The 56,278-nt window shown below is 45.0% G+C and carries 66 protein-coding genes and 5 pseudogenes (2 of these 71 only partly in view); 8 read left to right on the forward strand and 63 right to left on the reverse strand.

Translation table 11 applies throughout. The features are described 5' to 3' along the window. From ACTWJ7_RS00665 to ACTWJ7_RS00685, 5 genes and pseudogenes are all read left to right on the forward strand, one after another. Window positions 1-424 carry the 3' portion of a helix-turn-helix domain-containing protein gene (locus tag ACTWJ7_RS00665; protein ID WP_443145057.1) on the forward strand. Its footprint begins 320 nt before the window's first position, so only the last 424 of its 744 coding nucleotides appear in the window; its start codon lies off the left edge, out of view; it ends in the stop codon at window positions 422-424. 164 nt (window positions 425-588) lie between these two features. After that, entirely contained in the window at window positions 589-1,575 is a 987-nt protein-coding gene (locus ACTWJ7_RS00670; protein ID WP_024629477.1) for a 2-keto-3-deoxygluconate permease, read from the forward strand. Window positions 1,576-1,637: 62 nt separating this feature from the next. Further along, entirely contained in the window at window positions 1,638-2,933 is a 1,296-nt protein-coding gene (locus tag ACTWJ7_RS00675) for a four-carbon acid sugar kinase family protein (protein ID WP_301881041.1), read from the forward strand. After that, window positions 2,930-3,929: pseudogene (gene pdxA / locus ACTWJ7_RS00680) on the forward strand (4-hydroxythreonine-4-phosphate dehydrogenase PdxA). Before ACTWJ7_RS00675 ends, pdxA begins: the two are co-directional and overlap by 4 nt. A 190-nt stretch (window positions 3,930-4,119) precedes the next feature. Beyond that, window positions 4,120-5,841, forward strand: a complete 1,722-nt coding sequence (locus tag ACTWJ7_RS00685) for a sulfatase-like hydrolase/transferase (protein WP_301881197.1) — start codon at window positions 4,120-4,122, stop codon at window positions 5,839-5,841. Between the two features lie 27 nt (window positions 5,842-5,868). On the opposite strand, the pseudogene ACTWJ7_RS00690 reads toward ACTWJ7_RS00685, so the two are convergent. From ACTWJ7_RS00690 to ACTWJ7_RS00730, 9 genes and pseudogenes are all read right to left on the reverse strand, one after another. Next, a pseudogene (locus ACTWJ7_RS00690) lies at window positions 5,869-6,994 on the reverse strand (glycoside hydrolase family 88 protein). 32 nt (window positions 6,995-7,026) lie between these two features. Then, entirely contained in the window at window positions 7,027-9,369 is a 2,343-nt protein-coding gene (locus ACTWJ7_RS00695) for a helix-turn-helix domain-containing protein (RefSeq protein ID WP_301881043.1), read from the reverse strand. A gap of 51 nt (window positions 9,370-9,420) precedes the next feature. Then, window positions 9,421-10,305 carry a carbohydrate ABC transporter permease gene (locus tag ACTWJ7_RS00700; RefSeq protein WP_301881044.1) on the reverse strand — a complete coding sequence of 295 codons (885 nt, stop codon included), beginning with the start codon at window positions 10,303-10,305 and terminating at the stop codon, window positions 9,421-9,423. Window positions 10,306-10,334: 29 nt separating this feature from the next. Then, window positions 10,335-11,261 carry an ABC transporter permease gene (locus tag ACTWJ7_RS00705; protein WP_443146326.1) on the reverse strand — a complete coding sequence of 309 codons (927 nt, stop codon included), beginning with the start codon at window positions 11,259-11,261 and terminating at the stop codon, window positions 10,335-10,337. Window positions 11,262-11,342: 81 nt separating this feature from the next. After that, window positions 11,343-12,404 (reverse strand): extracellular solute-binding protein, encoded by a 1,062-nt coding sequence (locus ACTWJ7_RS00710; protein WP_443146327.1) that lies wholly within the window; start codon window positions 12,402-12,404, stop codon window positions 11,343-11,345. Continuing rightward, on the reverse strand, window positions 12,377-12,919 hold the full coding sequence (locus ACTWJ7_RS00715; protein ID WP_443145058.1) for a hypothetical protein: 543 nt from the start codon (window positions 12,917-12,919) through the stop codon (window positions 12,377-12,379). Before ACTWJ7_RS00715 ends, ACTWJ7_RS00710 begins: the two co-directional genes overlap by 28 nt. A gap of 413 nt (window positions 12,920-13,332) precedes the next feature. Next, window positions 13,333-14,187: an aldo/keto reductase gene (locus tag ACTWJ7_RS00720; protein ID WP_301881045.1), complete on the reverse strand. Its 855-nt coding sequence runs from the start codon at window positions 14,185-14,187 to the stop codon at window positions 13,333-13,335. Window positions 14,188-14,352: 165 nt separating this feature from the next. Then, window positions 14,353-15,597 (reverse strand): macrolide family glycosyltransferase, encoded by a 1,245-nt coding sequence (locus ACTWJ7_RS00725; RefSeq protein WP_301881046.1) that lies wholly within the window; start codon window positions 15,595-15,597, stop codon window positions 14,353-14,355. Between the two features lie 416 nt (window positions 15,598-16,013). Beyond that, window positions 16,014-17,266 (reverse strand): annotated as a pseudogene (locus ACTWJ7_RS00730) (mechanosensitive ion channel family protein). Window positions 17,267-17,469: 203 nt separating this feature from the next. Here ACTWJ7_RS00730 and ACTWJ7_RS00735 point away from each other — a divergent pair. Beyond that, window positions 17,470-18,191 (forward strand): annotated as a pseudogene (locus ACTWJ7_RS00735) (hypothetical protein). A gap of 740 nt (window positions 18,192-18,931) precedes the next feature. Here the strand turns inward: ACTWJ7_RS00735 and ACTWJ7_RS00740 are convergent. The 43 genes and pseudogenes from ACTWJ7_RS00740 to ACTWJ7_RS00950 all read right to left on the reverse strand — a co-directional run bounded on the left by ACTWJ7_RS00740 (window position 18,932) and on the right by ACTWJ7_RS00950 (window position 48,390). Beyond that, entirely contained in the window at window positions 18,932-19,504 is a 573-nt protein-coding gene (locus tag ACTWJ7_RS00740; protein WP_301881050.1) for a zeta toxin family protein, read from the reverse strand. Beyond that, window positions 19,497-19,694, reverse strand: coding sequence for a hypothetical protein (locus ACTWJ7_RS00745; RefSeq protein ID WP_024629495.1), 198 nt, complete (start codon window positions 19,692-19,694; stop codon window positions 19,497-19,499). The genes ACTWJ7_RS00740 and ACTWJ7_RS00745 overlap by 8 nt, the downstream gene beginning before the upstream one ends. 651 nt (window positions 19,695-20,345) lie before the next feature. Next, window positions 20,346-20,680 (reverse strand): annotated as a pseudogene (locus ACTWJ7_RS00750) (YolD-like family protein). A 13-nt stretch (window positions 20,681-20,693) separates the two neighbouring features. Continuing rightward, window positions 20,694-20,987: a hypothetical protein gene (locus tag ACTWJ7_RS00755; RefSeq protein WP_301881052.1), complete on the reverse strand. Its 294-nt coding sequence runs from the start codon at window positions 20,985-20,987 to the stop codon at window positions 20,694-20,696. Between the two features lie 2 nt (window positions 20,988-20,989). Continuing rightward, window positions 20,990-21,193 carry a hypothetical protein gene (locus ACTWJ7_RS00760; RefSeq protein ID WP_063564804.1) on the reverse strand — a complete coding sequence of 68 codons (204 nt, stop codon included), beginning with the start codon at window positions 21,191-21,193 and terminating at the stop codon, window positions 20,990-20,992. 125 nt (window positions 21,194-21,318) lie between these two features. Continuing rightward, on the reverse strand, window positions 21,319-21,615 hold the full coding sequence (locus tag ACTWJ7_RS00765; protein ID WP_301881053.1) for a DUF3139 domain-containing protein: 297 nt from the start codon (window positions 21,613-21,615) through the stop codon (window positions 21,319-21,321). Between the two features lie 79 nt (window positions 21,616-21,694). Next, window positions 21,695-22,342 (reverse strand): hypothetical protein, encoded by a 648-nt coding sequence (locus ACTWJ7_RS00770; RefSeq protein ID WP_301881054.1) that lies wholly within the window; start codon window positions 22,340-22,342, stop codon window positions 21,695-21,697. Between the two features lie 224 nt (window positions 22,343-22,566). Continuing rightward, a complete protein-coding gene (locus ACTWJ7_RS00775; RefSeq protein ID WP_301881055.1) occupies window positions 22,567-22,782 on the reverse strand; it encodes a helix-turn-helix domain-containing protein in 216 nt (71 codons plus the stop codon). Between the two features lie 658 nt (window positions 22,783-23,440). Next, on the reverse strand, window positions 23,441-24,181 hold the full coding sequence (locus ACTWJ7_RS00780; RefSeq protein ID WP_301881056.1) for a Panacea domain-containing protein: 741 nt from the start codon (window positions 24,179-24,181) through the stop codon (window positions 23,441-23,443). Window positions 24,182-24,196: 15 nt separating this feature from the next. Next, window positions 24,197-24,634, reverse strand: coding sequence for a hypothetical protein (locus tag ACTWJ7_RS00785; protein WP_443145059.1), 438 nt, complete (start codon window positions 24,632-24,634; stop codon window positions 24,197-24,199). A gap of 465 nt (window positions 24,635-25,099) precedes the next feature. Beyond that, window positions 25,100-25,894 carry an N-acetylmuramoyl-L-alanine amidase gene (locus ACTWJ7_RS00790; protein WP_301881058.1) on the reverse strand — a complete coding sequence of 265 codons (795 nt, stop codon included), beginning with the start codon at window positions 25,892-25,894 and terminating at the stop codon, window positions 25,100-25,102. Next, window positions 25,887-26,324 (reverse strand): phage holin family protein, encoded by a 438-nt coding sequence (locus tag ACTWJ7_RS00795; protein WP_301881059.1) that lies wholly within the window; start codon window positions 26,322-26,324, stop codon window positions 25,887-25,889. Before ACTWJ7_RS00795 ends, ACTWJ7_RS00790 begins: the two co-directional genes overlap by 8 nt. Before the next feature lie 147 nt (window positions 26,325-26,471). Next, window positions 26,472-26,909 (reverse strand): hypothetical protein, encoded by a 438-nt coding sequence (locus ACTWJ7_RS00800; RefSeq protein ID WP_301881060.1) that lies wholly within the window; start codon window positions 26,907-26,909, stop codon window positions 26,472-26,474. A 1-nt stretch (window position 26,910) separates the two neighbouring features. Then, window positions 26,911-27,537, reverse strand: coding sequence for a hypothetical protein (locus ACTWJ7_RS00805; protein WP_301881062.1), 627 nt, complete (start codon window positions 27,535-27,537; stop codon window positions 26,911-26,913). Next, window positions 27,538-28,917, reverse strand: a complete 1,380-nt coding sequence (locus ACTWJ7_RS00810) for a pyocin knob domain-containing protein (protein ID WP_301881063.1) — start codon at window positions 28,915-28,917, stop codon at window positions 27,538-27,540. After that, window positions 28,917-29,198, reverse strand: a complete 282-nt coding sequence (locus ACTWJ7_RS00815; RefSeq protein ID WP_301881064.1) for a ketopantoate hydroxymethyltransferase — start codon at window positions 29,196-29,198, stop codon at window positions 28,917-28,919. The genes ACTWJ7_RS00810 and ACTWJ7_RS00815 overlap by 1 nt, the downstream gene beginning before the upstream one ends. Beyond that, a complete protein-coding gene (locus ACTWJ7_RS00820; RefSeq protein ID WP_443146328.1) occupies window positions 29,198-29,569 on the reverse strand; it encodes a hypothetical protein in 372 nt (123 codons plus the stop codon). Before ACTWJ7_RS00820 ends, ACTWJ7_RS00815 begins: the two co-directional genes overlap by 1 nt. After that, the gene (locus ACTWJ7_RS00825) at window positions 29,464-29,778 is read right to left on the reverse strand and encodes a hypothetical protein (RefSeq protein ID WP_443146453.1); all 315 of its coding nucleotides are present in this window, start codon (window positions 29,776-29,778) and stop codon (window positions 29,464-29,466) included. The genes ACTWJ7_RS00820 and ACTWJ7_RS00825 overlap by 106 nt, the downstream gene beginning before the upstream one ends. After that, the gene (locus ACTWJ7_RS00830) at window positions 29,771-30,856 is read right to left on the reverse strand and encodes a baseplate J/gp47 family protein (protein WP_301881066.1); all 1,086 of its coding nucleotides are present in this window, start codon (window positions 30,854-30,856) and stop codon (window positions 29,771-29,773) included. Before ACTWJ7_RS00830 ends, ACTWJ7_RS00825 begins: the two co-directional genes overlap by 8 nt. After that, window positions 30,849-31,265 (reverse strand): DUF2634 domain-containing protein, encoded by a 417-nt coding sequence (locus ACTWJ7_RS00835; protein WP_301881067.1) that lies wholly within the window; start codon window positions 31,263-31,265, stop codon window positions 30,849-30,851. The genes ACTWJ7_RS00830 and ACTWJ7_RS00835 overlap by 8 nt, the downstream gene beginning before the upstream one ends. Then, window positions 31,249-31,647, reverse strand: a complete 399-nt coding sequence (locus tag ACTWJ7_RS00840) for a DUF2577 family protein (RefSeq protein WP_301881068.1) — start codon at window positions 31,645-31,647, stop codon at window positions 31,249-31,251. The genes ACTWJ7_RS00835 and ACTWJ7_RS00840 overlap by 17 nt, the downstream gene beginning before the upstream one ends. Before the next feature lie 4 nt (window positions 31,648-31,651). After that, window positions 31,652-32,812 (reverse strand): XkdQ/YqbQ family protein, encoded by a 1,161-nt coding sequence (locus ACTWJ7_RS00845; protein WP_301881069.1) that lies wholly within the window; start codon window positions 32,810-32,812, stop codon window positions 31,652-31,654. Next, on the reverse strand, window positions 32,809-33,138 hold the full coding sequence (locus ACTWJ7_RS00850; RefSeq protein WP_443145060.1) for a LysM peptidoglycan-binding domain-containing protein: 330 nt from the start codon (window positions 33,136-33,138) through the stop codon (window positions 32,809-32,811). Before ACTWJ7_RS00850 ends, ACTWJ7_RS00845 begins: the two co-directional genes overlap by 4 nt. Continuing rightward, window positions 33,135-33,455: a hypothetical protein gene (locus tag ACTWJ7_RS00855; protein ID WP_443145061.1), complete on the reverse strand. Its 321-nt coding sequence runs from the start codon at window positions 33,453-33,455 to the stop codon at window positions 33,135-33,137. The genes ACTWJ7_RS00850 and ACTWJ7_RS00855 overlap by 4 nt, the downstream gene beginning before the upstream one ends. Continuing rightward, entirely contained in the window at window positions 33,452-36,370 is a 2,919-nt protein-coding gene (locus tag ACTWJ7_RS00860; protein WP_301881071.1) for a phage tail tape measure protein, read from the reverse strand. The genes ACTWJ7_RS00855 and ACTWJ7_RS00860 overlap by 4 nt, the downstream gene beginning before the upstream one ends. Window positions 36,371-36,580: 210 nt before the next feature. Beyond that, window positions 36,581-37,009, reverse strand: coding sequence for a phage tail assembly chaperone (locus ACTWJ7_RS00865; protein ID WP_301881072.1), 429 nt, complete (start codon window positions 37,007-37,009; stop codon window positions 36,581-36,583). Window positions 37,010-37,043: 34 nt separating this feature from the next. Further along, the gene (locus ACTWJ7_RS00870; protein WP_301881075.1) at window positions 37,044-37,508 is read right to left on the reverse strand and encodes a phage tail tube protein; all 465 of its coding nucleotides are present in this window, start codon (window positions 37,506-37,508) and stop codon (window positions 37,044-37,046) included. 3 nt (window positions 37,509-37,511) lie between these two features. Continuing rightward, window positions 37,512-37,772: a phage tail sheath C-terminal domain-containing protein gene (locus ACTWJ7_RS00875; RefSeq protein WP_443145062.1), complete on the reverse strand. Its 261-nt coding sequence runs from the start codon at window positions 37,770-37,772 to the stop codon at window positions 37,512-37,514. 50 nt (window positions 37,773-37,822) lie between these two features. Continuing rightward, window positions 37,823-38,836, reverse strand: coding sequence for a phage tail sheath subtilisin-like domain-containing protein (locus tag ACTWJ7_RS00880; RefSeq protein ID WP_443145063.1), 1,014 nt, complete (start codon window positions 38,834-38,836; stop codon window positions 37,823-37,825). 2 nt (window positions 38,837-38,838) lie between these two features. Beyond that, on the reverse strand, window positions 38,839-39,048 hold the full coding sequence (locus tag ACTWJ7_RS00885) for a hypothetical protein (protein ID WP_301881079.1): 210 nt from the start codon (window positions 39,046-39,048) through the stop codon (window positions 38,839-38,841). Between the two features lie 4 nt (window positions 39,049-39,052). Beyond that, on the reverse strand, window positions 39,053-39,496 hold the full coding sequence (locus tag ACTWJ7_RS00890) for a phage portal protein (protein ID WP_301881080.1): 444 nt from the start codon (window positions 39,494-39,496) through the stop codon (window positions 39,053-39,055). Next, window positions 39,489-40,040, reverse strand: coding sequence for an HK97 gp10 family phage protein (locus tag ACTWJ7_RS00895; protein ID WP_443145064.1), 552 nt, complete (start codon window positions 40,038-40,040; stop codon window positions 39,489-39,491). The genes ACTWJ7_RS00890 and ACTWJ7_RS00895 overlap by 8 nt, the downstream gene beginning before the upstream one ends. Next, window positions 40,037-40,381, reverse strand: coding sequence for a DUF3599 family protein (locus tag ACTWJ7_RS00900; protein WP_301881084.1), 345 nt, complete (start codon window positions 40,379-40,381; stop codon window positions 40,037-40,039). The genes ACTWJ7_RS00895 and ACTWJ7_RS00900 overlap by 4 nt, the downstream gene beginning before the upstream one ends. Further along, window positions 40,378-40,764 carry a protein YqbG gene (gene yqbG, locus ACTWJ7_RS00905; RefSeq protein WP_301881085.1) on the reverse strand — a complete coding sequence of 129 codons (387 nt, stop codon included), beginning with the start codon at window positions 40,762-40,764 and terminating at the stop codon, window positions 40,378-40,380. The genes ACTWJ7_RS00900 and yqbG overlap by 4 nt, the downstream gene beginning before the upstream one ends. A gap of 3 nt (window positions 40,765-40,767) precedes the next feature. Further along, window positions 40,768-41,073: a hypothetical protein gene (locus tag ACTWJ7_RS00910; protein ID WP_301881086.1), complete on the reverse strand. Its 306-nt coding sequence runs from the start codon at window positions 41,071-41,073 to the stop codon at window positions 40,768-40,770. A gap of 40 nt (window positions 41,074-41,113) precedes the next feature. After that, the gene (locus ACTWJ7_RS00915) at window positions 41,114-42,055 is read right to left on the reverse strand and encodes a phage major capsid protein (protein ID WP_301881087.1); all 942 of its coding nucleotides are present in this window, start codon (window positions 42,053-42,055) and stop codon (window positions 41,114-41,116) included. Window positions 42,056-42,097: 42 nt separating this feature from the next. Further along, window positions 42,098-42,391, reverse strand: a complete 294-nt coding sequence (locus tag ACTWJ7_RS00920; protein ID WP_443145065.1) for a hypothetical protein — start codon at window positions 42,389-42,391, stop codon at window positions 42,098-42,100. Continuing rightward, on the reverse strand, window positions 42,388-43,332 hold the full coding sequence (locus ACTWJ7_RS00925; RefSeq protein ID WP_443145066.1) for an XkdF-like putative serine protease domain-containing protein: 945 nt from the start codon (window positions 43,330-43,332) through the stop codon (window positions 42,388-42,390). The genes ACTWJ7_RS00920 and ACTWJ7_RS00925 overlap by 4 nt, the downstream gene beginning before the upstream one ends. Window positions 43,333-43,468: 136 nt before the next feature. Beyond that, complete coding sequence (locus ACTWJ7_RS00930; RefSeq protein ID WP_301881089.1) at window positions 43,469-44,365, reverse strand: phage minor head protein; 897 nt, start codon at window positions 44,363-44,365, stop codon at window positions 43,469-43,471. Next, the gene (locus ACTWJ7_RS00935; protein ID WP_301881090.1) at window positions 44,352-45,851 is read right to left on the reverse strand and encodes a phage portal protein; all 1,500 of its coding nucleotides are present in this window, start codon (window positions 45,849-45,851) and stop codon (window positions 44,352-44,354) included. The genes ACTWJ7_RS00930 and ACTWJ7_RS00935 overlap by 14 nt, the downstream gene beginning before the upstream one ends. A 12-nt stretch (window positions 45,852-45,863) precedes the next feature. Next, on the reverse strand, window positions 45,864-47,195 hold the full coding sequence (locus ACTWJ7_RS00940; RefSeq protein ID WP_301881091.1) for a PBSX family phage terminase large subunit: 1,332 nt from the start codon (window positions 47,193-47,195) through the stop codon (window positions 45,864-45,866). Continuing rightward, the gene (locus tag ACTWJ7_RS00945; RefSeq protein WP_301881092.1) at window positions 47,176-48,063 is read right to left on the reverse strand and encodes a phage terminase small subunit-related protein; all 888 of its coding nucleotides are present in this window, start codon (window positions 48,061-48,063) and stop codon (window positions 47,176-47,178) included. Before ACTWJ7_RS00945 ends, ACTWJ7_RS00940 begins: the two co-directional genes overlap by 20 nt. Window positions 48,064-48,120: 57 nt before the next feature. After that, a complete protein-coding gene (locus tag ACTWJ7_RS00950; RefSeq protein WP_301881093.1) occupies window positions 48,121-48,390 on the reverse strand; it encodes a hypothetical protein in 270 nt (89 codons plus the stop codon). A gap of 121 nt (window positions 48,391-48,511) precedes the next feature. On the opposite strand from ACTWJ7_RS00950, the gene ACTWJ7_RS00955 reads away from it, so the two are divergent. Further along, window positions 48,512-49,165, forward strand: a complete 654-nt coding sequence (locus ACTWJ7_RS00955; protein ID WP_301881094.1) for a DUF4145 domain-containing protein — start codon at window positions 48,512-48,514, stop codon at window positions 49,163-49,165. Here ACTWJ7_RS00955 and ACTWJ7_RS00960 read toward each other — a convergent pair. From ACTWJ7_RS00960 to ACTWJ7_RS00980, 5 genes are all read right to left on the reverse strand, one after another. Continuing rightward, window positions 49,162-49,371, reverse strand: a complete 210-nt coding sequence (locus ACTWJ7_RS00960) for a hypothetical protein (RefSeq protein WP_301881095.1) — start codon at window positions 49,369-49,371, stop codon at window positions 49,162-49,164. The two genes, ACTWJ7_RS00955 and ACTWJ7_RS00960, sit on opposite strands and share 4 nt — an antisense overlap. Window positions 49,372-49,507: 136 nt before the next feature. Then, window positions 49,508-50,812, reverse strand: a complete 1,305-nt coding sequence (locus ACTWJ7_RS00965) for a site-specific DNA-methyltransferase (protein WP_301881096.1) — start codon at window positions 50,810-50,812, stop codon at window positions 49,508-49,510. 344 nt (window positions 50,813-51,156) lie between these two features. Further along, entirely contained in the window at window positions 51,157-51,396 is a 240-nt protein-coding gene (locus tag ACTWJ7_RS00970) for a hypothetical protein (RefSeq protein ID WP_301881097.1), read from the reverse strand. Window positions 51,397-51,725: 329 nt separating this feature from the next. After that, the gene (locus tag ACTWJ7_RS00975; RefSeq protein ID WP_301881098.1) at window positions 51,726-52,019 is read right to left on the reverse strand and encodes a hypothetical protein; all 294 of its coding nucleotides are present in this window, start codon (window positions 52,017-52,019) and stop codon (window positions 51,726-51,728) included. Between the two features lie 125 nt (window positions 52,020-52,144). Continuing rightward, complete coding sequence (locus ACTWJ7_RS00980; RefSeq protein ID WP_301881099.1) at window positions 52,145-52,480, reverse strand: hypothetical protein; 336 nt, start codon at window positions 52,478-52,480, stop codon at window positions 52,145-52,147. A 790-nt stretch (window positions 52,481-53,270) separates the two neighbouring features. On the opposite strand from ACTWJ7_RS00980, the gene ACTWJ7_RS00985 reads away from it, so the two are divergent. Beyond that, a complete protein-coding gene (locus tag ACTWJ7_RS00985) occupies window positions 53,271-53,687 on the forward strand; it encodes a hypothetical protein (protein WP_301881101.1) in 417 nt (138 codons plus the stop codon). A gap of 152 nt (window positions 53,688-53,839) precedes the next feature. Here the strand turns inward: ACTWJ7_RS00985 and ACTWJ7_RS00990 are convergent, their stop codons facing one another. From ACTWJ7_RS00990 to ACTWJ7_RS01015, 6 genes are all read right to left on the reverse strand, one after another. Continuing rightward, window positions 53,840-55,078: a HEPN domain-containing protein gene (locus ACTWJ7_RS00990; protein ID WP_301881103.1), complete on the reverse strand. Its 1,239-nt coding sequence runs from the start codon at window positions 55,076-55,078 to the stop codon at window positions 53,840-53,842. Further along, window positions 55,057-55,278, reverse strand: coding sequence for a hypothetical protein (locus ACTWJ7_RS00995; protein WP_301881104.1), 222 nt, complete (start codon window positions 55,276-55,278; stop codon window positions 55,057-55,059). Before ACTWJ7_RS00995 ends, ACTWJ7_RS00990 begins: the two co-directional genes overlap by 22 nt. A gap of 65 nt (window positions 55,279-55,343) precedes the next feature. Then, window positions 55,344-55,820 carry an ArpU family phage packaging/lysis transcriptional regulator gene (locus ACTWJ7_RS01000; RefSeq protein ID WP_301881106.1) on the reverse strand — a complete coding sequence of 159 codons (477 nt, stop codon included), beginning with the start codon at window positions 55,818-55,820 and terminating at the stop codon, window positions 55,344-55,346. An 85-nt stretch (window positions 55,821-55,905) separates the two neighbouring features. After that, the gene (locus ACTWJ7_RS01005; protein WP_301881107.1) at window positions 55,906-56,031 is read right to left on the reverse strand and encodes a hypothetical protein; all 126 of its coding nucleotides are present in this window, start codon (window positions 56,029-56,031) and stop codon (window positions 55,906-55,908) included. Continuing rightward, a complete protein-coding gene (locus ACTWJ7_RS01010) occupies window positions 56,032-56,211 on the reverse strand; it encodes a hypothetical protein (protein WP_301881108.1) in 180 nt (59 codons plus the stop codon). Beyond that, a protein-coding gene (locus ACTWJ7_RS01015) for a hypothetical protein (RefSeq protein WP_301881110.1) crosses the window boundary here: on the reverse strand, window positions 56,211-56,278 show its 3' portion. 310 nt of this gene lie beyond the right edge of the window; 68 of the gene's 378 nt are visible here — the last part of the coding sequence; its start codon lies beyond the right edge, outside the window — the gene reads right to left on this strand; it ends in the stop codon at window positions 56,211-56,213. The genes ACTWJ7_RS01010 and ACTWJ7_RS01015 overlap by 1 nt, the downstream gene beginning before the upstream one ends.

Below are 56,278 nucleotides of genomic sequence, written 5' to 3' on the forward strand. Positions count from 1 at the left end.
GGACATCGAGCTGAATACAATCATTATGCCAAGCCTTGTGGACAGGCAAGAGGATCTTGCTCCACTGATCCAGCATTTCCTCAGCGATTATTATCAGAAGTATGGAACGGTTGCGGTCAAAATGAAAGAGGACGCGCTGCAACTAATCAGAGATCAAGTCCCGCATATGACAGTGAACCAGTTGAGGCATCTAATCAAACAGGCTGCACTGAATGAACAGGATTACGTGATCTCAGCCGAGACCTTGTCGCATCTGCTTGGTGAACAACCCTCATCGAATACGATGAAGCTAAGTGGTACGCTGAAAGAAATCGAAAAAGAGATTATTCAATTCGTTCTGCATGAGGAAAACAATAATCAATCCAAGGCGGCCGACCGCTTGGGGATTAACCGTGCCACGTTATGGCGTAAACTTAAAGAATAACTTTAGGTTTACGCTTTTTTACGACTATGTATGTTGCATTATTAAACACTTTAATAATTAATTTAAATTTACAATAATTAAGCGTTGCTAAAACAAACAATATGGGATAACATAATCCCTGCAAACGCTTTATAAAAACGATTACTTCATAAGGAGCCACTACTATGAACATTAAAGCAACATTAGATCGTATTCCTGGCGGTATGATGGTTGTTCCCCTGTTGCTCGGCGCAACCATTAACACATTCTTTCCGAATGCTTTGCGAATCGGAGGTTTCACGGAAGCCCTGTTCGTAAACAGTTCAAGCACGTTGATTGCCCTGTTCCTGTTAATTGCCGGTACGCAAATCACGTTCAAGACGGCAGGTTCTTCGGTTGGTAAAGGCGTTACATTGCTTGTGTTCAAGTGGGCAGTTGGTGCAATATTAGGTTTGATCGCCATATTCTTTGCTGACTCCAATGGATTATTCCTTGGTTTGGCACCGCTTGCAATTATCGCCGCCATGACGAATTCCAATGGTGGACTGTACATCGCATTGGCCGGACAATACGGCAAAGAAGATGACAAGGCGGCTTATCCTTTCCTCGCGCTCAGCGATGGACCGTTCCTCACCATGGTTGCTCTTTCCATTTTCGGTGCGATGGGCTTTGCCAACGGCATGTTCTCCCCGATGTCCTTTGTAGCTGTACTGCTTCCGCTTATCGTCGGCGTTATTATCGGTAATCTGGATCGAAACTTGGCTGAATGGCTGCATAAAGGCAGTGACAAGCTCGTTCCTTTCTTCGCCTTTTCACTGGGTATGGGAATTAACTTCTCGTCGATCATTCAAGGCGGACTCAGCGGTATCTTGTTGGGTGTACTGACTGTATTGATCACTGGCGGCGTTGGATTCCTGTTGTTCAGAGCTATTGGTTGGAACCCGATCGTTGGTGCTTCTGAAGGTTCCACAGCCGGTAACGCTGTAGGTACGCCTGCTGCCATCGTGGCTGCAAACGCTTCTTTTGCCCCGATTGCCGAGATCGCTACGGTACAGATTGCTGCAAGTGTTGTGACAACTGCCATCCTGCTTCCGATATTCATCGGATTCCTCTCCAAAAGGCTTGAGAAGTCAGGCGGCGTAGAGAAATACAATCAAAGACCGTCCACATAAATGCATTAAACTTAGCTGACCGGACTTATATTTAATTTTGCTTTCCAAGGAGGGATGACTGCATGAAATTAGCCATTATTGCAGATGATTTGACCGGCGCCAATGACAGCGGGGTGCAGCTTGCCCGTCATGGATTAAAGACAAGCGTACTTTTCAACATGGATGAAGATAACATTCGTCATTACGATGCGGTTGTCTTCGATACCGATAGCCGTTCTATCATACCGGAGGATGCGTATCAGCGGGTACGCCAAGCAGCCGAACTGCTGTTGAGGAACGGATTTAATACCATTTTCAAAAAAATGGATTCGACCATGCGCGGAAACATCGGGATCGAGATTGACGCTTTATACGATGTGGTCAAGCCCGATTTTATGATGATCGCCCCGGGCTATCCCAAGAACAATCGCACCATTCTTAACGGCACGCATTATCTGAACGGCGTTCCACTGGCTGATACCGAAATTGCGAATGATCCGAAGACACCTGTGACCTTATCGTATCTTCCGGATCTGCTCAAGCTCCAGACTAAGTATGAAGTGGGCGAGATTAAGGTGAGTGATCTTGAATCGGGCACAGATCACATAAAGTCACTACTGGAAACCTATAAAGCAAACGACATTCCCTATATCCTCGTCGACTCGACAGATGAGCAGCATCTGGAGCAGGTCCTAAGTATCACCAGCAAACTGGAATATTCATTTGCCTGGGCAGGATCAGCGGGAATTGCCAACTACCTTCCCACTCATTACGGCTTGGGAGCCCAGTCCACGGAATTGACGATTCCTGCGAATCCGGGCCCCATACTCACCGTTGTAGGGAGCGTGAACAAAAACTCCCGTGAGCAGCTCAAGCAATTGCTACAAAAAACCAACATATCAGCAATCGCTTTTCACTCCTTCAAAGCCGTATCCGGTTCAGCAGATCGTGAGCAAGAAATCGATCGTGTGTATGAGGAAGTGAAGGCCAAAGCCGTGGAAGGCAATGACGTTGTCCTCTATTCAACCGCGGAACAGGTCGATATTGAACTGGCACGTGCTACGGGTGAAGTCAGAGGGCTTAATCACACCGAGGTCAGCAATGAAATTGTACGGGCCATAGGTGAGATCTGTGCCAAGCTCTTAGAGAATGGGTATTTCAAAGGTGTATCCATGACCGGCGGAGATACGGCTAAACAAATCTGTATGAAGTGGAATATCAGCGGTTTCGAACTGCTCGATGAGCTTGAAATTGGTGTACCGATATCGAAATTTATTGGAATTGACGATCTGCACGTAATTACCAAAGCGGGCGGATTCGGCAAGCCCGACGTCTTCATCCATGCGATTAAAAAATTAAAAGGAGGAGTTACCGTATGAAACCAACCGTAGGAATTACAATGGGCGATGCAGCAGGCATTGGACCGAGATCATTATGAAAGCATTGGGCCATCAGGAGGTCTACAACAACTGCAATCCACTCGTCATAGGCGATGCGAAAATATTGGAGCGTGTCCTGCCTGTCATCGGATCGAGCCTGAAAGTAAATGCCATTCATGAGCCATCCGAAGCCAAGTATGCATTCGGTACTGTGGACGTCATTGATCTGGATCTCATTCCTGCAGATCTGGAATATGGAAAAGTATCTGCCGTTGCGGGAGATGCAGCATTTCAGTTTCTGGCGAAAGCCATTGATCTGGCCAAAAACAGCAAATCCACTCCATCTGCACGGCGCCTCTGAACAAGGAAGCCCTGCATCTGGGTGGACACTTGTATCCAGGTCACACCGAAATTTTGGCTGATCTGACCGATACCGAGGATTTCTCCATGATGCTGACTACACCCAATCTGCGAGTGATTCACCTTACGACGCATATGGGTCTGATTGATGCCATTGCGAGCATCAACCCGGAAAGAACATACACTGTGGTTAAACTGGCTCATGATACATTGAAAAAAGCTGGCTTCGAGAATCCACGCGTTGCAGTATGCGGTATTAACCCGCATGCGGGCGAAAACGGATTGTTCGGTAATGGTGAAGAGGAAGAAAAACTGCAGCCCGGCATCGAACGTGCGCAGAAGGAAGGCATTAACGTGGTTGGTCCACTCCCGGCGGACACGTTATTCTTCCGCGCTGGCCGTGGCGATTTCGATATCGTTGTTGCTTGTTATCACGATCAGGGACATGCACCGATCAAAGTCATGGGCATTGAAGAAGGTGTGAACATTACAGTGGGTCTCAAAGGCGGGATTATCCGTACTTCTGTAGACCATGGAACGGCTTTTGACATCGCAGGCAAAAACATTGCTGATGACAAAAGCATGCTGGCCGCCATCCGTTCCGCCATTGAGCTTGCACCCAAAACGCAAGTTTAAAGAAACAAAAAGAGCTATGTTAAAGTTACGACCGTTCCCCATGCTCTATAGGGGAACGGTCGTTTTTGTGTATAAGTCATGACGTGGTAAGTGGAAATGGACTTTTCGTAAGCTTCATCACATACCTTAAAGTAAAAACGATTGAGGGTGTGTGAACTCCGTGAACAATACTCCCCCGCCATCTTCTACTATGGAGAAACCGAACTTTCTTGTCATTCTTGTAGATGAGGAGCGGTATCCTCCTATATATGAAAGCAAAGAAATACAGGCATGGCGCAGAGAAAATCTGATTACCCAGGAACGTTTAAAGTCTCACAGCATGGAATTCCATCGGCATTACATCGGATCAACTGCCTGCTGTCCCAGCCGGGCTACCATGTTCACAGGTCAATATCCATCACTGCATGGTGTCAGTCAGACTGTCGGCATTGCCAAGGAATCGTTTGACTCCGACATGTTTTGGCTGAATCCAAATACGGTGCCTACCATGGGGAATTACTTTCGGGCAGCAGGATACGAGACGTATTATAAGGGAAAATGGCACATCTCCAATGCGGATATTATCTCTCCCGGCACCCACCAAAGTGTTCCCAGCTATAACCCCTTGACGGGAGTTCCTGAGCCACACCTGGAAAGTCTGTACCTTCACGCGAGCCGTTTGGAGGAATTTGGGTTCTCCGACTGGATTGGCCCTGATCCCATAGGCAGAAACCCTCGAAACTCCGCTTCTTCCGCCGCGTTTGGCTTAAGTGGACGGGACGAGGTGTACGCCGCAGAAACGGTTCATCTCATTGAATCCCTTGATCGCAGGAAGAATGAAAACCAACATGCTGAGCCCTGGCTCATTGTCTCTTCCTTTGTGAACCCGCATGATATTACGTTATATGGTGATCTCGCCGAGCGCCTGCCCGATTTCAAATTCGAGGTAGACCCAATGCCCCCTGTCGACGCCCCTCCGACGATACACGAGTGGCTGGGCACCAAACCACGTTGTCAGGCGAGTTACAGAGATTTATATCCCAGAGCTTTGCAGCCTATCACCGATCAGAGCTTCTACCGCCAGCTGTATTATCAATTGCAAAAAAATGCGGATCACCAAATGTCTAAAGTGTATGAAGCTCTTACGCGTTCCTCCTTCTATGACAATACCATTGTTATTTTCACATCGGATCATGGTGATCTGTTGGGCGCTCACGGTAATCTTCACCAAAAGTGGTACTGTGCCTATGAGGAATACCTTCATGTTCCTTTTCTGATTCACAATAAACATCTGTTTCCTGAGCAGCAACATGTGCATAGCCTGACAAGTCATGTCGATCTGCTGCCAACGATGCTGGGTCTGGCCCGTATTAACGTTTCCGAAATCCATGGACGATTGCAAAAGAAGTTCAGTGAAGCGCGCCCATTGGTAGGAAGGGATCTTACGCCTCTTATATATGGAAAAAATAATCCGGGACTGACACGGCAACCGGTCTATTTTATGACCGACGACGATGTCACCCGTGGTCAGCACCAAACGAATCCATTAGGCGTACCCTATTCGTCGGTTGTACAACCCAACCACATCGAAACCGTCATTACCACCCTTTATAAAAACAATAAACCGGAAATCTGGAAGTTTTCCCGGTACTTCGATCATGCTCAGTTCTGGAGTCAGCCTGGTGTTAAGGATGTCATCACGCAGCCTGTGGGAAATCCAACTTCAGGGCAATGTGTAACCACAACGAAAACACAACCGGTACAGGATGAATATGAATTGTACAACTTGACGGACGATCCGCTGGAGACCTGCAATTTCGCCCATTCTGCCTATGCTACTCCGCAGACGACGAGCATTCAGCACTGGATGATGCAACTTCTGGAGGAACAGCGGCAACAAAAACGTCTGTATCCTCATCAACCTACGATATAGAGGTATACAAAAACAACAATTCTCATCCTATCGATCGTACCAATAGCCAAGGATACCTCGTTCCAGACGCATCAGCGCCTCAAGATAGAAATAATCGCCCCAGATCGTGTAATCATCAGGTGAATCTCCACCTCTTACGGAGTAGGAGCCATGCTTCAGCAGACCCTCTGCTGTATCCGAGCCCTGCGTGGAATAATGATTAATTAAAGATTTCACGGACGATTCCGCTGCATTCCGAAAAGCCTCCCGCTCAGGATCAGCTTCATCAAGCTGTCCGGCAATTTCCAACAGACCGCAGGCAACAATGGCCGATGCAGAGCTGTCCCTTTTCGTATTAGGTGTCTGCGGGGCATCAAAATCCCAGTACGCTACTTCATCCTCCGGAAGATGGGCAATAAAATAACGGGCGAGACGCTTCGCTGTCTCCAGCATCTCGGCACTTTGCAGATAGCGGCTGCAGAGTGCAAAACCATAAATCCCCCATGCCTGTCCGCGTGTCCAGGTAGAGCCGTCATGGTAGCCCTGATGCGTACCGCCTCGAATAGCCTCTCCGGTATCCTGATCAAAATAAAAAGTATGATAGCTTGAGTCATCCCCACGAACGAGGAAACGGCGGCTTTTCAGCGCATGCAGCTCGGCAACGCGGCGATACTCCTCATTATTCGTCTGCTCATACGCCCAGAACAGCAGCGGAAGATTGAGCAGGCAATCGATAATAATTCGCCCTCCGTTACTCACATCGCCTTTGCGTCCCCAGGCCTGGATTAGTCCAGCTTCCTCCGCCAACGTTTCATCAGCATATCCGCAGCTTCCAGCGTGAGTTTTTTGGCGGCGGCGTCATGCTCCACAATCCATTGTGCCTTGGAAGACAATGAATAGAGGAAGCCAATATCATGATGATCAAATATGATTTTCTGATCCATTCGCCGACGGAAGTTATCGACGCTATTTACGGCTGCCTCACGGAACCTCGGGTCCTGCGTATACTCCGTGCTTAACCACAGAATGCCCGACCAGAATCCTGCCGTCCACTCCGTATTATCATTAAGCACATAATGCTCATCCCCGTTACTAACATGGGAAAGCGCCCCTCGAATCGATCTATGTTGCGCCGGGTGACATTCAATGCATCTTCAATAGCTTTTTTCCACATGAACCGTTCCTCCTCTAGGCAAGTCATATTCTTCAATTCTCTTGCTGGACAAGTCTGCTATTTTGCTTATACTGGCCGGGTGTAATTCCCTCATATTTCTTAAATACACGAATGAACGAATTGCTGTTCAGGAAACCCACCCTCTCAGATACGTCCTGGATCGTCAGTTCCTCTGCCTGTAAAATTTTCTTGGATTGCTCAATTCGATAATGGTTGATGTAATCAATCACGTTGACTCCTGTCTGTTCCTTGAAGTACTTGGAGACATAGGTTGGATGGAAACGAAACCGCTCGGATAAATGGGTCAAACCCAAATTGACATCCGCATAACTCTCATGGATAAATTCCACTAGTTGATCCTTCAATTCCTCACTGCGGGACCGCTTGCGCTCATGCACGGTCTGGCATACCGTCTCCAGTATCCGAAGCAATTCGACCTCAATCTCCTCAAAGGTCTCACATGCATACAATTGCCGGATCAGATCGTTGCGCTGCGTCATCTCGTTCTGGTCGTCCGTCTTGATCTGTTCGGTAGCTTTCAGAAAGGTACCAATCAACTCAAACATCAGACAGCGAGCCAGTTCAACCGACAAGGGCTCTCCTGCGAAATTGGTCATGAGAATTTCGTTCATCACTTCCGTGGAACGGGCATAATTCCCTGTAGCGATATAATTGATGAGCTGTCTCTCCAGATCAAGAGGGTAATACAGCTCCTCCTTGGGCCGACGAATCCGGTTCGGATCAATAATCTGACCGATCCCCAGAATTAGCCTGTATTCCAGCGCTTCTTCCGATTCCCGGAAACAATCCGCGATCTCCGCCATACGGTGATGAACATGGCTGATGCCAACAGAGAAGTACACACAGAATCGGGAGCCAATGAAACGCTGGGCTTCTTCGACTGCATGAATTAACCGATGACTGGTATCCTCCGTATCCTCCTCACACTCCCGAATATTAATCAGGAACGCGATTCTTCCATCAATGTCGACAGAGTATACGTGACCGATCGAGCCAATCATCTCCTCCAGCACATTGGTCAGGATTAGGTGCACAAATTGATGCTTCTCCTCCCTGTCCTGCTCACGAACTCTGGAACGGAACAGTCCTTCAACATCCTCAATGTGCAGGAGCAATACGGCAAATGAATTTGTCTCGAACCGAATGCCAGAGCTTTCCAGGGTCGAAGCAAACTCCTCACCTACTTGTACCCTTCCCTTCATCAACTTGGAGAGCAGACTGCTCCGTATAACGCTTTGCTGATCTTTAAGCCTGTTCGCAAATTGATCCTGTTCTTCCCAGGCTTGGATTAGGACAGACTGCAAGATGCCATATTCATCGTCCGGCTGCTCCAGTTTCCATTTGACCTTATCCGAGATAATGTTCATGATCCGTCCCAGCGGACGGTAATTCCGTCTGGTGAACCACCAGGCTGCCACCCCGCCAAGGATAAGTCCTGCGATAACGCCTCCAAGCGTAATATCGCGGATGACCGTCAGCTTCTTGGCATAGATTCGGGTAGGTATGATGGATACATACTTCCAGTCCTGGATCTTGGAAGAAATCTGCGATATGGTCACGGATTCTCCGTTCCAATCGATGGTTTCCGTTCTTTTCTCAGCATCCTCGAAAAGGTTAAGATCCTCCCCCTTTATGTAAGGGGTTTCAAGTGATCCGGTAGAAAATAACGTTTGACCGTCGTGGTCCAGAATGAACACGGTGCTCTCCTTTTCCAAACGTACATTATCAATGGCTTGCTGGAACCGATTGGGGTCCAGGTTAACGACAAAGGTAGCAGGGCTGCCAGCGCCATTCTGAATCGGAAACGGCTGAATATAGACCAGCGTGTCCTCAATCCGTCGGTCCTCGCTCCGAACCTCCATCTTTCGGTACATGCTTTTACCAGAGTCATGCATAAGCCGGGTCCACGCTTCCTCGGATACATTCGTGCCCTGATAGAATATGTCATATAGATACTTTTTTTGAATGAGTGAAGAAGAGGACAACGCAATATCGGACTGTTTGATATAAATATACAGTTCACTAATCAAGCCGTTTCCGACGCGTGTGGATTTCAGGTTTTTGATCAGATCAATCCCCATAAACCTCCAGCGGGCATCCTGTTCAGACGCGTGATTAATGAAGCTCATGAGTTGGGAGTCGGCCATTAATTGATTGCTGATGCTGCCAATATCGCCAATCTGGTTATCAATAGTTTCCTGCACCTGAGATAACAGCACCATGTTGGAACGATTAACTTCTTCCTCTAGCAGCATGCGAGACTCGGCAAAAACAGCAGCACCGATCACAATGGGAATGAGCAGAATGACCATGTAAGAAATGCCCCAGGACAACAGGATGCTTTTCTTCTTCATGCGTCTCCTCCTCACACTGTGTTATTGGGTATGGCATGGCCTAAAGCAACTCTATTCTTTGATTGCTCCGATCATAACACCTTTAACAAAGTATTTCTGCAGAAATGGATAGATGAACAATATAGGCAGGGTGGCTACCATGACCGTTGCGTATTTTACACTTTCCCCGATGGCCTCTTTGTCCATAGCGGTGGCTCCTGTTGTCATCGAATCCGTACTGTTCTGAATCAGAATTTCCCTTAACACCAGTTGAAGTGGGAACAGGTTCCGGTCCCGAATGTACAGGATCGCGCTAAACCAGGAATTCCAGTGACCGACGCCGTAAAAGAGAATCATCACCGCAATGACGGGCATCGACAATGGTACGACGATCCGCCAGAGAATAAGCATCTCCCCTGCCCCGTCTATACGGGCCGACTCTAGCAGACTTTCTGAGATTTCTGCAAAGGAAGTCCGCATAATAATCAGATTATAGCTGCTGATCAAACCCGGTATAATCAGAGCCCACAGGCTGTTCCCCATATGGAGCGTGTTATTGATCAACAGATAGGACGGGATGATTCCGCCGTTAAAAAACATCGTAAATACAATCGCCAGCATGATCGGATTGCGGAGCATGAAGCTTTTGCGGGACAACGTATACGCCCCCAGAATGGTAAACAGCAGATTCAGCGCCGTGCCCACCACCACAATGAATATCGTGTTCCGGTATCCGGATAGAATGTTGGGGTTGCTCAGTACCAGCTTGTAGCTGTCCATCGTAATGCCTTTGGGAAAAAGCAGCAGACCTCTATGGGCCATGAGCTGACTTGAGTCACTAAGCGACGCATTTAGCACATGCAGCAGTGGATACAAGGTTATGATAATCAGACCTGTCATCAACATTGCGTTCGCACCACCAAACAGCCGCTCTCCAATGGATCTTTTCACTCGCAAAGAAATCCCTCCCTTCACCTCGTTCTTGGTTAGAACAGCTTGGTATTGGATATCACCTTGGACAGGCGATTGGCACCGATTAGCAGCGTAAAGTTAATGACCGACTGGAAGAGACCCACCGCGGTCGTATAGCTGAATTCGGCACTTTCACTTATCCCTTTGCGATAAACAAACGTCGAGATTACATCTGCCGTATCATACACGTTCGGATTATAGAGCAGAATAATTTTCTCGAACCCAATCTCCATCAGTCCACCAATGCGGAGTATGAGGAGAATCATAATCATCGGAATGATGCCGGGAAGCGTGATATGCCACACCTGGCGAAGCCGACTCGCTCCGTCCACGTTGGCAGCATCATAAAGCTCGGGGTTGATGCCGCTAAGTGCAGCCAAATAGATGATGCTGGAAAAACCAAGCTCCTGCCAGATTGATGAGGCGGTATATATGGTACGAAAATTGGCCGGATCGCTAAGAAGTGCGCTGCTCTGACCGCCAAAATAACCAATAATGGTATTAAACAGTCCATCTCGGGACGAAAAATCAACAATCATGCCGCAGATGACGACAATGGAAATAAAATGGGGAATGTACGAGATCGTTTGCACCGTGCGTTTGAAGATCTCATGCCTGAGCTCATTAAGCAGAAGAGCAAGAAGAATGGGAGCCGGGAAACCGAACAACAACTGATAAAAACTTAGCAATAGAGTATTCTTCAGAATTCGCCAGAAATAATAGCTCTGGAAGAAATCCTGAAAATGCTGAAATCCGACCCAATCACTGCCCCATATGCCTTTGCCCACCGAGTAGTCCTTGAACGCAATGATGGCCCCGTACATCGGAAAGTATTTGAAGACGAGAAAATATAAAACGACGGGAAGAGCCATCCAATAGATGGCTTTATTCTTTTTGTAATTAAGCCATAACAAGGAAAGCTTGTGCGACAACTCCTTCATCCCCTTCCTTTTCATTCCAAAGAGGGCGTCCACGGCGGTGAAGCGGTAAAGATGGCTTCACCGCTCGTGGGCATCTCCTCCTTATCTGGCGTTATACCGGTCCAAGGCCGCTTGCTGAATTTCAATAGCCCGTTTCACGTTAAACTTGTTGATCTGATCGACAAACTTGTCAAAGTTCTCAATCGGCTCAACCCCAATGACGAATTTGACGAACATCTCATCCCGATAAGTTCCAATATCACTCATGATTTTGCTGTACTCCGTAGATTCTTCAGTCGTCAGACTGGTAGGAGGAAGGCCTACCTTCAGCGTATTCTCACTGTATTTGGAGAACAGAACCGCCGCATCCTTCTGCTGCTGGAGCTGATAATACTGCTCATTGTACCGATCGTCATCCTCCCCTACGAAGGGATAGTTCGCAATAAAATGTTTGGCCATGGCCTGAGCAACCGACAGACCGTCCGGATTTTTCAAAATCTCATCGTTATACGTCGGGTAACCGTCCTTCATCGTATAGGTGAGGCCCTCCACACCGAAATTTTTCAGCATATGTCCTTCTTCACTGAAGAAATAATCGAGTGCCTTGATCGTTTCTTCCGGGTGTTTGTTGCTATTGGTGATCACAACGCCGCTACTGCTCCACTCCCAGGAACGTCCGGTAAACATCGGCTCATCCCCTTTGTTCAGCACCGGATATTGCACGGCTGTCAGATTGGCGTTCGGATCCGTTTCCTGCAGAGCGGGCAGGTAGCGGCCTACACCTCCACCGATATAGGTGAAAAACGCACCAGCTTGACTGCTCAAAATTTTGGCGTCATATGTTTTCTGGTCATTGGTAGCAAAATCGGGATCAATCAATCCCTCCTGATACCAGCGATGGAACATCGTTAGAAACTCCTTATATTCCGGCTCGATTGGTCCATAGACGACCTTGCCATCTTTCATAAATGTATTATTAGTGATGCCGTAAGCCTCCAGATACGTCGGTGCGGCTGGTCCCATCGTGGTCATTTTTGGGGGTGCACCAAACAACAGGGGCGCTGCTACGCCTTTTTTCTCCTTGAAGGCCTTGAGTACTGTCTCCCACTCCTCAATCGTTTCCGGTTTCTCCAGCTTCAGCTCATCCAGCCAATCCTGACGGATGAACGTACCGCCGAAGGTTTTGTATTCCCCAGACGCAGATGCGGTATCGCATAGATATCTCCGTTGTCGGCTTTTAACTGTTTGGCAACCTCGGGATTCTCCTCCAGGGTCTTTTTCAAATTGGGAGCGTATTCATCAATGAGTTCGTTAAGTCGAATGATGATACCATCATTGAACAGTTTGGCGTAATCTCCATTGACAAACATGGCATCAGGCAGCTGATTCGAGGCAATCATGACGTTGAACTGTTCGGTCTCGGCACCCACCGCGGGATGCTGGAATTCGATTTTGGTATTGGTTTTCTTTTCCCATTCCTTAATCGCCGTGATTTCATTCATGCTCTTGAGTGTGATGGACGCATTCGTATTCATCGACATCCAGATTGAAATGGGTGTAGGTCCATCTCCTTCTGCTTCACCTGCACTTCCGTTGCCTCCCGAGCAGCCTGCAAGAGCAGTAATACTCATCATCAGGCAGATTCCAATTGCCAGTCGTTTTCTCCATGACCGTTTCATTGCTTCACGTCCCCCATTGAATTCGTATCGTTGATAGGCAACCCTGTCATCGCTCCCCATAAAGTTACCGCTTGCCCGCTATAATGGCTATCCTCCATTCTTGCCGACATATCCAAAATTTGATGTTTCCTTGTGCAGCGCAGGATTTGCATATGAATGCAAGAGATCAAGATCATATTTCCAGATTGAATGGTGAAGCAACAAAAGTGAAGAACACTCTTTCCAAATAACCATTTGGTCAAATCGTTTAGAAGAATATTGAACCAGTCACACCTGTTTAGTAAACCATAAGTTTTGTAAAAACATACAGCAAAAAGCCCCCTATCTACATCTTTGTAGAATAGGAGGCTACGTTTCCTTTATACTCGTTTTCCTCACCTTACGGTGAATCGCACGTTTTCACATTCAGCAATTTAAAACTCTTCGTATTCACTCGGGTCCTGATTCCACAACCGTCCATCCTCACGATGATAAGAAGAGATGACTTCCATCTCCTTCTCGCTCAGCTCGAAATCGAATATATCGATATTTTCTTGCTGGTGTTGAAGAGAGCCTGCTTTGGGGATCGGAATTGAACCAAGCTGGGTATGCCAGCGCAAAATAACCTGAGTAGCCGTTTTGCCATGGGCCTCGGCAATCCGAAGGATCTTTTCATCTTTTACGATATCCTGTACAGCATCATTGCCACGCCCAATAGGACTCCATGATTCGTTCACAATACCATGCTGTGAATCCTTCTTCCGCTGATCGGCTTGGTCAAAGAATGGATGCAGCTCAATCTGATTCAAACTTGGCGCTACTCCCGTCTCCTTAATCAGGCGGTCATTATGTTCCGGAAGGAAATTGCTAACTCCGATGGAACGGATATATCCGCGTTTCTTCGCCTCAATGAGTGCCTGCCACGCTTCCACATACATATCCTGCTTCGGATTCGGCCAGTGAATCAGATATAGATCATAATAATCCAGATCTGCTCTGTATAGAGATTCCTGGATGGCTACAATCGCCTTTTCAAAGGCATGGTAACGCCCTGGCAGTTTGGATGAGATCAGCAGGTCTTCTCTGGAAACGGAGCTCTGCTTAATGGCTTTTCCAACAGTCGCCTCATTCTCATAGTTATATGCTGTGTCAATCAGTCGGTAACCTGCATCCATCGCGGATGCTATGGAATTGACACCTTTTTCTCCTTTTAAGCTATAGGTACCAAAGCCAATGGCAGGTACTTTCAAGCCATCATTCAACGTATATTCCGGGATTGTATGATTCATCTCAAAACTCTCCTTTGCGAAAGGTATACTAAGCGATATGGATAAAGTGATATGCCCTCTCGTTTATTCTACCCCTCCATACGCGGATGAATCAAATGAAAGCCACCCACCCGTTAAATGGGGAGTGGCTTTCTCGTCTAATTTTAATAGAGGCAAGTTGCCTCTTTATTCAAGCGAAGAGATGGTCGTGGCCGATAACGACCGCTTGCCCATAAAGTTCTGAATGGCCATAGCAGCCTGCTTGTACCCGCCAGCGTCGCGTAATGTTTTCCCAATAACCTCAGCATGTTCCTTGTAGGATTCGTTGCCGAGCACCTCTAATACCGCGGTTCTCAGCACGTCGGGTGTAAGGTTATTTTTATCCACGATGACCCCTGCTCCCAGCTCCTGCACCCGACCTGCTACACGCGGCTGATCAGAGGTTAACGGGAGCATAACCAACGGAACATTGTAATACAAAGCTTCGCTTGTACTGTTCATGCCTGCATGTGTCAGAAAAGCATCTACGCCCTGCAAAACCTCCAATTGTGGAAGGTAGGGTCTGATCATGAAATTATCAGGAATGAGATCCGCAATGGGCTCCAAATCCGTATCCTTTCCCGAAGACAATATAAACTGCACAGGCAAATCCCGAAAAGCCATAAAGCACAGCTTATAGAATTCAAGATCCTTATTTAAAATGGTCCCCATCGAAATATATACCGCCTGTTTATAGAGGGCATGCAGAGATTCCTTTGCAAAGGCTGGTGCATCCTTACGGGGTAAAATAGATGGGCCGGTGAACACATAGCTGTCATCCAGCTTGTCCCCCATGGGTTGAAAATATCGGCTGGTATAGACCAGCTTTAGTTGCCCGGGATGCCCTGAAAGATCCGCCAGGGAAGGCACAGCCACATTGAACTGAGAAGCAATTTGCTGGGACATCTCGATGATGCCGTTGTATAGCTCCTTAACCTCCTCATCGTCATCCTTCAGTTGATTACCGAATCCGAGAGGCTCCACAAAAACAAAGGTCGTGGTTGAGCATACCACTGGTATACCCAGCTTTTCCCCTAAAATTTGTCCTCCCCAGCCTATTAAGGAGTCAAAAATTAAATAATCATAGGTTTCATTTTCGATCAGATTGAGAACATCCGGAATAAATCGTTGAATAATTTTTTTCAAAACCATATATAAAAATTGGTAAGGGTGCTTGATTTCAAACGGCTTCATATCCGGGTTGTTGAGCAGGGTTGCCTCGTTGAAGGAGTATGCTTTAAATTGTGCGCCTAACGCTTCAATCTTCGTCCGGTATTGTTCCGTACAACAGTAGACAACTTCATCGCCGTTCTCCACCAGTTCCTTGATTATTCCGAGCGTCGGATTGATATGCCCTTCTGCAGGCATCATTACAACTAATACACGTGCCATGAGATTCACCTCCATTAAATTTTCCAATCTTCCAAGCGGGACATTGTATTTCTATATAAATTGAACTAAAAAATAATTTACACTTGCCACTCCGATGACAGAATAACCTTCCGATCGCTGTTATCCCCAGATTTTTGTGGATTCCCTTTTTCAAAGGGTAAAATCCGGGGATAAAGGCGAACGCTCCGCTTCTTCATGTTATTTCTGTCCTCTCCGTTCTCGTGTAAATGTTTAGTTCAATTTATATAGCTTCAAAATGATAGGGTAAAACAAAATCTGGAAATCATGCCCATATAAATATACTATTAATTATTTCCAGATTTGTAAATAGTATATATGTCACTTTTTAAACAAAAAAAGCACCTTTACGGTGCTTCCTCTGCTCATTTCATATTGGATCAGGTAAATAACCTATCTCAATATCCTCTCGAATATTGCGGGCTTTCTTTTAATTGCACGATATCGTGTCCCGTTGGATTCTGGAAAGCACGAAGGCCAAATGTCGGCGCAACAGCGAAGATGTGGTCAAAGATATCCGCTTGAACCGATTCATATACCCCCAGGTGATATCATTACTGAATGCATAAATTTCAAGTGGTAGTCCGTTATCTCCCGGTGCTAATTGTCTCACGATCAACGTCATATCCTTATGAATTTTCGGATGATTCCTTAAATATTGATGGATATATTCCCTGAATACACCCACATTCGTAAGCTGTCTACCGTTCACAATGCTTTCCGTATTAATGTGGTGTTCCGTATTGTATTCGTTAATTTCATTTAATTTGGTCTCAAGATAGTCCGTAAGATAGTGGATCTTCTGAAATTCCCCAATCATTTCCTTAGTGCAGAAGCTTATGCTGCTCGTATCAATATAGACGCTTCGCTTAATCCTTCTGCCACCGGAGACTTGCATGCCTCTCCAGTTTTTGAACGAATCCGAGATGAGCGCGTAGCTTGGAATCATCGTGATCGTTTTATCAAAATTCATAACCTTTACCGTGTTTAACGTAATATCGATGACGTCGCCGTCAGCATTATATTTGGGCATTTCAATCCAGTCACCAACACGCACCATGTCATTCGATGATAATTGCACGCCTGCCACCAGTCCCAATATGGAATCCTTGAAGACGAGCATCAGAACAGCTGATAAAGCGCCAAGTCCACTGAGAATAATCAACGGATTCTGACCAATCAGGCTCGAAATGACGATTATGCCCCCAATGATGAAAAGGACAATTTTGGCCACCTGAATGTATCCCTTAATCGGTCTGATCTTGGAGACTTCATAGGAACGATATATGGTATCAAAGGCGTTGAGCAGCGCATTTAATACCGTGATGGTTATGACGATCATATAAGTTAGAGCAGCTTTTTCAATTAAAGCTTGATAGGACGGGAAGATATACGCCGAATAATAGATGATAATTGCCGGTACGAGATGCGAGAGCTTGTGAAACACTTTTTTCTCCACAATGATTTTATCCCACGTGTACCGATTGTTGTTGACGATTTGGATAATAATCTTCAATACGATTTTTTTGGCTATAAAATTGGCCAGTATGGAGACCACAGCTATAAATACCACCATGATCATATTCGAAAGATATCCAATGGTTTGTTCACTCATGCCCGTTCCGTCTAGTTGATTTTTGATAAAGTCCATTGTATCCTCCTGACGCAGTTTATATTAACTTATTATTATAAATTACATCCTAGTACGAAGTAAATTTTCAAAATATTACAGCAAGATGCTGATGGGTAAAGTGTAGATCCTCCCCCTTCATGAGTATCACGTCACACAAATGGGCTAATGTGCATAGACTGGGGCTAAATATAAACCAGATTTATGCATTGGAGATGTGAACATTGAGTAATCCAAAAAATAAGGCGAAGACTCAGCAATTCCCCATGAAAAAACTTTCTCCCGTAAGCATGGTAACGGAGCTTCCACCCGTCCGTGGCCATTTAAGAACCTCCGCCTCAAATCCGAATAAGCCCATCCATAATGAAAAGGGCACATCATCGGCTATCGATGCCTGTGTGGATCGTGCTTTTCGTATTCCTATATTTCTGAGTACAACCAACACGGTAAATGACTTGCAAGAGCAATTTTTGAACCGTCTGATTAGGGAAATTGAAGATGCACTACTCTTTCCCCGCACATTGCCCGTTAGTGAACAATACCCGGAAAACATTCTGACGAATATACGACGCCTGGTTTTTTCAAGCTATGGATTACTCGCAATCAACTTCCGAAGATTTTTTGTTCAAATTCTCGAATCCAATGTAGGGGGCCACCGACGACCACTCCGTTCTGGGAAGGATCGACGTTTTCGCAAATCGAGCCTGCCATGGCCTTTCAATTCGGCATTCCAATCTTATTGGTGAGAGAGAAGGGAACGGACGTCAGTAATGGAATCTGGGCCGGAGGAATCACACCTCTCAATATATTTGTTGACTGGGATTCCGACAACCAATCCGTAGACGATTTCTTTAACAGTGTTCAATGGAGAGAGGTCTTTGCCAATTGGACGGCGGAGGTAAGGGGTAATTATTTGCTTCGCACGGAACCACTATTCAATAATTAAAGTTAATTTAGTAGATTCACTGCCATTGACGATGAAATCTTTGCGTAGATTGCAATGCCGTACTCGGGAGCTTCTTTCACTGGCGCGGGTGCTTCTTAACCTCATAGACAAAGCAAAAGAGACCCTAACGGGTCTCCTTTGCTGTCTCGGATGGAGGCGAGGTGGCATCCCCCATTCGGTACTTAATTAGATGATTGCGGATTCTCTTATCTACTTATGGAGACAAAAATTGAACCTGTCATTCGAGAAAACGACAAGTTCTTTTTAATCAAACTTTTCTTGCCTTATTAAAAGTTTGAAATGTTAGAGTACAGCCTAATGCAATGGTGCTTAATAATGTAATCAAATTTGCACTACCCCGTAAGTAGTACCAAAAATTAATTGCAATGTAAAGGATCATTACAAATAACAAAATCCATTTTGTACTAGGCATTCTTTTAAGTATCAAATAACTAATTCCTATAAATAATACTAGAGCTCCAAAAGACAGTAGAATAAGGTTCAGTCCTGAAATGTATACCATTTCACACCCCTTTTTCACTTTTGATTATACTAACATATGTATAAGTTACACTCGATGGTAAGTTGTATTCGCGTTTCCGTGCATGTTGATTTTTCTTTTCAAAAATTTCCTGGAGCTGTTCGCGATTTTTAAGCATCGGGGAGTTCGAACCCCTGTCCGAAGATAACGACACATAAGCCTCTACGGGTGTAGTCACAGTTTTGATGTCACCCGAGTATCAACATCCAACCAAAACAGGATTAGCCCAAGCAGGTATGAACTCCACACAATAGATCAAGTGACCTTGCACGATTTCCGCTACAATTAAAGGTTCGTATGTATTATCAATGATGATAACTTGATCCGCAATGGCTAGAGCTGGTGTAAGGTTCTTCAATGACTCACCATATCGATAACGAATATCCTCTTCTGCAATCCAATGACCACCCTGCTCAACACGAGAAGCTACACGATCTATATGCATCTGGACATCTTGAAGGCCGATGTAATACAGGACAATTTCGTAATTCTTCTCTTTAGCGATTTCCATATGTTTCAGAACAAATGATCCAGACAATGTCGTTTCTATGGCAAAGTTCTCACCATTTTTTATGAGCGAGCGAATTCTTCTCACGGCTTCCCTTCCAGCAGACAGGTCAGCACTACGAGGATTATCTGGTTTCAACTCTCTTGCAATCTGATCGGGATCTACCAGTTCACCAAGCCAATCTCTCATTTGCATACTAAGTGTACTTTTCCCTGCTCCATTGGTTCCAGCAAACACAGTCATAACTGGTTTGGTTTCACTCATGATATTCAAACTCCTGGCGCTTCCCAGTGGCATCAAATATTATTTCGAATTTCTTACCTTCAGCATCCTCACGAACGCGTTTGTTGTTTTTTATATAATAAATAGAAGCACCCGATTCTTGAGCTTGCTTCCGCGCATGTTGATTTGCCTTCTTTAAAATTTCTTGGAGCTGTTCTCGATTCTCAAACATCTTGAATCCCCCAATCTAAATATATACTTTATTATATCATAAACAGAAAAACCACCAACCAGAACAACTGGTTGATGGCTTTTGCTTACTCTAATGGAGGCGAGGGGCATCGACCCCCATTTGGTACTTAATTTTTCATCCGACAGCAACAATAATTATTTACCTTTCTCGGATCTCACGTGCCAAATAAGAAAACCAACATTTGTGACTACTGGGGGAGATTTTTTCAAATAACAAAAGAGACCGATTCATTAATCCGGTCTCTTCTTAATATTTTTTATAATTAAAATAGATACATATATAACTAAAATCACAAACGTAACCAGCATAATTATCGGTCTAAATATATTTACTGAATCTATCGCGTTTATGCAAATAATAGCAGTAATCAGTAATGCAATGTTCTGTATATGGTGTTTTGTTTCTTCTTTTTTATCAAGCGGTAGCTCACTAATATCACAATGTAAATATATAAACCTAAGCCTACAAATACTGTCCAGTTTATAAGATCACCCCTTGTAATATTGTGCTATTCATAACAATAACTCCATAAACAAAATAAAGGAACCTCAGTACCAAAAAAATGCAATAGTAGGCTCCTTTATTGTCTTTAATTTGTGAAAGAAGGCATGACCAAGGCCTTACTCGTTTTTATATGCTTGCTTTAATAATCTCTTCTATTCTTGGCCAACTGTAGTCCTCTTCTCCCCGTACAAGTTTGATTCTCCTGTTTGGCTTATCGATCGATGTCACAACGCCCCTCAGCTCCTCGTCATCGAACGGATTGAATACGGTTAACGTGATTGATCTGCATTCCTGGTACGATTCAAAAATCGCTTCTTCAATGAGCTGCATTTCCTGTTCATCCAAGACAGGCTTCCCCTTCTCTCTTGTTCCTTCTGATCCTTTAAAAATGCTTCTCGATGTTCAGGAAGAATTATGCGCGATCCCTCATATACACCATTCGCCGTCAATTTGCTTGCCACATTGCATCCCTCCTCAGTATTGGGTCCAATAGCTTAAATCGTTTGGTTGAGCTGATGTCGGTGCCTCTGGAAGCTTAGGCTTTTCCGACTCTCGTTCCCAGCCTTCCAGGATCACAATATTGGCCGTGTTAGACTTATCCTCCCAGTGTATGTATTCAGTTGTAATAAGGGTCTCCAAGGCGGCCATAACTACTTTATCCCCCTTACCCGTTTTAACAGTCAATTCATGGATTGTAGGCAGCCGACGCCGCCCACTACTGTAGTTGTACAAGATCCTCAGTACCTTCCGTTCATAATCCGTCAACATGTTTAAGCCCCCTGTGCTGTCGTCCTGATCGGATAGCATGCCAGTAAACCGGATTCGCGGAAAGTACGTGGCTGCCCCGACAATAGATCATCAGCTTTAATCATTCCGGATCGTATGCTTTTGACTTGGATACGACGTTTCGTGATCTTTCCACTTTGATCCTCGTATATGATTTCAACCAACCAACCCAAGTATTTCACTGGCATGTTTATCCCTCCAATAAGAACGTTTGTTTGCTTTTGGCTATTATATGCGAATATACGTTCGTTATTCAACAAGAAAAAAGCCCCATTGAACTTAATATTCAAATGAGGCTAATATAATGACATATTCAATTAGGATCAGGGTAGACTTGAACCCATTCCTTTCCTCCTCTATCTGTATATACATATTCTTCTGGGTCATCTTTAAATTGAACAGTGACAGGATACATCGGCATCTTACTTCTCCGAGCATGTATACTTAAGATTTCGGAACTTTCTATTCCTTTCTCATTTATCAAATAATTGCGAAGGCTTTCCTCCAAACTATGCATCTTCGACTTATAATTTAAATACCAACCGCCAGAGAGAAGGACAATAATAATAATAAGAAGAAGAATTATCCATTGAGTCTTATACTTTTTCATTTTACCTCCTAATCGCAATAAGTAATAACCAAATTATATCAAAAGGACCGTACCTAGGATACGGTCCTCTTAGCTTAATTTAATTAGCAATAAATGAACCTTTTAACACAAAATAAGTACTATTAGTGAAAATGGCAGGAAAGATTACACTTCCCCAGTCTTGATCAGAGGTATTTTTACCGATGACATCAAAATTTTCTCCATAATGAAAAGCTTGCCAAATGAATTTAGAACAGTAATTTGGGGTCATCACACTGAGTCTGTCTGAAGCTTTAATTTCATACTTCGTAACTCGACTGTAATTATTTTTTGCCCATGCTGCTGCTTTAACTCCTCGACCATCACGTGGAGTATAGATACTAAGCTTTTCACCTGGTAAATGCAACTTAGCATATGAGGTAATATCACTTGCCGCACCGCCGTTCTTTGCTGGTGTAACATGATACACCTTAAAGTCAGAACCTACGATACCAACATGACCAACAAAAAATGTTGTTTTATTCGACTTACTTGAATAGAGAATATCTCCAACTTGCATTTTGATATTTGTACCTGGATATGTAGGGCCAATCTCAGCAAAAATACCGATATCTCCATTAACATTAGTTTGAGCCTCTACTTCTGGTTCACCAGTGGTAATAGGCGATGCACTAACGCTGTTCAAATTGAAAAAGGCTCCAAAGAACAATACGGTGAAAAATGATAAACCTAATAAATACTTTTTCAAATCAATTCCTCCTTTTTTAACAACAAATGAAATATTACATTTTATACCCAGCATGTTCAATGAGATATAAGAATCAAATTATATATAGGGCAAAACTACTAATATATAATTCTAATAGATTATATTGTAATATTATGTAGAATAATTCCTATATTTTGGTCATGAGAATAATTAAAAAATTAGTAATATAGAATAAAACTCATTAACAAAAAAGAGCAGTGAGGTTATCCCTCCTGCTCTTTTTTGTATTCAATTAACTGACCGATATCATCAAGTTCTAATGCAACCATAATTTTATTGAGGTTCTCAGGTGACCAAGCTTTAGATTTATTTTCGGTCATATCTGCGACTGTATTCCAACGTATTCCAGTCAACTTGCTCAATTGACGAGTGTTTAGATCCCTCTCTTCAATTAACTCAGCCAATTTCAACTTTAACATCTCTCTCACCTCATAATTATCATACACGTTTATAGAATATAATTCAACGATTATCGTTGACATTCAACGAATTTCGTTGTATAATTATAAATGTAAGGAGGTGAACAACAGCAATGAAAACGTTAGATTGGGTCTTGCTCCTAACAGCGATCGCAAACATGACGACGGCCATCGTCAATATGCTAAGTGCCGCTAAGAGCAAGAATAAGAAAAAGGAACCAAACGCCGCGGACCACGCAAACGTTAAAAGTTCCCGAGTAGGCGGCTAACACAGCGCCTGCTCACCCCAATCTTAACACAGATGTAAAATAAAATGAAACTGGAGGTATGCAAAATGGATATCGCAATCTGGATTATTGCTATAGGTGGATTCGTTATCTCAGTAGCTGCTTTAATACTGTCGATCAAAAACTTCAAAAAGTAATAGAAGAGTTGGATTGGGGAATGCAATTACCTTGGAAGTATAACAGCATGGGAGACATCACATACATTTATGTGACTGGGGCAGGTAAATACTATCAAGCGGTCCGGATTGTCAGAAGGCTACTGGGCCGCAAAGCTGCAGCTGAGCTGCGGACAAACAAGCACCGGACACGTTGTGTGATAAAACTATACGGCTTATAGAAAAAAGGCCTTGCCGTTGGCAGGGCCTTTTAATTTAGACAGTCAAGTGATGAGATCCCTTTATCAAATCGTCCGTGATAAGACAATTCATTCCTTCAAGATAGACTGTATCCCAAGGACCTCCGACTTGATGAGTTTTATCCACTAATTCTCTTGCATCAAGATCAAAATATCTCCCTACCACTTCAAGGATGCATACTGTTGCTTCAACACCATCTTCTGATCCCAATACACGAACAACTGAAGCAGGTAAAGATGCACCTGTAGACAATTGGAATTCATCATCTTCCATGACAATAACAGATGAACCGTTATGGCGTTGTACTTGATATACTTCTTCTACAACAGGGCCATATTTATATGCAACAATTGGTTCACGGAATAATTTACGACCAGTTTTCAAAAGATATTCTGCATAAGCATAATAAAGTAATTTTTGAAGTTTAAGTTGTGTAACAGGCTTAATTGCTAGAATAAACTTCACAATATCATGCACATTCAATTCTTTACTCGCGGTGATTTGTCTTATAAAGACTTCCATGTCTTCTGACACAAGAACGTCCTTAAAGAAAGAATCTTTTTCCACAACTGACGTCCATGAGATTGAATCTGTAGATAATTTATGAATCCCCAAAGTTGTATGTCCACATTTTTCAACCTTGTTCATAAATTCTGCAACAATCTCCCGATCTAATTTACCTTCGGAAGCATAATGCCATCCAACCCTTTGTCCTCCAATATAATCACTTAATATTGCGACAAAATGAAAAGCCAAGATGCCCACCTCCTTTCAATGTCCTTCTTTGTATTCTTGAGGCCACTTTATGTATTCTCTTTTGCTTTTATGTTCTTTATGAGACTGTTCATTACGCTCTGCATCAATCGGATTCCAAATTTGTAATTCCCAAGGGAAATACTTATTATCTCCATTAATGTATATATGTGTTGCTTTATAATCGTCTTTACACGCGTTGTTACAATTTAGTTTATACCCAATTGATGACTTAATATCGTCAAGAAAATCATCTACATCGGTACTAGCATGATCAAAGTCATCAATCATTATTCTGAACCCGAGTAAATCATTCAGACATTTATTGATGGAAACGCCACCTTGCTCTGCTTTTGCATATCTATAGTGAAACAATTTATTGATAATCGAATCTTTTTGTTTAATTCTAAGCCTGAAATCAAAATGACGATAGTCAAAATCATAATCCATGTACACAACTTGTTTTCCTAATGCATCTTGATAATTTTGTATCAAGTCAAGGAATGAGGGATCAAATAGATGGAAGTTTTGTTGTTCTTCATCTTGATCATTCGTAATAATACTATCTATTCTTTTTTCTTGAGATTAAGCATCTCACCCTGAACAGCTCCAATAAAGTCTCTAGAATAGGAATCATGAACAGAACAAATGTCAACTATTAACTCCTTCATAGACTCAAACGGAATTCCCAAAACAATCTCATCCCTTAGTTATAGTTCACCTTCCTTCAATAATATCATGCCTGTCAATAACCTTTCTCTTGTTAATTATACCGAACGTATGTTCTATAGTCAAGTTATTATCCTTGTCATTCTAACCAATCACATCAAAACTGAATAAATGAAAAAAAGCCCTTCACTGTTATAACGCTAGTGAGGGGCTTTTTAACGATGATATCGAATTCCAATTCCGTTACCACACTTATTCTGCTGCTTCAATCTTCTTCAATCGATCGTCCAGATCTGACACATTACCGTTGATTCCTGCAATCAGCTTCAGGATATTTTTCCTTAGTCTGTTCGTCACAATCCCGGATTCCTCTCGTGTGATCATCGCCCCAGGACGGGTGCCATCATAGTATCCATTTGCCGTAACCTCTGCCCATGCCGCTTCTGCCCACTTACTTGGCACGTTAATGTCTCTTTCCTGTGTCACTGGCTTGCCCTCCTTCGTATCTTCAACTAGTCCTAGGTATGCAACGATCCCCTGAACGTGTCCTTCAATAATCACATCAATTACATTCGCCTGCTTCAGCCGATCCGCGTCAGTGGCCACATCCACAAACAGGTTTTCCGTCAAGACTGCCGGCATTTTAGATTCGCGAACCATGTGTAAGTTCTGTGCCTTCTGTCCACGATCTATTCCGCCAAGCTTGCCCATAATAGCCTTGTGTAGCTTGTCCTGCAGCTTGATACTGTTTTCGGAAGCAGACGTAAACCGGAAGGACTCAAACCCGCCCTTACCGCCACCGGCATTACAGTGGATGGAAACCAGAATGTCTGCACCGGCTGCGTTCGCTTTGGCTGTCCGATCGCGGAGCTCCAAGAATACGTCCGTGGATCGGGAGAGTAGCACCTGCACGTTTTCATAATCCGCTTCCAATCGGTTCTTGATACCAAGCGACACCTTCAGAACAATATCTTTCTCCTGGATGCCGTTTGCCACTGCTCCTGGGTCCCTACCTCCGTGCCCTGCGTCGATCCATACTTTAAACATTTGTACCAGCTCCCTTATCGTTGTCATTGCCACCTTTGCCCTTCAGGACCTCAATTGCTTGCTTGATTACGGCCGGTATAGGCGCACCCATTTTCCCACCGTTCTCGGTGATCGATAACAATTCGTTTGCAATGTAAAAGAAGGCAACAGTGTCCCTGAACAAATGCTCATCACCAAGGATGCCGTCTACCAAGTGGCCAACCGCAACCATGGCAAAAATAAAGACCTTACGGGCAATCCCAATAAGGCCAATTTTACTTTTCAATCCTCCATTAGAACCGGCTGCTACGACACCTGTAAGATAATCAAGCACCACGAACACCAGCAATACTCCCAACACTCCAGACCATCCCCCAAATAAATAAGACACTAACCAGCTACCCAAGGCCAAAGCCCATTTCCCCACGTTCTCCAACTTCCTATCCCCCATCTATTTAATTTAAAAATCCTCTGACCACTCCAGGCACAACAAAAAACACGCTCCGCTATCGGACGTGCTGCGTCTTACAAATTCAATTGTTGGCATCCCCTCCCCCAAGACTCAGTTCTCTATTTTTCTGTCTATATATCACGGCGGTTATCCATAAGCTTCCCATGCTAAATCAGTAGTTAAATATGCGTATGGAAATCTAAAACCGCCGTTAGTTACATAGGCGTCATTAACTGGTATGGAACCTTCTACAACTCTATATAACTCCGGTGCAGTTGTTGCTCCCGTACCCCAAAACCAATTATACGTAGGCCAAGCGCCGTGCTTTATGTTTTTTGAATACGTACCATTCGTGGAGCTCAAATTATAACTGGCGTTGAATGGTCCTATAAAAATAATACTCGGCTTAAACCCTAACCCAGAAACTACAACGGAAGGCAATAATATTTCCTCCATGGTACTTCTTGTGAAAATAACTCGCCCATTCGAATCAGAAGATTTAACAATCCCAGATGCATACTTAAAGCCGCCCGGTGTCCCATCCAACCTGGAATTATCCAACAAAAAATTATCGATTATCGGCATGTTAAGTCACCACCATTCCGGTTGCATAAAACGAAACCGTGCTTGCTGAGGACGCCCAAGCTGCCAAAGTTTCACCTTTAACAAGAAGCTGGTCCAAAAAAGGTATTGTCAATGTATCGTATGCCTTTAATAGTTTGCCTCCAATTATCTGATAATCACCAATAGACAAGGCGATTGTTGTGTCACTAGCAGTAAGATTGCAAAAAGTTACTGATTTAATCAAGACATCATTTAATGTATCTTTGAACACAGTTCCTGTTTGAGATGTGGTTACCGTGTTTGCCCTTATTAATACGTATGGTTTGACTCTTTCCGATGTATCAAAAACTACGCCCGTTACATTAATGTGTATCGTGGGCGCACTTCCAAAACTTATCGTTTCTATCTGATTTAAAACAAACCCGGCAGCGGGTAGAACAAACGTGTCAAACGCCTTTATGACATGATTGTAAACGATGGGGTAACCAGCCAAAGTAATTGTAAACCTTTGATCTGTTGACGTGGGGTTCGCGACTGTTATTGACTTGATAATAACCCTCTTCCCTGATGGGACCGTGTATACAACATACGGGGAAGTTGCGGTTGCAACACCGATCCCCGCGTAAAGTTTTTTGATTGCAGTAGCCAATTACAACGCCCCCCATATGTTTTGTCTTTCGGTGTACTCATACAAGGCCAGGTCGTCCGCTTCGGAGCTGTACGGAACGTCAGCCGAACCGTATGAAAGTTTAACTCTAGTGATTGCTTTGACGCTTCCGGGCACGGTTCCGGTTGTCGTATTTCCGAAAACCAAGCGCACACCCACGCCAGCAACGCCAGCCGGAATGCTTATTAAGCCTGATTTTCGATGCCAGTCCGAATTAAGGTTTGCGACAACATTGCCGATAACCGAACCGTTGCCGAAATTGTATACTTCGATATATAACGAACCAGAAGTCATGCCGATGTTATAAAACACGCCCTGTAGCCTATATGTTGTCGATGGTATGACAGGTATAACAACGGACGATTCGAGAAAGGCATAACCACCAGCTTCCAATTGGTCAAGCGCTTGAAAGAATTTTAATTCCCTCACGTTATTGCCGTTATTAACATTAAAACCCCTTATGTTAACCCAACCTTCCAAGCCATAAAAAGCAGACGAATTGCGAACCAGGTTAGGCGAATCCGCACCAATGATTGGAGATACCGCCGCATTGGCATAGCCCTGGGCATTTTCATTTGCCAAGGGGAGAACCACTTTCTCATCATTTTCTAGCGCTGCATTGATGGCCTCCTGTTTCGCATCAACGCTAGATTGCTTTATTTCTTCAAGTTCTTCTCTTGTAGGTACTTTCTTCCACGGCCCCCATCCGAAATAGTAGTTTCTTTGGAATACTTCCAAGTTACCAGGCTGAAAAGTGGTCAAGGTTTGTAACACTCCAGCATGTGGCTCGACCGTTAAATGAAATGCCTCTGCTGTCGGAGAATTAAGTAAAGTTGCTACAGTGGCATTGGCTGGGCAATAATAGTTGCCCTCTTCCATGTAGGTATTAAGGTCTGATCCAAACGGAATGACAATCGATTTCTTAATGAATCCACTATCTGCATATGTCACCAATGAATCATAATCATCTAAATCAAGCACACGTTCAAACGGTTGCCATGTTGCATTGCTATCCCTCTTGTTGCGTTTGTACTGTTTGTTATAAGCTTGGTTAGCCGGATCAGTACCGGAGTACATCTCGGTAAAGGTTTGATAACCGCCTGTGCCTATACGCACAGTTTCAACATATCCGAACGATTCGTTTGCTCCAGTGGCTGTCCTCCAGGCTGATCCTTGACCACCAGTGCCACCACCTACGTAAAATACAGATATACCCTCTGGATAAACTGTGATGGCCGCACCGGGTGCAGCAAAGTTATTAGCAAGTTTGATTGCGCTTTGTTTAGAATTTATCTCCGCACCAATTTGATTCATATCCGATGGCTTGACCTCATCCTCCATAGTCCAATCCGTTTTAGCCATTAATCTGTCACCTCTTCTATTTCAAAAGTTTCGAGCATGAGCGTATCCGACTGGTTCGGGACGTTTACAGCCTTCGAACTGACTCGGATATTTGGGCCTTTAACTTCGATCAATGTGATCATGGATACATCAGCCGCTGGAATCAAAAAGTTGAGCGCAACAGTTGAATCCGTGACCGCTTTTTCAACAAAATCTGTGATCTCGTACACTCCGTTCAGAACAACCCTCGTTATCCGTGAATTCAGATGTACAGCCAGATCGTTCAATATCTCTTGATCCATTACAATGTCACCTCCGGACCTAAATCCGCAAACGGCTTTTCGCCAAGTTTCCAACTGCCGTCAAGCTTGTAATTCCAGGATACATCCCTTTTGACAGTCGTATGTTTAATGCCTATTTTGTGCCGCAGGGACGTATTTTGCTGGTACACCATATTCGCAGGCTTGACTGTTTGGATGGTGTGTTGCACCTCTTTAAACAGGTTCGCGTTTTCTATGTTGGTGGTAACAAGCAACAAAAATTTCGCTGTGTCGATCGTAACTATGGTCAACCCCGGACCAAGTAGACGATCCAGTTGTGCTTGTAACCAACGATGTGTAAACGGGGGTTTAGTCGACTGACGGTTAATGATGCGCCGGCGGCGAAAATCCAACGACTCTGTAGTGGGGTTAGCCTGGATGCGCAGCATCTTTCTCGGCGCCGAATTGCCGTCGAACTGGCCGTCATGATGAACATGTCATTACGCTGTCGTAAAACACCTGCAGCAATATTGTCCAGCTCCATTTCCTGCGCCATGAGCAGAGCTGTCATTTGCTTACTGTCCACATAATACGGCGGCAGATACTCCATGAGTCTACTCATTAAGCGTCACCCTCCCTCGTTGCGGCACCTGATCAACCGTCAGAGTGATGTTGGCAGTAGATCCATTTAGCTGTGTACCAATCACATCCACAACCCCGGAAACGGTCAGTATGCGTGATTCAAGCGGAGCAACCCGTATAATCAACGGTGCATCGGATTCCCATGTTGATTTGAGTGCCTGAAGGTATCCATCAATCACATCTTCAACATCTTGTTGTACTTGTCCAATTGATGTATCGGAGTCCAAAGTTAACGTGGTTGTGATATTAATCGTGAACCAGTTAACTCCGTCTAACGTTACGGTATGTCCGATTGGCGCTAACCCAATTCCCTGTCCTGCAAAAGCCACAGGATCAACGATCTCCTGCAACTGATTGATTAAAGCTGTTGAAGGTGGAACATGACCTGTTGCCATAATGGTTGCTTTCACCGAGCCACCGCCCTGCCAAACAGGAGTAATCCGCACGGCCCCAACCCCATCCAAGGCTCTAATCATTTGACGATAATCAGCCACGTTCCCGCCAAAAGGTTGCTCGTTAATCTCTATGAAAAAACGTTCACGCAGCTGATCATCCGTTTCTTCATCTTCGCCAGGTACCAGGATGTCACTCAAAGTTGCCGTTGCTAAATCGTTGATGTACTCCACGGGTAGCATCGAACCGAATGGGGCGTTTCCCACGACTCCTGCAGTTTCAGCAGTCACTTTATACACGCCTAGTGAAACTCTTTCTTTGACTACATAGTTCAAATCCTCAATAAAAAAGCGGCTGCCGATCGCTACATCAATCCCTACTCCATTCGAATCCAGAAACGTACCTTTTCGAACTGCAAACGTTGCTTGCTTCCGATTAACACCCCATTCAGCTGCGCCTTCGGTTAGATACTCTCCAGTTGCTGTATCGACGTTGTATAAGTCGTCTCCGGCAGACAAATCGATGTTCATCTGAGCGAATTCAGCTGCTGCAGGTGCTAAAGAATCATAAATAATGCTTCCAGGCCGCTTGTCCAAATCATCAGGTACCCTATCAAGCATCCTTTGCAAGATGGCTTCATATTCGTATTCTTCTGTATCAAACACTACCGACCACCTCCGTTAGCCGCAGATCCCCTTCGTTTGTGACAACGGTGAATGTGACCGTCGCACTGTCGCCCTGCTGTTCAACATCAAAATCTTTAACCTCGCTGATCCGTTCATCGTAGATCAATGCTTCTGTAATGACACGGGGCAGCTCCGAAGCTATAAAACCCGCACTTGTCGCCAGACCGACAACCGTATCCGATTCTGCACCATAACTCTCCGGGTATATGACGTGTTCAAAGCGAATGGTCCGTAGTGTCTTGATGATGAACTGCTTCATGGCTGGAAGTCCTTCGATGGCACGACCAATCTCGCCAGTGACCGGATCAAATGAATAGGTCCTGGTTGGTTGAATCTCCGAAGTAAAGAGATCCGGGACTTGAATATTCAGATCAGGAGTCAGCGCCATATTTCACCAACCTTTCTGCGATATAAAAAGACTGACCGCCTTGAAAGCTCATGACTAATACTTTTTCTCCGGCCCGCAGTTCATCAAGAAACGTAACTGTTCCAGAACAAATACCGGAACCCGATATTTTCCCATCTCCTGAATAATCCGAGGTTTGAATCGTGCCTTCCATTTCAAAATCACCTTCTATTTCTACCTCCCGAGTATAGGAAGTAAGACGTTCCGAAACTGACAGCATTTCCGCTGGTATCGGGTTCTTGCTGTCTAAGCCTATTTGTATGCTCAGTGCAGGCGGCGGCGTTAGGACGGTAGCTTCCAGTAGTTGCACTGGTCCAGCTGCAGCTACTGCAGCCACTGCAGCCTGTTTGATAATGTCCAACATGTCATCACCCCAATATTTCTTTGCGGAGCTGCTCCGCAAACTCCTTGTCTTCGTCAGCTTTGCTTTTTTTCTTCGTTGATTTCTTTTTGGACTTGTCCTTGTCTTTGTCAGAATCGCTCTCCTCCGGTTCTACTGTAACGTCGATATCCGGAAGGTCGTCTGTTTTGGTCAACGTGATTGACATCGAATGTTCATTGCCACTAAAGGAATGGCTATCCTCGTCAACATAAAAAGCCCGGCTTACGCCGAGCTCTTTGGCTATCACATATATTGCAGATCCAGATATTACAGGAGCGATACCGAGCGCATCGATGCTGAAGGTCTCGCCTATCTTGCCTTTTTCCATCATCATGGACGTTGCGCGCTGCATCAGCTGCGCCTTGTTCAGCTCGTCGGACACTTCCTCATAATATTGGAGTGTACCGAAACGCTTCTTAGTCGTTGGGTTATCCACCTTCGCAATATGAGTGGCACTGACCTTTTTCTTTTGGACCGTTTCCTTTTTACCCTTCTTCACCTTGGTTTCAATGGTCGTATTGGTCGTAGACGTCAATTTAACTTGGGTATAAGTATCCTCAATGGATTGCGCAAACGAATAATCTACCAAGTTAACCCCGTCCTCGATCACCCATTTACGAGCCAGATCCACGCGCTTAGTCAGGTGCAATTTGCCCTTGTCAGAATACAAATAGTATTTAACACGGGTATGCTTATACGTCAGCGAGATGGCCGTCAGGATCATATCGAATAGCGTTCCCTGCAGGATGCGGGTAAGCTTATGCGGGGTGTCTGCTATCTTACCAATCGGGATACCGAAGTCACCACAAATACGCCGGACTATCTCACCCAGCGTTTTCCCGGTAAATACGTATTTGTCCTCGGATTTGGTCAGATACACCAGATCATCATAAGCTGTTAAAGCAAGGCTGCCACTTTTGGTCCTTTCCTTTGAAAAGATCGTTCCACGGAAAAGCTCCTCACCTTTCCAACGAAAAAGCAACTGATCTCCCACGTCCACAGGCTGCTTGCGATGCATTCCGCGCGTCGTGGAAAGGATAGTCGCTGCAAGAGTCCTGGGAGCCTTCAACTTCTGGCCGGACCAATCTACTTCTTGGACCGGCAGTTCATACGTTCCATTGCTTCGAACAACAAACAGTTCCATCATTTTAACTTCAGCCCCTGCCCTGGCTTAATAGAGTATGGCGCTTTGATTTTGTTCAGTTCAGCAAGCTTCTGCCACGTTGTTCCGTTTGCTTGTGCGATCTTCCATAAGCTGTCGCCAGACTTCACCGTGTAACTGGCTGGTGTCGTCTTTGTACTGGGTCGTGCCGCCGTGCTGCTGGTTGTGACCTTTTTGCTACCATTGCTGGCTGTCTTGGTCGCATCCAGCTTCCGAATCGTCACGAACTTGTATTCACGCAATGATAAGTCATAATAGATCGTTTCAACATCGCCGCCCTCTTCCCGGTATACAAAATCCTCAATGGTCACAGCAAAGTTCCAAGCGGTTCCAGAAACGAGGAAACGAATCGGCTTTCCTGACTCCTTCCATTTGGATATAATCGCAGCCGCCTGTTTAGGGACGGGAATATCTTCATATTCACAGTAAGGCCCCCACGCAGCGGGAAAAAGCTGGAGAATTCGAACGTCTTGAGTACCGGATCATTAATAATCGCCACTTCACCGATTCCAGCCACATCAACGGTTGTCGTTTGGCTGCCGTTGCCTATCGTGATATCTGGCGGGTTGACCGGAAGGCGTAACCGTTCAGCGTTGTTGTTCCATGATAGCCAAACTTCACGGCTCATACGAATTGCACCCCCTGTGGTCCAAGATTCAATTCATCTTGTAATGCCTTTTTGACAACACGAACCACCTTATTAGCGTCCATGTCGTTGGAGTAATGGTTGTCACCTGTAATATTAATGCTGATTGGCGCTGCTACAGGTGAAGCAGTTTGACTTCCTCCGGATGCTGCCATTCCGCGTATCAGTTCCGCTTCTTCGCGTGGGAGGACGGTTTCGCCTTTATGAAGGTTCGCCTTGTAATTATCATACGGGATGTTGGAAATCCCCTTAGCGTGACTGGGCTCATCAATAGTTTTCGGAGTAAAGCCTTTAATAAGATTCGGGAAATTTGAAACAGGTGCAGCTTTACCGCTCATCATTGGACTGTCAGATGTCTTACCGCTTCCAGTTAGTGTAGAAACTGCTTTTTTATTCGTTTCACGTGTTGCTTTAGTCTCCAATAGCTGGATTGTAGGTATGTTGTATCCTAACACATCTCCTAAACCATTCAGTTTCTCGATCAACCAGTTCACGCTCTTTATCATTGCATTAACACTTCTAGCAACGATATCTTTCGCTCCTTCGAAGGCATTAGCAACAACCTCTTTAATCTTATCCCAGTTCTTCCAGGCTTCCCACAGCACACCAAGTGCTGTGACTACCCATCCAATCACAGGCAAAAACCGTACCAATCCACCAATCACTCTACCGATCCATGGCAAGAATGGTTTAGCCCATTTGAGCACTTTAACGAAACCTTTGCCCAACCAAAGCAGTGCACTTCCTACCCATTTCAATATACTCCATACGACCTTGAGCACTTTCCACAATCCTTTGAACACAGGAGTTGCGACTTTTACAGCCTGGTATCCTTTCGCTGCACCATAGACACCCAAAAATGCTGCACCTACTACCTTCAAAATGGGCAACAATGTATCCCAGTTTTCAACAACCCATTGAATGCCTTTGGACAACCCATTGGCGAGCTCACCCGACAGTTCAGCTACACTTTCGGTAAACTTAGCTATCGATTTTTGTCCTTCCGGCGATGAAGCCCATTTGTTGAGTTCGATAAAGGCCGGGGTGACAGCAGTCAAAACGGATTGACCGATATTCTTAACCGTCTTGCCTAACTTGCGGGTTGTGTCATTGATGGCCGTCATGGGATTATTTTCGCGCATGGTGTTGAATTGTTTCTCCAGTTCTTTGCTGGCTTCGATTGGCTCATTGATAGCACGAGCTGCAGCAAGCACTGGTTCCTTGATGTCTTCATATTTGGTGCCGAGTAGTTCCGTAGCATACAAGGCACGTTGGGCTTCGCTCGGTATTTTGGACAAGGCTGTAGCAAATTCAAACATTACTTTTTCACCGGATAACGTTCCCGCATCCATAGACTTGTAAAGTTCCCTGGTACGGGACTTGCCCAACACTTTAGCCATTGCTGTAATCTGGTTGTCTGTCAGTTCGTTACGGCGGATGTTGAATTCTCGGAACATATCAGCCGGCTCGTCAAAGTTCCGACCACCGGCTTGAACAGCAGCAACAAACGCCGAACCGACCTGCCCCATGTTGAGCTGCAAGTCTTTGAAGGTCGAACTATACTCATTGATTGTGTCCAGGTAATCGTCATACTGATCACCCGCGTTTTTGATAACGTAAGCAGACACATCTCCAATCTCGCTCATGCTGCCAAGTTGGTTTTTGTATGCCGATGCAAAGGCCCGGTCCACCTCAGGTATGTCCTTACCATAGAGCTGTGCAAACATGGCCGAGGTCCGGGCAGCTTCTTGGAGTGCCTTGCCCTGCAGGTTAGTTTGCTGCGCAAAATCAACGAGAGACTGAGCAACACCAGACCGCTCGGTGCCAATATTTTCGCCATAATAAATCTGATCAGTCATAGCTGTGACTTGGGGTTGGCTGATTCCGCTGATAGCCGATGCCTTGGCATCCGTCTCAAACGCGTTTGCACCTTGTGCCAGAATGGCTGTACCACCCAGTGCAGCCCCGATGCCCAAGACTTTGTTTTGCAACCCTGCCAAACTGCTCTCGATCCGTGCAATGGCACGAGTTGCCAAATCTTTGACTTTAACCACAACTGTTGCCGTTATAGCTCCCACACGACGAGCCAATGCACGTACTTTATTTAATCCTCGGATAGCCGTGTCCCGAACCCGTGTTTGTATCGTAACTCTCATACGCCCAAGGTTACGGGCAAACGAACGCAAACGGGTTAAACCGCGGAGTGCTGCGTCTCGGAGTTTCGTACGGACTGTAGCCGTATATCCACCAAGTGCTGTAGCCATGGATTGTAAGCGGGTCAAACCACGACTGGCCATGTCCCGTAGTTTAGTCCCGATTAGCACGGTCCTGCGGTGTAACGAATCGCCCAAACGACGCAAACGAACCAGTCCCCTGGTCGCCATATCTCTCAATTGTGTCCTTAACACAGCTCTGCGCCATCTAAGATATGCCATGGTCGCCCTGATCCGAACCAATCCGGCGGATGCTTCATCCCTTAACCGTGTGCGTATGACAGCCACCAAGCGACTGATCCGTGGCACTTGCGCGGATAATCTGCGCAGCCCCCGCGTAGCCATGTCACGCAAACGTGTTGTAATGACCACGGCTCTGGCTTGTATGTTTCGTCCTAATTGCCTGAGTCGCAACAAGCCGCGACTGGCCCTGTCCCGAATGATCGTACGTATTACCGTAGCTTGTCTATTAAGATAATCTCTTAAATCCCTGATCCGGTTTAACCCACGAGAAGCAAAATCTCGAAGTTGCGTCCGGATGATGGCTCGTGTTCGGGATAACCTTTCAACGCGGCGTCTGACCTGATCTACTGTGTCACGCAACCGATTGAAGTTTCCTCGCATTTGTCGGACCCGAGAGCTTATGCGATCTCGAATGTCAAACATGGCCGTTAATGTAGCCAAGGTTACTCCTCCTTTCTACACAAAAAAGGGGCCTAGATTGGCCCCATTACTTGCGTTTATTTGCTTTCTCCTGATCAGAAAGGTATTGATCAATTGAGCCATAAATAAAAGCCCGGTGGTATTGGTCCATGCCCCAAAGATCCTGGGGCAATATCTTCAGCTTGTGCAGAGCATAATGAGCGTACACAGCATCCCGGTCACCGGACTTGATTAGTTTTTTACGTCATCAATCAGGTCATCTTCGGAATCATCGAATCCGTTGATTCGGTTGGCAGCCTGCATCCATTCAGCATATTCACCGCCGACAGACAGAATGGATTTCGCCAAGTCAACCGGGTCGGTCAGACCGTATGAAGCCAGCAGTTCGGCATTTCTAAAGTCAGGATAAACGGTTGATTCAACGGCGATACGCAAGGAGAAACGTTTGTTATCCAGCTTCTCCCCTACACGCTTACCTTTTTTGAATTCAGGTTTGGTGCAATCCGCTTCCAGTTCATCCATGCGCTGAGTGGATAATGCTTTCATAATAAACGGAATTGGTTTACCTTCGTCGTCTTTGTACCGCTGCGTGATGATTACTTCTTCTTCAGGAACTTCTTTCGCTTTACCTTTCATGAAAAACGCCATATTTTTACTCATATCTGTATTCGCTCCCTATTTATCGTATTTTGGATTAGCCCAGTGTCGGGGCTTTGAACGCATTTGGAATATCAACATCATCAAACGTGAAGCTGACTTCTTCATCCAACGCGTCTGACTCGGTGTCTAGTTTAGCCATAATTATACTGTCCAGGTTGACCCCTTTAAGTGTCACGGTCTGTTCACCGATACTGGAAGTTGGATCATCATTGGTAATTTGGATGTCGAAGTACGTATCCACACCATTTTTCATATATTCAAGCATGAGCTGGCGGTATCGTGTGGTGGTATAAAAGATTGTCATAGAACCAGAACCGGACCAACCCGTCGCTTTGTGTTGAACACCGCGACGGCCCAAAGTTTTGACTTCTGCTTTTTGCTTTTCTACTGTTGCTTCAAGCGTTTTTACATAAAACATTTCTTCTGCAACGCCGTTAATTGTAGCGAAAGCTCGTCCTTCCTGGCCGGAGATGGCATCCTGCGCTTTAAGGAATCCCATAAGTTACTTCACCTTCACTCTCATGTAAATTTTCTCGATTGCATCCACCGGCTGGATATCCATTTCGACATACACTGCATCAGTTGCTTCACCAGCAAGAACGGTAATGTCTGTTTGACTATTGAAATTTTGGATAGCGCCAAATCCCTGATAAGTGTTTGCGATATTGGTGAGCGCAGACCTCAGTAGGTTACGGCCATCGGCTGAATTACCAACTTTACCAATGTAATATTGATCGAAGGTTTCTTTAGAGTCGTTAGCCAAGCCATCCAACACCCTGATAACCCGGTTCTTAGAACGTTCCCGCCCTTTAGTCAACGTATAGCTACGGAAGGTGTTAATGTCTTGTTCAACAATAGCCCGTCCCTTGCTTGCAACAAATACAAATTCCCAGCCAACAGCGCATCCTCAATCTGCGTGTTCGTGTATTTGACATCCACGTCCACAGCATCGTCATAGGCAGCGTAAGTCAATGACTGGTTGACGGCAGCTCCTGCAGTAGCCCCAGCGACCCAAGCGACCGCCTTGATCCGGTCAATCACCGTCTGATCAGACAAGACCACTCCATTCTTGACACTGATGACGCCCTCGTAGTCAGCTGTAGGATAGTTTGGTACCACCAGTTGAATTTTCTTGCCTTCGTTCTCCCGCTGCCGCTTAATAAAGGCAGTGTAGAGAGCCTTCAACGTCGTGTCATCGGACATCAAGCCGACCGTATTGAAATCTGTGACCTCAAGCAGTTCCAAATATGAAGTATGGTCCGCATTGGTCACCGTACCGTCAGCACCGCCCGATAATGGCACACCTGCAGATGCTGCAAGATCCTTATCCGTGTCGGTGGCTGCGAAAGACACCCATGCGTTTTTTGTCAGTCCGTCAATGTCAGCCACGGTTTGTTTATCTTGTTCCGCTCCGGCCACCAAAGTATAGACGTCAAATTTAGATGGATCGTCAATATTGGCTTGAATAACCACAGTGATGTCATTACCACGCACGCCGCCATATTTGGCCGTTACGGTTAAGTTGCCGCTTGTGGCGATTGCTTTGATACCCGTATTAAGACGATAGAGCAATAGTTTTTGCGCTTGCTTCAATGCTTCACGAATGGGCAACATTTCTGCAGTTGTAATGTCGTAACCCAGCGCGTCGAACGGATCAGCTCCAGCTTCCACTTTCACTAGTTGCTTGCTCGGCCCCCAGCTAAGAGGAACAGCCATAGTGACCGTTCCGCGTTCTCCGAGGGCGGTTGTTGCAGTGCCCACAGATTCGAAATTCATATATACGCCTGGGCGTACTTTGTTTTGTCTTGTCCAAATTCCTCCGGCCATGTTTAGCGCACCTCCCTTGATTTAAATACATTCATTTGTCGTTGCACTTCTTGATGCGTGTACGTCTGACCGTCCTGCAGCAAGGCCATGAACACGTCCTTTTCTGCATTATTGTACTTGGTCGACTGCAAAAACTGCTCCTTGCTGAAGCGTGGTTCTGCAGGTACAACCTTTGCCGCTTTCGCTGCCCGTTCTTCTTTTACATCACTCATGTTTTCACCGCCTGATTCCTTGATTTAATAACAAAGAGCCCATCTTCTCGTAATCCACCCGGCTATATTGGTACCGGGATGACCACGTTAAAGTGAGCTGTGCAACATCATCGTCTATAAGGCGGGTTTCCGCTCGGCGGAGCCGCATGTATTGGCCTGTATTTTGACCGTCCTCGTCAATTACAGGAATGGTCATACGGGTTTGCCTGAAGATCTGGGCGATCCGTTCGGCAGCATCCCCGGCTTGCTCGTCTGTACGGTCGAATACCTTGACTGCCAATGAAAAATCCACCCTGTACGAACTGATGGAGCTGGGCGCATCCGTGATAATAGGTTGCGGGAAATAAAGAGACGGCACAACAAAGTCTTGCGGCATTCGATCGGTGTAAACTTGAACGGGATGTACCCGAAAGCAAGCCGCCATGATCGATCCCACGTCACTATTCATCGTCGCCTTCCCCTCGCCTATTGGAACGTCGACCACTCGGCAATGCATCCAGCCATTCCTGCAGACGACGTTCCAAGGAACGTTCAAAAAGGCGCTCAAAAATCATCAAAGCCGTGTCCCAATAATGTGTACCCTCAATCCACTGGCGTCTGAGCATCATGCCCGTGCTTGCTCCTGGATCATAATCAAATCGGTCTCCGTGCCAACGACCAGGTACCCAACGTTGTTCTACGCCCTCTTTCGTCGTCCAATGACCGTCGTTGACGAATTGGGCATACTCCAGATTAGTACCAACCTCAAGGCGCAGGCCGCCCGAAGAAGTTGACCAAACGTTATCACCATCGCCCCTGTCAAAACTGTTAAGCAGCCGCCGAGTGTCTACAGTTTTCGTCCGGATAATTTCATCCTGGATGAGCTCCAAAAATTCGAACCCCATTGCATCAAGCCACAGAGCATATTCCTGTCGTAACCCACCATTGGCTGCCTGATCCAAACCACTGATCAATTCATTAAGCCCGCGGATCTCTGCACGGTTCCTGCTCATAGGTTAGCCCTCCTTGTTGCTGTGACTTCCCAATGATGCCCCCGGAGATCCCGGGGCACCTGCAGCGTCAGCTCCACACCATTCCATACCACCTTGTCATTCACCCGAACATCAGTGTCTGGGAGAAAATGAACAAGGAACGAATGTAAGATTTCGTTGTTTGGCTCAGCCTGATTGATCGACTGGCCTTTTTCCACGAACCAGCACGGGACGTCCGTTGCATCCGGTACCGATCCATATTTGAGATCAGGCGCAGCAGGAACACCAAACCGTTGGGGAGCTGAAGCAGATTGCATATGGTAGATGTCGCATCGATCAATAAGTAAATCCTCATAACTCATAACAATCGCATCCTCATATTGACGTTACCTTGCACCGGCTGTGCTTTGAATTTACGCAACATGGCCAAGATTGACGCCTTACTGATAATCTGGCCGTTATCCAAGGTGTATGAATAACCGCCAATGCTTTCAGACTTGATCCCCTTGGCAATCGACTCATCGCCGTTAACCAGGGCATAGTATTGTCCCAACTGGATCAGGGCAAGCCGTGCTGCGGGTGGCAGAACGGGGTAAAGGATCGAATCACTGAAATCGTGACCGACCTCTTCAAACACTTCCGTTTCCGCCTGCAGGATGTCCATCTGAAGCAACTGCGGGGCTCTCGCTTTGACCTTGGCAAACACCGTGTAATCAATGATTTCCTGCGGTGTGATTAGGGCCATAGGCTATCCCTTCCGGACAGAGAACAACGCATTATTCGCAAGTCGTGAATGCAAACTCTCCGTTACTTCTTTTTCCTCGTCCACCTTAAAGACGATACCACCCACATCAAACGTCTTCCCCCGTTCAAGAGTGGCAAAATATTGTGCGGTATTTTTGGAAGTTACGGCTTCGCTTGCAGGCTTATCGGATGCTTTATCATCCTTTTTTTCAGTCTGACCTTCAAGATTAAGGGATGTTTGTCCGCTGGTGGATTCTTGATTATTCTGATCCTCAGAATCTTTCACTGTATTGTTCTTAGCTCCTGCCATAATTAATTACCTTCCTTTCATAGTTGAATTGAATTTGATACTAAGCTTTGATGTGAATGATCTTGGCTGTTGCGTCTTCTTCTTCCAATTGGACATCGATCTTAGCTGTCAAAACGATAATGAACACACGGCGAGTAATATCCTTGTCTACTTCTACTTGAAGTTTACGGTTCATACCAACAACAATATTTTTGGGATGCGTAAGAATGGCATCAGTCACATCGGTATAAGCAACAGGAGAAGTCACGTTGTAGGGTTGCAACATAGCGATTCCGTTGACCGGAACACCATATGCGTTAACCAGGCGACCTCCATCCAAGCTTTGATCACCACCGGATGTTTGACGATTGGCGAAACTGTCCCTCCAGTCAAGTTCAACACCAGTGTTTGTGTAGTACCTCCAGTCCGCAGGGTTACGCAGATACTGGTTAGGCACAGCTTTGATTCCTCGCTTGAAAATCTCCTTGGCAATTGCTTCCCCTTCTGCATCGACGATATGAGAAGATACTTTCTTCCGCACGCCATCAATCAAAGCAAGATACTCATCGCTTGAAGCAGTATCGCCATTGATGATCAGTTCCTCCAAATCAAGCGCTGCGCGATCGGCCAGCAAGTTCATGATTGTCGTCCGAATATTATCGCCTTCGATGTTGTTCTCAATCGTGTCGTACGAGATATTGATCTCAGCAATGACTTCCTGTGTGTTCAACTTGATAGTACCTGTTGTAGGTTTGGAACGTTGAGATTCTGTAAGTGCTGTCGCTTCAACACCTGGACGCAAAATACGTTGCCCAAAGCCAATTTTCTCAATCTTCTGACTGTCAGAATTCATCGGAACTGTACGAGCACTATTCAAAATAGTAGGTGCCGCAATCATACGGCGGTAAAAGGCATTGAATTGTTGTTCGTTCATTCGACCGCCGGACGCAAGATCCGCAAGGGTCATAGTAGCTTTTTCGATAATTGCTCTGTTGCTTGGCATAATTAAATCAGTCTCCTTTGTTGTTTAAAAGTTTAGTTATGATTAGAACAAGCCTTTATACGGGTCGCTATCGTCATGCTCTGACTTATGAATAGACTCAGGCTCACTTTGACGGGAAATACCACGAGCTTTCTCCACAGTTGCCAAACGGGATTCGATCGGCGCTAGTGCTTCCTTCATTACGTCTTTCAACTGATCGGCAATACCGCCTTCAGGCTCCGGTGTTGGCGTAGTCCCTTCTGGATTGTCACCTTCACCTTTCTCCAACTTGTCCAATCGGTCAGTAACCGGAGCAAGTGCACTCTTCACGATCTCCGCAATGTCTTCTTTCTTCACTTCTTCGTCCCCTCATCGTCCTGCTCGTCATCTGCAGGCACTGTTTTGTTTTTCAAATCGGTTAGTGCAGCAATGGCATCATCGATATGCTTCATGTTGCCGTCAGAAATCTTCTTGCCTGCCTTAACAATGCTTTCAGGTGGTCTACCTATTGCTTTTGCAATATCCTCTTGGATCAACACTTCTTGGGCAATTGTAATGAAGTCTTGGAGTGCTTCGCGGATCGTTTCAGGATCGCGTTCTACTTCACTGTTCCAATCGTCCCAATTGAAGATGACACTATTGAGCGCATCCTGTGCCGCCCAAAATTCACGACGGCGACGATCACGTTCGTATTTTTCAGCCACTTCACCTTTAGCAATCTTCTCAGTGCTTCCACCCGTGAAAAATGATTTCATTGCATGAAAAAAGCCCTTGACCTCATCACTTTGATGGGCCTCAGGCTCCTGGGTTTGCTTTTCAATTGTCTCTGCGGTACCGGCCATCGAATAACCAGTAATATCCCCGCTCTGGATTTGCTCCCAAATCTCTTCACTTGCTTTTGTGACAAGTACCCACGAACCTTTACGGATCGTCTCTTCTCCCAGTTCAAAGTCTACAGGTGCGATGTAGCACTCCACCACATCCCCGACGCCTGGATCAAAATCATGCTGCGTGTCCATGACAGCACCCTTGGCAATCGCAAGGTTGGCCATAAATCCGTGAACAGCTTTCTCGATCTCTTCGGCAGTCATCATGTCACCGTGTGTATCTTCGGTTTCTGGCTCGTACACAACGCCATACACTAGCTTCTTAGTATCGTCTGACTTGGTAATCAGCCGAACTTGTTTCTGAAAATCCGGCTTTTTGGCGGACTTTGTAAGGAAGAACCGTTTTTGATTGGCTCCCTTGTCGACGTAGCTGATGTGGGTAATATCTACGTTAGTTAGTTCTCTTGGCATTTTCTTTGTTCACCTCCTCTCAGAATTACTGTTTTTGTAGTCATTGGACAAGTATATTGAAATCCGCCGGATACCAACGATACTTCGATATTCTCGTGATCCCATAAACACGATGGACAATCAATGATTTTCACGTTCAATCCTCCAATTCGTCCAGAACCTGCTGCCGGATGGCTTCCTTCTCTTCCGGACTCAGGCCCAATATTTTTTTATCCGTCACAGGGGACATGACACATTTACAGCCAATACGTTCCTCAGGCGGAAGCTGCGGATCACGCGGATAATCTCCCTTATGGCCATTGACGTCAAATGGTTCGTCCACCGGCACTTCGTCGCCGTCCATCTTTACGTGAGCTTCCCGCGGGTTATTGTTCTTGCTCCCGCTATGCCGCCAACGCTTGGCGACGACTGACGGGCTTTGCTTGTACGCTTCCCACTGGCTCCGGCTCGATGCAGCCAGTATCTCCGTTTGCGCAGTAACACGTGCACGTTCTCGGTCAAACTGCGGAAGATCCTTGATTCGCTGCACTGCCTGCTGAACTGATTCACCCTCGGTCAAAGCTGTACTCAGGGCATCTTCCACGGCGTTGTGCGAGGTAAGGACCATGATCTTGCCTAAGTCCTCTCCCCACTCTTTAATCCATTTAGTGGTGCGGCCAGACAACGTACTAAAGGCAACATCCTTGTCTATGGCCTTCATCATGTCAGCAGCCAAATCGGTAATGGTTGCAGTCAGGAAAACCATTGCCTCTGCGCTGAGCAATGCCGCGAACTCATCTGATGCAAACAGGTCCTGTGTGACAAAATTAATGATAGTTTCAATCGTCTCGTCTTTGGCAACGAATGCGTTAATCCCATCTACGTAATGCTTCCGCTGGTCCCTTAGCAGCTTGGCAACCGCCGATTCAAAGTCTTCCACATAGTCCGGGACCTTCTGCAAGCCGGGGAAATCGGGAATATCTTCAGTCATGTCGCCTTCCTCAGCTTTGACGATGGATGCAATCGATGTGAGTAAACGGTCAATTGGCTCCACGTTGCATTCCCTCCAGTACGTCCCGCAAGTCTTTCAGTACGCTGATGATCTCCGAAGGAGCTGCAGCCGATTTGGAAAGTGCGATTGGGAACGTGCTGCCCGCTTGCTGCTGTCTGAGCGTTAACGGAAGGTTGGCTGCCTCGTCTTCGAAGTTTTCAACCGTTTTGCCGAGGACCTTGCCCACATCATCCCGAACATCATTCGGGGACACACCACCGATCTGATTATAAACAGTCAATAGTTTGGCTTTGTCTTCGCTGTCCGAAATGTCCGGACCTTCGAAGAAGACTTCGACGTGCTGAAGGTTGTACGGTTCCAACAAAACATTATTCAGAATGAAGGCCAGGCTATCACGTTCAGGTTGGAAAACCTGTTCCTCAGTGATTTCCCGCGCCTTATCTGCTGTAGCCCGATTAAAGTCACGGCTGCGCCCGACAAAGATATCAGGCAAACGGAAAGCCGACTGTTGTTTCATACGCGAGTTGTCGTCATACGTCTGGAATAGCGCGTCACCTTGGAGAATATCGGCCAAAGACTTCATTTCAATGTCGACTTTGGTTTGCTTGTCATCTGCTATGCCCTCTGCCATCCCTTCAACTTCAAGTATCAGCCACTTATGGGCATGTTCAACACCCTTGACATGATTGGCGTACTCTTCAAGCTGCTGAATGCTCTCTTTGGTAAGCATTCCGTTTTTGACAAGGACAGCCATCGGGATATGCCTGCCATCGTCGAAATAGTTCAAGTTCAGGATTTCTGCTTTTCTACTGCCGGCCATGTGTGGCGACTGGCTAATCCAACGCGGTTCACCATAAGCTTTACTGCCGATTTTCAGGTGCAAGATTTCGTTTGCCTCTTCCTCAGCAGGGATATCATCCCCGTATTGCCCTGTCTTCCAGCTCATCTTACGCGGATCACCAAATGCCTTATACCAAACTTTTGAACCGTTTATCTCTTGCAAGTACCGGCGGAACTTTTTCCGACGTTTGAATTGCTTGCCGTTACGCCACATTGTCATTTCCACCGGATCACCAAGTTTGGATACCTTGATATATTCAGGTTCCATGTTCTCTGCTTCAGCAGGCATCCCAGTTCCGTCACGAATAATTTCAATGTACCCGTTCCCCGTGCGTTCACGGTGTTCAACCGCTTCGGCCCATACGTCTTTGAAAGGTTTGTCGAAATTGAAAAACTGGAGCAGTTCCTTCACCCGGTCCCATTCCGCTTTCATTTCGGGGGTTTCATCTACATTGGTATCATCTTTTTTGTACTGTAAACCAAACCCGAAACCAGCGATATTTTGCTTGTACGCATCGATACACTGAGGGAGTACGGTACTTTCCTTGCTCATCTCAATCAGGTCTGTCGGGTTGTATGGTGGAGTGATCAGGTCGCCAAATGAGTTGCCTTCGTCCCTGATCGCTGTTGACGCACTACTCTTGCTGACAGACGTTGATTTAATTACTCGTGCGTTGACTCTTCGCATGTTTTCTCCTTCCTAACGCCGACTCGGACGTTCACGCTGTGGACGTTCGGCCGGGTTGTTTTCTCGATCTGACCGCCGTTGTTTCGCACGCTGCATCAGGTAATCTGTATGGATTCCATACCGCCGGGCGTCACAAGTATGGTCGTTTTGCTTAATTGGCTTGTCTTCGCCGCGTTGGGCTGCCTTATCGTCCCAAATGTAAGAAACCAACTCTTTGAGGGAGTTGGTGTTGTCGGCGCAAATATACAGTTCATCATTCCGAAAGCGATTGGATACCGTCTGAATACCGTCCAGTACGGCGTTTACTGCCGATCGGATGTGATTAATTGCCCGACGTTTCAACTCAATAATGAAGGCCTTGGCGCTCGGGTCAATGAAAATTGCGTACTCATCTCCATCAGCAAAGGCTTGAAGGTCATCGGCATATTCGCTGTTCGTTTTCTCACCCTTTTGCTTGATGTCGTGGTAATACTCGTCCAACTCGTAATAAACATCACCAAGTACACCGTACTTCAAGAACGTGGTTGGGTTATTGGCTCCGTAATCGACGCAAATGAACTTACGATCAAATTGAACTGGGAACCAGTCACGAGGCTTCTTGTGTACCTTGTCGTTGAACTTGGAGAAGATTACACCCTCAGCCATAACCCAAAGGCCAAGAATAAAACGGTCATAGAATATCCCGGAGTACATCCTCCGGTACCGATCCCGGACACGTTCGGACAGCGAAAGGTTGTCTTCCATGGTGAAATGCAAATGAATAGCTCGTTTGACAATCAAGTTGTCCAGCCATTCCACCTTAAACCAGTGGTACGGTCCAGCAGGGTTACAGTTGAACCACATCTTTGCGTCTTCAACGGAACAACGAGCAGTGGCTTGATCAACGAATGACTTCGGCATCAGAGCTACCTCATCAAAGAACATCCCTGCCAAGGTGATACCTTGAATCAATTCTTGTGAACGTTCGTCCTTACCCCCAAAGAGAAAAAACTGATTGCTTACAAGACCACGGGATATCGTCAGGACGTTTTCCGTCTTATTGTCGTGAATCTGATACCCACGACTGGCAAGCATGCGTTTAAGCGGACCAACAACGTTACGGCGCAGTGCCCCGATCGTCTTTCCTGCCATACCAAATTGTTCGGTCCGGAACGTCTCCGTTGCCCAAACGATGAAACTAAACGACATGGCTACCGTCTTGCCGGCACGAACTGATCCGTCACAAATGATGGCATCCATATCATGATGGGGGCTTTCGGGCATCCACCACGTCAGGACCTGGACTTGCTTATCAGAAAAAGGCCGCCACTTGAAAGGTGCAGGCTTAAGCTTCAGTGTTGCCATCTTTAGCCCACACCTCCGCAGCGCGTCCTCTCAGAGCATCCATAAATCCGTCATCTTCAACTTTATCTGGTTCAGCACCGCCACGTTTAATCATCAGCTCATGCTTCAACATCTCGATTCGGACGCGCTTCTCTTCGTCCAGAAGTCTGGCCTTCATCTCGATTGCCTTTAGCTTCTGAGTCTGTACACGGGTTAACGCTTCTTCAAGAGAAATGATGTCATCGATCACGCGGAAGGTCTTTTCTTCTACCTGAGATTCGACCAGCTCTGTTCGAGTCACAGGAACGGTCTTCGTTTTACCCGTCATCTCATCATGAACAGTCATGGCTTCCTTGATTGATTTGAGTTCGTAAAGAACACGTCGTTCCCTCTCGGTCAGTCCATCGGTCAATCTCTTGATTCGTAGCAGCATTCGGCGTTCGCGGATCTCAAACTTCATGATGGCTTCACCTGCCTGCAGGATCGGGTCCGTATCAATCAGATCGATGAGATCCAACTCGTCATCTTCCAGAGCATCAAGCCAAATGGTTTCATACTCACCTGTGGTGACGGCCTTCTTGTTACGATACGGGCCACCGTTCCCGCCCCTATTGCCTACAGCACGTTTATTCCCTGGCGGAGCTCCACCTCGATTACCGACAGCATTTTTGTTCCCTTTGGGGGCTCCTCGTTTGGTAACGTTACTAATGGTTTCAATGGTAACGTTACTATTCAACTCAGCCGCCCAACCGTCCTGAGACTTCCACTTGCGAATCTGTGTTTCCCCAACAGAAAGAGCGGTTGCGATGTCCTTTAGCTTCATCGCCCCGCCGCTCTCTAGCCACATCAGTTTAGCTTTGTCCCGCTCGGGACTTCTCTCTCTGGCCATCTACATTCATCACCACCCCCAACAAAGAAGAGCTGCGACAGTCACCCGTCACAGCCCCTATTCAACTACATTATATTCAGATTCGAATTCAGCCTTCTTCATGTGTTTCAACGTTCCGGCTGCATCCTTAACAATATAATCCCCGACAAGTACCACCAATGGTTTGAGTGGGTCGACGATCACGCGAAGCTCCACCACATTACCAGTCAAGTTAATTGAAATCGGAACCCCAACAAATGAAAACACCTCATCCGTATGGGATGTATTATTGCCCTCGAACTGTATGGCCGTAACGGGAATGATTTTCTGATAGCTTTTAACGGACAATGTATACCCCCCATTCTGTTTTGATACCAATTTCCTTATTTCGTGGCCATCTAAATTGTCGTCACCACCGACAACAAAATTGTATAATTAAGGGACAATCTAAATTGAAAGGAACCTACATATGAAAACTACATATTTTCCACCATTATTTAAAGCAGAGAAATTCAGTTGCCCCCACTGTGAAGTCTACACAACCCAGAGTTGGGATGATATGTTCTATGGAGATAGAAAAAATACATTTGATTTAACAGTATTTTTTCAATGTACATGTTACAGTTGCAATAGAGCGTCTTACTGGTATAAAGAAAACATGATCATCCCCTTACAGTCGTCAGCACCGTTACCACATGAAGATTTGCCTAGCACATTACTCGACGACTATGAAGAAGCCAGAAGCATCGTTCACCTTTCACCAAGAGGCGCGGTTGCATTATTAAGACTGGTTCTCGAGAAGCTTTTAGCAGAACTGTTAGGAGAGCAAAGTAACGGGATAAATAACGATATAAAATCATTAGTTCGAAACGGGCTACCTGTCAGGGTAGAAAAAGCACTAGATATTATTCGGGTAGTTGGAAATAATGCAGTACATCCAGGTAGACTTGACCTAAAAGATGACCAACAAACAGCACTTACTTTATTCGAACTCATCAATATAATCATTGAAAATCAAATAACTCTACCCAGAACACTAGACACCCTCGAAGATCAATTCATTTCGGAAGGACAAAGACAAATCATTAATGAACGTCAAAGACCTGTATCTTTAGAGCCTTAAATTTCATCCTGCTGAAGCTTGATATCCAGTTCAATAAGACGTTCCAAATCCTGAACAGTCTGCATCTTTATATTGCCAGCCTGCAGGTCTTTCACCCACTGGGCAATAGCTGCCTTGACGATTCTGCGGTATTGCTCCTTGCTTTCAAGGATACCCTCGGCGACTTCGAGTTCATGCTGCAACAAAATTTCATCTTGTGTTCTCATGCGTACCCCTCAGCTTTCCGTTATGATGGAATGCGAGATAGCGGATGTTGTCGATAAAGCCGCGCGCGGCGGGCCGCTATCTCAGCCGGGGGATACCCTGGGTGATGGGGAGGACGTGTCTGCGTCCTCCTTTTTATCATGTCATGGGAACTACACGATGAATAAGTACAGGCTCAATGCCGGTGGACTCCTGGTACCGTCGTTTGATTACATCGCAAAACTTCGGATCGATTTCCATGGTTCTGCAAGGACGATCCATCTGATCACAAGTCATCAGCGTGGACCCGCTGCCTCCAAAGAGGTCGACAACAGTATTCCCAGGTTGGCTGCTATTCTTAATTGGAATGGCCAGGAGCTCAAGAGGTTTCTGAGTGGGATGAACATACTTACCTACATCACCACGGGAAACCTCCCAAATCGTAGACTGTTCAGGCCCTTCAACTGGCAGGCCAGCACGCCAAACCGTAGTTTGTCGGCGGTCACCGTACCAACCAGGAGCCTTCCCTTTTATATGGCCATAGAATACCGGCTCATGCTGCCAGCGATACTGTGACCAGCCGAATGATGCAGCATTCTTAACCCACACGCACTGACTCCGAACAACAATACCAGCAGCGTTCATAGCATTCTCAAATTCCCGTTGATAGGAAGAGGGATGAAACACGTATATCCCAGCCGTTGGCTCCATTAAGCTTGAATATCTTTCGAAAACGGCATGCAAAAAGCCCGCAAATTCCTCTGCGGGCATGTCGTCGTTCTGTATGCTGCTCCGGCCATCTGCGGCCAAACGGGCTGAATCGCTCTCTATAGCAACATTGTATGGCGGGTCTGTCACTACCAGGTCGGCCAGCTCCCCATCCATCAGGCAACCGACATCTTCCTCACTGGTTGAATCCCCACACATCAATCGATGTGGACCAAGCTGCCAGATATCACCCCGCTGCGTCTCAGGCACATGAATATTATCCAGTGCACCTTGAACGTCGAAATCATCCTCAACTACCGGTTCCTCAATCTCCGTATCAGGCATTGTGCCGAACTCCGCGATCACTGCATTAAGCTCCTCAGTGTCAAAACCGGACAATACCAGATCTGCCCCTTCAGCCTGCAGTTCACCAAGCAACCTGCCCAACGCTTCATCATCCCAACGTCCCGAAACCTTATTCAAGGCGATATTCAGGAGCCGTTCCTGTTGATCGTCCAGATCCACCACGGATACCTGCAGCTCAGTGTGGCCGAGGTCGTTCACCATGATCTTATACCGTTGATGGCCGCCGACCATGTTCCCGGTCCGTTCGTTCCAGACAATCGGCTCCACATAACCAAATTCCTCTATGCTGCGGCGAAGCTTTTCGTATTCTGGATCTCCTGATTGAAGGTCAACGCGAGGGTTATAGGCTGCTGCATTAATCTGATCGATTGGCACGATTCTGATGTTCATATCAATTACCTCCAAGATAAATTCTGAGTTCAGCACCTTTTGGCAGAGATGGAACGACTACTAAAGTAAGATGCCTTACTCCAGATATGAAAATTACTTTAAGTATTTCAGCAACTCTACCTGGGGATAGCGCGATGAATAAAGCAACAAAACTTTAGGAGGACTATCCACAATGACAAACCAAATGATGTATGAACTCTTACACACTTTGCTTAGCGACACATTGCCCGATCTGCTCATCGCAGTTAAGGTTTATTACTGGTATCTCGGACAACGAGAAATTACAAGAAGAATGAAGAAATAAAAAAAGGACAAGCATCATAGCTCGTCCTCGCTGATTGTATTCAACTGTTATGTCTATTTAATGCATCTTCTAAGCGTTCGAATAAATCTCCATAACGTTCTTTTGTGGGTTCATCAGCTACAATTTTCATTCCATCCAAGCTGAAGACCGCTCCATGTAGATGCACTGCATGAATTACAAGTTGATTATAATAATCAGGACCTGATTCATTGATGCGTACATTAATATCATAAAGGTCGTGTGCTTCCAAAAGAAGTGTATCTTTATCAATTCTCTTCATATCAACACCCCCATTCGACACATTCATTCGTATCAGGAATATATTACCTCTAGCATTTCGAAGTGTCGAGGTTAACGCAAACACATTATTTCGCAACACTTTAGGGTGAAGATTGGATGAAAATTGCTGTGCATTTGTGTTGAGTTGGTTTCAACGTTTGGGTGAACATCATATGCATGCGTAGGCTCAATTAGACGCTGTTCTCCGCTCCTTACAAGGTTCATCCCTGCAAACGGACGTTCTCATGTTACGAAGCTCAAAACGGCTCACATTCTGTCATATGAAGGCAAAAGAAAAAGCACCACCATGGGTGCTCTCGCTTCAATAGTCTACTTGTTCAAATTCCAAATCTCATTCGCAAATGCGTTATGTCTATCATTTGATTCCTTAGCAGACTGCAAACATCCAACAATAGTTTTGCGCTTACCATTCGGATTGATATGACGAGTTTTGTATGCAACATCTATCCCGTGCAAAACTGATTCACTTTTAAACTGAGTTTCAAGTAATTCAACAGAATCGGCTGCCCATTTTTCATAAGCGGTACTAAGACTAGCGTTTCCTGTAAGGCCGTCTACTTCAGCTTCAAAAGCAATACCTTCAGAAATAAGTTTTTCAAACATAGGTAACACCTCCCCTAACACTATCAATACGTGCTAGAGATGATATACGTCCTTGGAACATTTTGGTCGCAAACTATTCTTATTAATTTTTAGATAAAGAAAAAGCACCCCGAAGGATGCTCCCTTTACTTAGCTTGAGCATTTCGCTCATACAGACCATCGACAACAAAATCCAAACCAAATTCAGATTTTAGAGTTTCCAGTTTGTAAATTCCACCGGGTATTTTGCCAGCACCCATGTCTTCAATTCTTCTTTTGACTATTTCAGTGGCGGCATGAGTGAGTGTTTCGTGTGCATGTTCTTGGAAGTATTCTTTATCCACAATGCGATTACTCGCATAAAATACAACTGCATTAACAAGAATAATTTTTCCGTCTTGATTATTCCCGATAATAACATAATAGTTACCAAGTTCATCTTTGATCAAATCTCTCATAGGCAATAATTGTGGAGCATTCATAGTAGATCTCTCCTCTCTTTATTATTTATGAACAGGTATATTTTACCTCTTTAGGACAAACAGGTCTACTACAGAACTGTTTCACTCCATCCCATCTGCCCCATACACAACCTTTACATTTCTCCGGCTGCTTGTTGGGGCGAATGCGTATCTTCTTCCGTCTTCTGCTGATCAATTCAATTCCTCCAATAAAAAAAGCCGATCCAGTTAAGGAACGACTTTGACTGTTATATGTACTTTATTGATTTAACCTGCTTTGATATGCAATCTCGAATTGAGGAATTCCTTTGTAGATAAAGAAATATACACATACGAGAAATAAAATGCTAAATGTGATTTTGAAATTTGATCCTCTTAATCCCAAAACAAACCTTAAGATAATTGCTATTGCTACTGCTGGTAAAACTAAATATAGACCAAACGTCTCAAAGATCGCATAGGCCATGGCGTTAAAAGTGCTTTTCCCGTTTCTCCTATTATGTCCAGAATATCACCTCCTGCGTAATTAAAAGATTGGCGTCCGTACCGTCCGCAGCAAAAACGCTGCGCTCTTTGCTTTAAATGCATACGTTCTAAGTTAGAAGAGAGGAAGAACAAGACCATTTTACTGAAGCTACCAAATGCGGGTCAAGGAACAGAACACGGGTGAGTCCCAATGAACTGGAACAAACCCGTTGTTTCCTTTGTATTCCTCACTATTTCATGTTTCTACAAACTGTTTATTGAACCATAGTAAAGCAATTTAAAACATGATAATATTCAAATAAAAACAAAATTCAGGAGGTTTTACATGAGAATCAAACCATTACCAACTACCGCTATTCTTATTTATTTGGCTGTTGTATTTTTTGCTGTAGTATTTTTAATTGTTGGTACCAACGATATAAATGAGCTTGCTGGCATATTCGAGAAAATTACAACTATTAATTTCGCACTTGCCATCGGTTATTCTGCTTTGCTGGCAGCCATAGCATCACTAGCTTCTCATAACACACGACAAAACAATCAGATTAAAAATGACATTCTGAGTTTCATATACATAACAGTATTTTATGTATTAGTAAATCTCATAGTTGTTATGATTTCTTTTATTTTAGATGAATTTTACTCAGCATTAATAGGAAGAGTTATGGTCGGAATTTTGATAGTCATTTTAGTTGTGTACTCACACTTGCTCTTGAAAACATTAAAGCAATTAATCTACTAATTTTTGAAATAGAAAAAGCGAGAAGAGGAACGCCCCAGTCATATGCCGCTATTGCAGCTGTGCGTTTCATTCTCGCTCGATTTCCACAATACAAATATATCACATAAAAAATCCACCAAACTGTCAGTTTACTTCCAAAAAAAGTTCAAATATCAGTCAATTATATTTTCAGGTGTTTCGGTAACCTTAAGCAACTCAAGATCTAAAAGCTTTGGATTAAAGTAAATAGGATTATCGATTAGAACTTTTATAGTTATTTTCAGAAGAACAATAGCTAACCGGGGAGTTGGTATAGTCAACCCAAGCTCTTGTAGTGTGATCTCCTGGTTTTTCACTTTTCCTCCGTGTACAATCGAAGAACGATAAGCATATATTTTTTTAACAATGTCAAACACCATGTCTGGAGTATACGAAGTTAGTGGTGATATTTTGAAAATAGTAGCCATCCTCAAAGCAAGTTTGTGAGTGAGTTCTCCAGTCCCTCCATCACTGAGTAATGCTTCCATAGCAATTGTTGCATCCAAAATTGAATCTTCTTCTTCCTCCCTTAGAACACACATATTTAGTCTTCGATTAGCAAGTTGCAATTTATGCTGTTTTTCTAAATCAAACCTTTCAAACAGATTTAGTATATCTTTTGCTAAGTCTTCATTAATTGTTGTAAATTCAGTTTTTAACCAAAAATAATCTTCAAATACCTTAGGATATGACTTAACTGTAGTCCCGTATATTGAACTGAGAAAAGCATTATACTTTTCAGTCCAACCAACAGGAACAGCAAGTAACTGAGCATAACCTAAGTCATTATCAAAGGTAATTATCCTCATTGAATTAAAAAAAGCATTGATCTTATCAATTGGATACATGGAAATATCCGAAAAGTGTTGGTTCACGTCGAAGTAAGATCTTTTTCCTTCTATTGAGAAACCCTTTATTTTTAATGCATGCGATGCTCCATTAAGAATAGAAGATGATATTGGAGATCCATGTTGTTGTATTGATGATCTTGAGAGTTGAAGGTTATCATCTATCTTTACAATCTCTATATCTCCACTTTCAGAAACAGCACAATCTTCAAAATCAAACTTGGTGAACAATATCGGAACATATATATCATAATAAAGTCTCTCAGCAAAAATGAATTCTTCAATCGGTTCATACAATTTATTAAAATTCTCAACTTTCAGTTCAGAGTTTGTTCCATAAATATGTAAATACGCCTCTATCAACTTGGTAACCAGTAGGCGGACACCTAACAAGTAAATATCATTATCGAAAAACCCTCTGTACGAGAAAAAAATTTTAAAATAATCATCGTTACTTAATAATTCCAAATATTCTTGAAAACCATCAATTGAATTTATATCTATTAATTTCTTGTCATCAAACAAGCTTGATACTCCTTAGGTCCTCCTAAGACATAGTACTTACTAATCTCGTCAAAACCAATCTCTTTCTTTTTTATATAAGGAAAATCATAATGTTGGGTTATATAAACCCTTTCATTTTCTTTCAAAAAAGCTTGGACTGCTGAAATGCCAGAAAAAACAACTCTTTGAATGTAATCTTTTAATATCTCCTTATTAACCATTGTTTCACTCCTGTCCCTATTCTTATGGATTTCATTATATAGCAGAAATAACTGGACGAATCCAGTTATTTCAAACAGTATCCTGCTTCTCTCAATATTTCTAATCTAAGTGAGTTAGCCAAGATATTTAAACCTTCAACTTTAATCCGCCGAAATGTGCTATCGCTGAGCCCCATCTCTCCACAACTGATGTAATCGAACTCACCTTCATTGTCCAAATAGCTCCGTTGGATAACCTCACGTTGAACAGAAGACAACTTCTCCATTGCCAAATTAAGCAACCGATCCTTTTCCTTCAGTTCCGCTTCCTTGTCCACGTTATATATAGCGATTCGTTCTGTCTGTTTACTAATCGCATTGGTAGATTGATGCTCTCTATAGACATATGCCTGCGTGATCGCTGCCTCTCGCCGTGTGAATCCGATCTGCCGGTACTGACGAACGGTTTCAATAAATTCTTCCACAGCGCGGCGGGTAGCTTTCTCGTCGATCGGCAGGATGTTAAACGTAAGTTGTAAGTTGTTTTTTCGGCGTTTCCCCATTTTGATCCCCTCACCGTGTTATAATTTTTGGTGAGGTTTATTAGATGTGTCCCCGCCGTGCCGCCAAGCTTGCGGGGATATTTGTTTATACTGGAATAACTTCGCTGCAGAACTCGTCCCACTCCGCTTCACATTCTTCAACGGACCAGCCGTTTACCAGGTCTTGCGGATATCCGTACTCCAACAGCAACGCCCTAAAATCCCGTTCCAATTACCACTCACCCCCGCGTTTATAGTACCTACTGTTGCCGTTGTGCTGTTGTGGAGCAGTAACCGCCTTTTGCAGCTTGTCAGGCCGTTTAGGTGGATGCTCAGCCCCAATTGCCTTTAAATGATTTGCGATCTGCTCCGGTGTCCACACTACAGTTTTCACTTTCATATAATCCGTCATCAGCAGATCCTCCCTGTTTGAATGCCTTCCTGCAGATCAGTAAGCAGCGCATATACTAATGCATCTT

It is taken from the genome of Paenibacillus sp. 1A_MP2 (assembly GCF_052244825.1).
Taxonomy (GTDB): Bacteria; Bacillota; Bacilli; order Paenibacillales; family Paenibacillaceae; genus Paenibacillus; species Paenibacillus vandeheii.

What these genes read in the sequence shown, in the direction of transcription:
- ACTWJ7_RS00670 (WP_024629477.1), top strand. Translation starts at nt 589, where the DNA reads ATGAACATTAAAGCAACATTAGATCGTATTCCTGGCGGTATGATGGTT.
- ACTWJ7_RS00675 (WP_301881041.1), top strand. Translation starts at nt 1,638, where the DNA reads ATGAAATTAGCCATTATTGCAGATGATTTGACCGGCGCCAATGACAGC.
- ACTWJ7_RS00685 (WP_301881197.1), top strand. Translation starts at nt 4,120, where the DNA reads ATGGAGAAACCGAACTTTCTTGTCATTCTTGTAGATGAGGAGCGGTAT.
- ACTWJ7_RS00695 (WP_301881043.1), bottom strand. Translation starts at nt 9,369, where the DNA reads ATGAAGAAGAAAAGCATCCTGTTGTCCTGGGGCATTTCTTACATGGTC.
- ACTWJ7_RS00705 (WP_443146326.1), bottom strand. Translation starts at nt 11,261, where the DNA reads ATGAAGGAGTTGTCGCACAAGCTTTCCTTGTTATGGCTTAATTACAAA.
- ACTWJ7_RS00715 (WP_443145058.1), bottom strand. Translation starts at nt 12,919, where the DNA reads ATGAAACGGTCATGGAGAAAACGACTGGCAATTGGAATCTGCCTGATG.
- ACTWJ7_RS00720 (WP_301881045.1), bottom strand. Translation starts at nt 14,187, where the DNA reads ATGAATCATACAATCCCGGAATATACGTTGAATGATGGCTTGAAAGTA.
- ACTWJ7_RS00725 (WP_301881046.1), bottom strand. Translation starts at nt 15,597, where the DNA reads ATGGCACGTGTATTAGTTGTAATGATGCCTGCAGAAGGGCATATCAAT.
- ACTWJ7_RS00740 (WP_301881050.1), bottom strand. Translation starts at nt 19,504, where the DNA reads ATGAGTGAAACCAAACCAGTTATGACTGTGTTTGCTGGAACCAATGGA.
- ACTWJ7_RS00745 (WP_024629495.1), bottom strand. Translation starts at nt 19,694, where the DNA reads ATGTTTGAGAATCGAGAACAGCTCCAAGAAATTTTAAAGAAGGCAAAT.
- ACTWJ7_RS00755 (WP_301881052.1), bottom strand. Translation starts at nt 20,987, where the DNA reads ATGTTGACGGATTATGAACGGAAGGTACTGAGGATCTTGTACAACTAC.
- ACTWJ7_RS00760 (WP_063564804.1), bottom strand. Translation starts at nt 21,193, where the DNA reads ATGCCAGTGAAATACTTGGGTTGGTTGGTTGAAATCATATACGAGGAT.
- ACTWJ7_RS00765 (WP_301881053.1), bottom strand. Translation starts at nt 21,615, where the DNA reads ATGAAAAAGTATAAGACTCAATGGATAATTCTTCTTCTTATTATTATT.
- ACTWJ7_RS00775 (WP_301881055.1), bottom strand. Translation starts at nt 22,782, where the DNA reads ATGTTAAAGTTGAAATTGGCTGAGTTAATTGAAGAGAGGGATCTAAAC.
- ACTWJ7_RS00790 (WP_301881058.1), bottom strand. Translation starts at nt 25,894, where the DNA reads ATGTTTAAAGTATGGATCGACGCAGGGCACGGAGGTAGGGACCCAGGA.
- ACTWJ7_RS00795 (WP_301881059.1), bottom strand. Translation starts at nt 26,324, where the DNA reads ATGGGGGATAGGAAGTTGGAGAACGTGGGGAAATGGGCTTTGGCCTTG.
- ACTWJ7_RS00800 (WP_301881060.1), bottom strand. Translation starts at nt 26,909, where the DNA reads ATGCCGATAATCGATAATTTTTTGTTGGATAATTCCAGGTTGGATGGG.
- ACTWJ7_RS00810 (WP_301881063.1), bottom strand. Translation starts at nt 28,917, where the DNA reads ATGGCTAAAACGGATTGGACTATGGAGGATGAGGTCAAGCCATCGGAT.
- ACTWJ7_RS00815 (WP_301881064.1), bottom strand. Translation starts at nt 29,198, where the DNA reads ATGGATCAAGAGATATTGAACGATCTGGCTGTACATCTGAATTCACGG.
- ACTWJ7_RS00825 (WP_443146453.1), bottom strand. Translation starts at nt 29,778, where the DNA reads ATGAGTAGACTCATGGAGTATCTGCCGCCGTATTATGTGGACAGTAAG.
- ACTWJ7_RS00835 (WP_301881067.1), bottom strand. Translation starts at nt 31,265, where the DNA reads ATGGCGCTGACTCCTGATCTGAATATTCAAGTCCCGGATCTCTTTACT.
- ACTWJ7_RS00840 (WP_301881068.1), bottom strand. Translation starts at nt 31,647, where the DNA reads ATGTTGGACATTATCAAACAGGCTGCAGTGGCTGCAGTAGCTGCAGCT.
- ACTWJ7_RS00845 (WP_301881069.1), bottom strand. Translation starts at nt 32,812, where the DNA reads ATGATGGAACTGTTTGTTGTTCGAAGCAATGGAACGTATGAACTGCCG.
- ACTWJ7_RS00855 (WP_443145061.1), bottom strand. Translation starts at nt 33,455, where the DNA reads ATGAGCCGTGAAGTTTGGCTATCATGGAACAACAACGCTGAACGGTTA.
- ACTWJ7_RS00865 (WP_301881072.1), bottom strand. Translation starts at nt 37,009, where the DNA reads ATGAGTAAAAATATGGCGTTTTTCATGAAAGGTAAAGCGAAAGAAGTT.
- ACTWJ7_RS00870 (WP_301881075.1), bottom strand. Translation starts at nt 37,508, where the DNA reads ATGGGATTCCTTAAAGCGCAGGATGCCATCTCCGGCCAGGAAGGACGA.
- ACTWJ7_RS00880 (WP_443145063.1), bottom strand. Translation starts at nt 38,836, where the DNA reads ATGGCCGGAGGAATTTGGACAAGACAAAACAAAGTACGCCCAGGCGTA.
- ACTWJ7_RS00885 (WP_301881079.1), bottom strand. Translation starts at nt 39,048, where the DNA reads ATGAGTGATGTAAAAGAAGAACGGGCAGCGAAAGCGGCAAAGGTTGTA.
- ACTWJ7_RS00890 (WP_301881080.1), bottom strand. Translation starts at nt 39,496, where the DNA reads ATGAATAGTGACGTGGGATCGATCATGGCGGCTTGCTTTCGGGTACAT.
- ACTWJ7_RS00895 (WP_443145064.1), bottom strand. Translation starts at nt 40,040, where the DNA reads ATGAGCAGGAACCGTGCAGAGATCCGCGGGCTTAATGAATTGATCAGT.
- ACTWJ7_RS00900 (WP_301881084.1), bottom strand. Translation starts at nt 40,381, where the DNA reads ATGAGTTATGAGGATTTACTTATTGATCGATGCGACATCTACCATATG.
- yqbG (WP_301881085.1), bottom strand. Translation starts at nt 40,764, where the DNA reads ATGGCCCTAATCACACCGCAGGAAATCATTGATTACACGGTGTTTGCC.
- ACTWJ7_RS00910 (WP_301881086.1), bottom strand. Translation starts at nt 41,073, where the DNA reads ATGGCAGGAGCTAAGAACAATACAGTGAAAGATTCTGAGGATCAGAAT.
- ACTWJ7_RS00915 (WP_301881087.1), bottom strand. Translation starts at nt 42,055, where the DNA reads ATGCCAAGCAACAGAGCAATTATCGAAAAAGCTACTATGACCCTTGCG.
- ACTWJ7_RS00925 (WP_443145066.1), bottom strand. Translation starts at nt 43,332, where the DNA reads ATGCCAAGAGAACTAACTAACGTAGATATTACCCACATCAGCTACGTC.
- ACTWJ7_RS00935 (WP_301881090.1), bottom strand. Translation starts at nt 45,851, where the DNA reads ATGCGAAGAGTCAACGCACGAGTAATTAAATCAACGTCTGTCAGCAAG.
- ACTWJ7_RS00940 (WP_301881091.1), bottom strand. Translation starts at nt 47,195, where the DNA reads ATGGCAACACTGAAGCTTAAGCCTGCACCTTTCAAGTGGCGGCCTTTT.
- ACTWJ7_RS00945 (WP_301881092.1), bottom strand. Translation starts at nt 48,063, where the DNA reads ATGGCCAGAGAGAGAAGTCCCGAGCGGGACAAAGCTAAACTGATGTGG.
- ACTWJ7_RS00955 (WP_301881094.1), top strand. Translation starts at nt 48,512, where the DNA reads ATGAAAACTACATATTTTCCACCATTATTTAAAGCAGAGAAATTCAGT.
- ACTWJ7_RS00960 (WP_301881095.1), bottom strand. Translation starts at nt 49,371, where the DNA reads ATGAGAACACAAGATGAAATTTTGTTGCAGCATGAACTCGAAGTCGCC.
- ACTWJ7_RS00965 (WP_301881096.1), bottom strand. Translation starts at nt 50,812, where the DNA reads ATGAACATCAGAATCGTGCCAATCGATCAGATTAATGCAGCAGCCTAT.
- ACTWJ7_RS00970 (WP_301881097.1), bottom strand. Translation starts at nt 51,396, where the DNA reads ATGAAGAGAATTGATAAAGATACACTTCTTTTGGAAGCACACGACCTT.
- ACTWJ7_RS00975 (WP_301881098.1), bottom strand. Translation starts at nt 52,019, where the DNA reads ATGTTTGAAAAACTTATTTCTGAAGGTATTGCTTTTGAAGCTGAAGTA.
- ACTWJ7_RS00980 (WP_301881099.1), bottom strand. Translation starts at nt 52,480, where the DNA reads ATGAATGCTCCACAATTATTGCCTATGAGAGATTTGATCAAAGATGAA.
- ACTWJ7_RS00985 (WP_301881101.1), top strand. Translation starts at nt 53,271, where the DNA reads ATGAGAATCAAACCATTACCAACTACCGCTATTCTTATTTATTTGGCT.
- ACTWJ7_RS00995 (WP_301881104.1), bottom strand. Translation starts at nt 55,278, where the DNA reads ATGGTTAATAAGGAGATATTAAAAGATTACATTCAAAGAGTTGTTTTT.
- ACTWJ7_RS01000 (WP_301881106.1), bottom strand. Translation starts at nt 55,820, where the DNA reads ATGGGGAAACGCCGAAAAAACAACTTACAACTTACGTTTAACATCCTG.
- ACTWJ7_RS01010 (WP_301881108.1), bottom strand. Translation starts at nt 56,211, where the DNA reads ATGACGGATTATATGAAAGTGAAAACTGTAGTGTGGACACCGGAGCAG.